Annotated in this window: 49 protein-coding genes, 1 tRNA gene and 1 pseudogene (1 of these 51 running past the window's edge); 24 read left to right on the top strand and 27 right to left on the bottom strand. The window is 62.1% G+C overall.

The genetic code is table 11. From position 1 onward, the window contains the following. The 4 genes from ACF8GB_RS00460 to ACF8GB_RS00445 all read left to right on the top strand — a co-directional run. Window positions 1-448, top strand: partial view of an ABC transporter permease gene (locus tag ACF8GB_RS00460; RefSeq protein ID WP_078478275.1) — the 3' end only. 503 nt of this gene lie to the left of the window's left edge; 448 of the gene's 951 nt are visible here — the last part of the coding sequence; its start codon lies beyond the left edge, outside the window; the stop codon is at window positions 446-448. A 1-nt stretch (window position 449) separates the two neighbouring features. Next, window positions 450-1,364: an ABC transporter permease gene (locus ACF8GB_RS00455; RefSeq protein ID WP_196185742.1), complete on the top strand. Its 915-nt coding sequence runs from the start codon at window positions 450-452 to the stop codon at window positions 1,362-1,364. Beyond that, window positions 1,361-2,980 carry a dipeptide ABC transporter ATP-binding protein gene (locus tag ACF8GB_RS00450; RefSeq protein WP_392526416.1) on the top strand — a complete coding sequence of 540 codons (1,620 nt, stop codon included), beginning with the start codon at window positions 1,361-1,363 and terminating at the stop codon, window positions 2,978-2,980. The genes ACF8GB_RS00455 and ACF8GB_RS00450 overlap by 4 nt, the downstream gene beginning before the upstream one ends. A 91-nt stretch (window positions 2,981-3,071) precedes the next feature. After that, window positions 3,072-4,172 (top strand): LLM class flavin-dependent oxidoreductase, encoded by a 1,101-nt coding sequence (locus ACF8GB_RS00445; protein WP_392475344.1) that lies wholly within the window; start codon window positions 3,072-3,074, stop codon window positions 4,170-4,172. 82 nt (window positions 4,173-4,254) lie between these two features. On the opposite strand, the gene ACF8GB_RS00440 is transcribed toward ACF8GB_RS00445, so the two are convergent. Both ACF8GB_RS00440 and ACF8GB_RS00435 read right to left on the bottom strand, forming a co-directional pair. After that, a complete protein-coding gene (locus ACF8GB_RS00440) occupies window positions 4,255-5,574 on the bottom strand; it encodes an LLM class flavin-dependent oxidoreductase (RefSeq protein WP_078478273.1) in 1,320 nt (439 codons plus the stop codon). Between the two features lie 9 nt (window positions 5,575-5,583). Further along, the gene (locus tag ACF8GB_RS00435; RefSeq protein ID WP_196125926.1) at window positions 5,584-6,540 is read right to left on the bottom strand and encodes an ABC transporter substrate-binding protein; all 957 of its coding nucleotides are present in this window, start codon (window positions 6,538-6,540) and stop codon (window positions 5,584-5,586) included. 297 nt (window positions 6,541-6,837) lie between these two features. On the opposite strand from ACF8GB_RS00435, the gene ACF8GB_RS00430 reads away from it, so the two are divergent. Both ACF8GB_RS00430 and ACF8GB_RS00425 read left to right on the top strand, forming a co-directional pair. Beyond that, complete coding sequence (locus ACF8GB_RS00430) at window positions 6,838-7,446, top strand: cysteine dioxygenase (RefSeq protein ID WP_392526415.1); 609 nt, start codon at window positions 6,838-6,840, stop codon at window positions 7,444-7,446. Continuing rightward, complete coding sequence (locus ACF8GB_RS00425) at window positions 7,443-9,026, top strand: rhodanese-related sulfurtransferase (protein WP_078478272.1); 1,584 nt, start codon at window positions 7,443-7,445, stop codon at window positions 9,024-9,026. Before ACF8GB_RS00430 ends, ACF8GB_RS00425 begins: the two co-directional genes overlap by 4 nt. A gap of 227 nt (window positions 9,027-9,253) precedes the next feature. On the opposite strand, the gene rssC is transcribed toward ACF8GB_RS00425, so the two are convergent. Both rssC and rssB read right to left on the bottom strand, forming a co-directional pair. Next, window positions 9,254-9,736, bottom strand: coding sequence for an anti-sigma factor antagonist RssC (gene rssC, locus ACF8GB_RS00420; RefSeq protein WP_058639645.1), 483 nt, complete (start codon window positions 9,734-9,736; stop codon window positions 9,254-9,256). Continuing rightward, complete coding sequence (gene rssB / locus ACF8GB_RS00415) at window positions 9,733-10,917, bottom strand: two-component system response regulator RssB (protein WP_144967467.1); 1,185 nt, start codon at window positions 10,915-10,917, stop codon at window positions 9,733-9,735. Before rssB ends, rssC begins: the two co-directional genes overlap by 4 nt. 270 nt (window positions 10,918-11,187) lie before the next feature. On the opposite strand from rssB, the gene ACF8GB_RS00410 reads away from it, so the two are divergent. Next, complete coding sequence (locus ACF8GB_RS00410) at window positions 11,188-11,487, top strand: PilZ domain-containing protein (RefSeq protein WP_078478271.1); 300 nt, start codon at window positions 11,188-11,190, stop codon at window positions 11,485-11,487. A gap of 2 nt (window positions 11,488-11,489) precedes the next feature. On the opposite strand, the gene ACF8GB_RS00405 is transcribed toward ACF8GB_RS00410, so the two are convergent. Next, the gene (locus ACF8GB_RS00405) at window positions 11,490-12,197 is read right to left on the bottom strand and encodes a VacJ family lipoprotein (protein ID WP_058605700.1); all 708 of its coding nucleotides are present in this window, start codon (window positions 12,195-12,197) and stop codon (window positions 11,490-11,492) included. Between the two features lie 356 nt (window positions 12,198-12,553). On the opposite strand from ACF8GB_RS00405, the gene ACF8GB_RS00400 reads away from it, so the two are divergent. Further along, a complete protein-coding gene (locus ACF8GB_RS00400; RefSeq protein WP_023534264.1) occupies window positions 12,554-12,817 on the top strand; it encodes a DUF4404 family protein in 264 nt (87 codons plus the stop codon). Window positions 12,818-12,953: 136 nt separating this feature from the next. On the opposite strand, the gene queF is transcribed toward ACF8GB_RS00400, so the two are convergent. Together queF and ACF8GB_RS00390 are read right to left on the bottom strand one after the other, a co-directional pair. Then, window positions 12,954-13,784 (bottom strand): NADPH-dependent 7-cyano-7-deazaguanine reductase QueF, encoded by an 831-nt coding sequence (gene queF, locus ACF8GB_RS00395; RefSeq protein ID WP_182138938.1) that lies wholly within the window; start codon window positions 13,782-13,784, stop codon window positions 12,954-12,956. 137 nt (window positions 13,785-13,921) lie between these two features. Then, window positions 13,922-14,437 (bottom strand): plastocyanin/azurin family copper-binding protein, encoded by a 516-nt coding sequence (locus ACF8GB_RS00390; RefSeq protein ID WP_392526414.1) that lies wholly within the window; start codon window positions 14,435-14,437, stop codon window positions 13,922-13,924. Window positions 14,438-14,620: 183 nt separating this feature from the next. Between ACF8GB_RS00390 and ACF8GB_RS00385 the strand changes: the two genes are divergently transcribed. Both ACF8GB_RS00385 and ACF8GB_RS00380 read left to right on the top strand, forming a co-directional pair. After that, a complete protein-coding gene (locus ACF8GB_RS00385; protein WP_058639676.1) occupies window positions 14,621-15,301 on the top strand; it encodes a heavy metal response regulator transcription factor in 681 nt (226 codons plus the stop codon). Further along, window positions 15,298-16,644, top strand: a complete 1,347-nt coding sequence (locus ACF8GB_RS00380; protein ID WP_392526413.1) for a heavy metal sensor histidine kinase — start codon at window positions 15,298-15,300, stop codon at window positions 16,642-16,644. The genes ACF8GB_RS00385 and ACF8GB_RS00380 overlap by 4 nt, the downstream gene beginning before the upstream one ends. 8 nt (window positions 16,645-16,652) lie before the next feature. On the opposite strand, the gene ACF8GB_RS00375 is transcribed toward ACF8GB_RS00380, so the two are convergent. From ACF8GB_RS00375 to ACF8GB_RS00365, 3 genes are read right to left on the bottom strand one after another with little or no spacing between them, the layout of a single operon-like run. Beyond that, window positions 16,653-17,894 (bottom strand): lipoprotein-releasing ABC transporter permease subunit, encoded by a 1,242-nt coding sequence (locus ACF8GB_RS00375; protein ID WP_058639650.1) that lies wholly within the window; start codon window positions 17,892-17,894, stop codon window positions 16,653-16,655. Window positions 17,895-17,953: 59 nt separating this feature from the next. Beyond that, the gene (lolD, locus tag ACF8GB_RS00370) at window positions 17,954-18,637 is read right to left on the bottom strand and encodes a lipoprotein-releasing ABC transporter ATP-binding protein LolD (RefSeq protein ID WP_174435400.1); all 684 of its coding nucleotides are present in this window, start codon (window positions 18,635-18,637) and stop codon (window positions 17,954-17,956) included. Window positions 18,638-18,644: 7 nt separating this feature from the next. Continuing rightward, window positions 18,645-19,895, bottom strand: a complete 1,251-nt coding sequence (locus tag ACF8GB_RS00365; RefSeq protein ID WP_392526412.1) for a lipoprotein-releasing ABC transporter permease subunit — start codon at window positions 19,893-19,895, stop codon at window positions 18,645-18,647. Window positions 19,896-19,988: 93 nt separating this feature from the next. Here ACF8GB_RS00365 and ACF8GB_RS00360 point away from each other — a divergent pair, with 93 nt between their 5' ends. Beyond that, window positions 19,989-20,573: a PilZ domain-containing protein gene (locus ACF8GB_RS00360; protein WP_058639677.1), complete on the top strand. Its 585-nt coding sequence runs from the start codon at window positions 19,989-19,991 to the stop codon at window positions 20,571-20,573. 26 nt (window positions 20,574-20,599) lie between these two features. Further along, a complete protein-coding gene (locus ACF8GB_RS00355; RefSeq protein ID WP_058605706.1) occupies window positions 20,600-21,322 on the top strand; it encodes a glycerophosphodiester phosphodiesterase in 723 nt (240 codons plus the stop codon). A gap of 42 nt (window positions 21,323-21,364) precedes the next feature. Here ACF8GB_RS00355 and sthA read toward each other — a convergent pair whose 3' ends face one another. Together sthA and ACF8GB_RS00345 are read right to left on the bottom strand one after the other, a co-directional pair. Continuing rightward, window positions 21,365-22,759, bottom strand: coding sequence for a Si-specific NAD(P)(+) transhydrogenase (gene sthA, locus ACF8GB_RS00350; protein ID WP_023534167.1), 1,395 nt, complete (start codon window positions 22,757-22,759; stop codon window positions 21,365-21,367). A gap of 397 nt (window positions 22,760-23,156) precedes the next feature. Beyond that, window positions 23,157-24,620: a glyceraldehyde-3-phosphate dehydrogenase gene (locus tag ACF8GB_RS00345; protein WP_027915082.1), complete on the bottom strand. Its 1,464-nt coding sequence runs from the start codon at window positions 24,618-24,620 to the stop codon at window positions 23,157-23,159. 168 nt (window positions 24,621-24,788) lie between these two features. Between ACF8GB_RS00345 and mfd the strand changes: the two genes are divergently transcribed. The 3 genes from mfd to ACF8GB_RS00330 are packed head-to-tail and all read left to right on the top strand — an operon-like array spanning window position 24,789 to window position 32,144. After that, window positions 24,789-28,238 (top strand): transcription-repair coupling factor, encoded by a 3,450-nt coding sequence (gene mfd / locus ACF8GB_RS00340; protein WP_182138943.1) that lies wholly within the window; start codon window positions 24,789-24,791, stop codon window positions 28,236-28,238. 9 nt (window positions 28,239-28,247) lie between these two features. Then, window positions 28,248-28,814, top strand: a complete 567-nt coding sequence (locus ACF8GB_RS00335) for a peptidoglycan binding protein CsiV (RefSeq protein ID WP_392526411.1) — start codon at window positions 28,248-28,250, stop codon at window positions 28,812-28,814. Window positions 28,815-28,817: 3 nt separating this feature from the next. Then, entirely contained in the window at window positions 28,818-32,144 is a 3,327-nt protein-coding gene (locus ACF8GB_RS00330) for an SNF2-related protein (protein ID WP_392526410.1), read from the top strand. 63 nt (window positions 32,145-32,207) lie between these two features. Here ACF8GB_RS00330 and nagZ read toward each other — a convergent pair whose 3' ends face one another. Both nagZ and ACF8GB_RS00320 read right to left on the bottom strand, forming a co-directional pair. Then, complete coding sequence (gene nagZ, locus ACF8GB_RS00325) at window positions 32,208-33,206, bottom strand: beta-N-acetylhexosaminidase (protein ID WP_392526428.1); 999 nt, start codon at window positions 33,204-33,206, stop codon at window positions 32,208-32,210. A 69-nt stretch (window positions 33,207-33,275) separates the two neighbouring features. Then, complete coding sequence (locus tag ACF8GB_RS00320; protein ID WP_058639655.1) at window positions 33,276-33,989, bottom strand: TetR/AcrR family transcriptional regulator; 714 nt, start codon at window positions 33,987-33,989, stop codon at window positions 33,276-33,278. 229 nt (window positions 33,990-34,218) lie between these two features. Here ACF8GB_RS00320 and lexA point away from each other — a divergent pair, with 229 nt between their 5' ends. Both lexA and sulA read left to right on the top strand, forming a co-directional pair. After that, window positions 34,219-34,827, top strand: a complete 609-nt coding sequence (gene lexA, locus ACF8GB_RS00315) for a transcriptional repressor LexA (protein ID WP_023534260.1) — start codon at window positions 34,219-34,221, stop codon at window positions 34,825-34,827. A gap of 13 nt (window positions 34,828-34,840) precedes the next feature. Further along, window positions 34,841-35,317 carry an SOS-induced cell division inhibitor SulA gene (gene sulA / locus ACF8GB_RS00310; RefSeq protein ID WP_058639656.1) on the top strand — a complete coding sequence of 159 codons (477 nt, stop codon included), beginning with the start codon at window positions 34,841-34,843 and terminating at the stop codon, window positions 35,315-35,317. A gap of 170 nt (window positions 35,318-35,487) precedes the next feature. Here sulA and ACF8GB_RS00305 read toward each other — a convergent pair whose 3' ends face one another. The 7 genes from ACF8GB_RS00305 to ACF8GB_RS00275 form a co-directional block, all read right to left on the bottom strand. Beyond that, window positions 35,488-35,721: a hypothetical protein gene (locus ACF8GB_RS00305; RefSeq protein ID WP_023534164.1), complete on the bottom strand. Its 234-nt coding sequence runs from the start codon at window positions 35,719-35,721 to the stop codon at window positions 35,488-35,490. 50 nt (window positions 35,722-35,771) lie between these two features. Beyond that, window positions 35,772-36,287 carry a DUF6586 family protein gene (locus tag ACF8GB_RS00300; protein WP_058639657.1) on the bottom strand — a complete coding sequence of 172 codons (516 nt, stop codon included), beginning with the start codon at window positions 36,285-36,287 and terminating at the stop codon, window positions 35,772-35,774. A gap of 126 nt (window positions 36,288-36,413) precedes the next feature. After that, window positions 36,414-39,023 (bottom strand): type I DNA topoisomerase, encoded by a 2,610-nt coding sequence (gene topA / locus ACF8GB_RS00295; RefSeq protein ID WP_058606158.1) that lies wholly within the window; start codon window positions 39,021-39,023, stop codon window positions 36,414-36,416. Between the two features lie 100 nt (window positions 39,024-39,123). Continuing rightward, the gene (locus ACF8GB_RS00290; RefSeq protein WP_058606157.1) at window positions 39,124-39,375 is read right to left on the bottom strand and encodes a DUF1653 domain-containing protein; all 252 of its coding nucleotides are present in this window, start codon (window positions 39,373-39,375) and stop codon (window positions 39,124-39,126) included. A gap of 81 nt (window positions 39,376-39,456) precedes the next feature. Beyond that, on the bottom strand, window positions 39,457-40,632 hold the full coding sequence (gene fadA / locus ACF8GB_RS00285; protein WP_058639658.1) for an acetyl-CoA C-acyltransferase FadA: 1,176 nt from the start codon (window positions 40,630-40,632) through the stop codon (window positions 39,457-39,459). Window positions 40,633-40,663: 31 nt separating this feature from the next. Further along, the gene (fadB, locus tag ACF8GB_RS00280) at window positions 40,664-42,811 is read right to left on the bottom strand and encodes a fatty acid oxidation complex subunit alpha FadB (protein ID WP_058639659.1); all 2,148 of its coding nucleotides are present in this window, start codon (window positions 42,809-42,811) and stop codon (window positions 40,664-40,666) included. 524 nt (window positions 42,812-43,335) lie between these two features. Further along, window positions 43,336-43,773, bottom strand: a complete 438-nt coding sequence (locus ACF8GB_RS00275; protein ID WP_058639660.1) for a hypothetical protein — start codon at window positions 43,771-43,773, stop codon at window positions 43,336-43,338. Between the two features lie 110 nt (window positions 43,774-43,883). Between ACF8GB_RS00275 and ACF8GB_RS00270 the strand changes: the two genes are divergently transcribed. Next, window positions 43,884-44,324, top strand: a complete 441-nt coding sequence (locus ACF8GB_RS00270; RefSeq protein WP_058606178.1) for a universal stress protein — start codon at window positions 43,884-43,886, stop codon at window positions 44,322-44,324. A 116-nt stretch (window positions 44,325-44,440) separates the two neighbouring features. On the opposite strand, the gene ACF8GB_RS00265 is transcribed toward ACF8GB_RS00270, so the two are convergent. Next, complete coding sequence (locus ACF8GB_RS00265; protein ID WP_196185729.1) at window positions 44,441-46,366, bottom strand: ATP-binding cassette domain-containing protein; 1,926 nt, start codon at window positions 46,364-46,366, stop codon at window positions 44,441-44,443. A 223-nt stretch (window positions 46,367-46,589) separates the two neighbouring features. Here ACF8GB_RS00265 and ACF8GB_RS00260 point away from each other — a divergent pair, with 223 nt between their 5' ends. Next, complete coding sequence (locus ACF8GB_RS00260; RefSeq protein WP_058639662.1) at window positions 46,590-48,515, top strand: transglycosylase SLT domain-containing protein; 1,926 nt, start codon at window positions 46,590-46,592, stop codon at window positions 48,513-48,515. 62 nt (window positions 48,516-48,577) lie between these two features. Here ACF8GB_RS00260 and ACF8GB_RS00255 read toward each other — a convergent pair whose 3' ends face one another. Beyond that, window positions 48,578-49,375, bottom strand: a complete 798-nt coding sequence (locus ACF8GB_RS00255) for an MOSC domain-containing protein (RefSeq protein ID WP_392526409.1) — start codon at window positions 49,373-49,375, stop codon at window positions 48,578-48,580. A 55-nt stretch (window positions 49,376-49,430) separates the two neighbouring features. Beyond that, entirely contained in the window at window positions 49,431-50,366 is a 936-nt protein-coding gene (locus tag ACF8GB_RS00250) for a chemotaxis protein CheV (RefSeq protein ID WP_058639664.1), read from the bottom strand. A 346-nt stretch (window positions 50,367-50,712) separates the two neighbouring features. Here ACF8GB_RS00250 and ACF8GB_RS00245 point away from each other — a divergent pair. The 3 genes and pseudogenes from ACF8GB_RS00245 to ACF8GB_RS00235 all read left to right on the top strand — a co-directional run. Beyond that, window positions 50,713-51,120, top strand: a pseudogene (locus ACF8GB_RS00245) (histidine kinase); the annotation flags it as partial. A gap of 404 nt (window positions 51,121-51,524) precedes the next feature. Continuing rightward, window positions 51,525-52,421, top strand: a complete 897-nt coding sequence (locus ACF8GB_RS00240; protein ID WP_392526408.1) for a sensor histidine kinase — start codon at window positions 51,525-51,527, stop codon at window positions 52,419-52,421. Continuing rightward, window positions 52,411-53,070 (top strand): response regulator transcription factor, encoded by a 660-nt coding sequence (locus tag ACF8GB_RS00235; protein WP_058639667.1) that lies wholly within the window; start codon window positions 52,411-52,413, stop codon window positions 53,068-53,070. Before ACF8GB_RS00240 ends, ACF8GB_RS00235 begins: the two co-directional genes overlap by 11 nt. On the opposite strand, the gene yegS is transcribed toward ACF8GB_RS00235, so the two are convergent. From yegS to moaB, 3 genes are all read right to left on the bottom strand, one after another. Beyond that, window positions 53,054-53,941 carry a lipid kinase YegS gene (yegS, locus tag ACF8GB_RS00230; protein WP_058606173.1) on the bottom strand — a complete coding sequence of 296 codons (888 nt, stop codon included), beginning with the start codon at window positions 53,939-53,941 and terminating at the stop codon, window positions 53,054-53,056. The genes ACF8GB_RS00235 and yegS overlap by 17 nt on opposite strands. Before the next feature lie 124 nt (window positions 53,942-54,065). After that, entirely contained in the window at window positions 54,066-55,292 is a 1,227-nt protein-coding gene (glp, locus tag ACF8GB_RS00225) for a gephyrin-like molybdotransferase Glp (protein ID WP_100851166.1), read from the bottom strand. Beyond that, a complete protein-coding gene (gene moaB, locus ACF8GB_RS00220; protein WP_058639669.1) occupies window positions 55,276-55,815 on the bottom strand; it encodes a molybdenum cofactor biosynthesis protein B in 540 nt (179 codons plus the stop codon). The genes glp and moaB overlap by 17 nt, the downstream gene beginning before the upstream one ends. Window positions 55,816-55,998: 183 nt before the next feature. On the opposite strand from moaB, the gene ACF8GB_RS00215 reads away from it, so the two are divergent. After that, window positions 55,999-56,220, top strand: coding sequence for a YgdI/YgdR family lipoprotein (locus tag ACF8GB_RS00215; protein WP_058639670.1), 222 nt, complete (start codon window positions 55,999-56,001; stop codon window positions 56,218-56,220). An 81-nt stretch (window positions 56,221-56,301) separates the two neighbouring features. After that, window positions 56,302-56,378: transfer RNA gene (locus tag ACF8GB_RS00210), tRNA-Pro, on the top strand. Window positions 56,379-56,402 lie beyond the last annotated feature (24 nt).

Here is a 56,402-nt window from a genome sequence, read left to right as displayed (position 1 = left end):
CCCGGCCACTGGCAGCCAAGGTTTTGCCAGCCTGGTGCTGCCGGCAATCACCCTGGCGATACCCAGCGCCGCTGTGTATGCCCAAGTGTTGCAGCGGGGCTTTCAAGGGGTGTGGCAGGAACCCTACATCACCACCGCCTTCGCCAAAGGGCTCAGCCGCGCCCAGGTCCAGGCCCGCCACGGCCTGCGCAATGCCACGCTGCCGCTGCTGACCCTGATCGGCCTGCAGGTCGGCAACACGGTGTCCGGTGCCGTGCTGGTCGAGACCATCTTCTCGCGCAATGGCGTAGGCCGGTTGGCCCAGGAAGCCGTGCTGCGTCAGGACATACCGGTAGTGCTGGCGATTGTCGCGGTATCGGCGGCCGCTTTCGTGCTGGTCAACCTGATCGTCGATCTGCTCTACCCCTACCTCGACCCTCGCATCACCCCTACGGCCAAGGTGAACTGAGATGACCATGGATATTCCCCTGATCGCACCCGACGCCGCCTCAACCAGCGATGAGCCGTGCACACCCCACATCTGGAAACGACGCACGCGGTATCAGCGCGTCCATCGCGCCTTGACGCCGCTGTTGCGCCGCCCTGGCTTCAGCCTGGCGCTGCTGATCGTCTTGTTCGCTTTATTTGCCGCACTGGCACCTCAGCTGCTCACCAGTTTCGACCCCTACGCCACGGCACCCGCCGACAAGCTCACGCCCCCAAACCTGATGCATTGGTTCGGTACCGACGAGTTGGGCCGCGACCTGTACACGCGGGTGGTGTATGGCGCGCGCCTGTCGGTGATGGCGGCATTGTTGGCAGTGGCCATCGCCCTGGTGGGCGGCCTTGGCCTTGGCGTACTGGCGGGGTTTGCCGGAGGGCACCTGGATGCAGCCCTGATGCGCCTGATCGACGTCTTGCTTGCCCTACCCGGCTTGCTGTTGGCGCTGGCGATCGTCACGGCCATCGGCTTTGGCACGGTGCCCGTGGCCGTTGCGGTGGGTGTCGGGATCATTCCAGGCTTCGCCCGCACGACCCGCGCCGAGGTGCTGCGCATCAAATCGCTGGCGTACGTCGAAGCGGCGCGCCTAGCCGGCGCCAGTTGGACGCGCACCCTGATGCGCCACGTACTGCCCAATGCGTGGGGCCCGGTGGCGGTACTGGCCACCCTGGACTTTGGCGCCGCGATCCTGGCCACCGCTGGGCTCAGCTTTCTGGGCTTCGGCGCAGCGCCGCCCGCTGCTGAGTGGGGCACGCTGATCGCCAACGGGCGCCATTTTCTCGTTACAGCGCCGTGGGTATCCCTGCTGCCGGGGCTGTTCGTGGTGGCCGTGGTGTTCAGCCTCAATCACCTGGCGCGTAGCGCCGAGGAGCATGCCCGATGAGCCAGCAACCCTTGGTCAAGGTGCGCAACCTGACCATCAGCTACGCCGTTGCAGGGCAGCACACCCAGGCCGTGAGCCAGCTTTCGTTCAGCCTGGCCAAAGGCGAAACACTGGCTATTGTCGGGGAGTCTGGCTCCGGCAAGTCGACCCTCGCCAACGCCCTGCTCGGCTTACTGCCGATCAGCGCCCAGATCGATCAAGGTCAGTTGTGGGTGGACGGGGTCGATGTGGCCCAGGCTGACGAGCGCACCAGGCGCCGCTTGCGTGGGCGCACCATTGCCTTGGTGCCGCAGGATCCAATGGTCAGCCTCAACCCTACCCTGCGCATCGGCCAGCAGATCGGTGAAGCACTGGTGTTGGCCCGAGGCCGTCGTTATCCCGGCCTGGCCACAGACATTCAGGCTCTGCTGGCCCAGGTAGGTCTGGACCAGCCCGCGCTGCGCGCTCGCCAGTACCCCCACGAGTTGTCCGGTGGCATGCGCCAGCGGGTACTGATTGCCATCGCGCTGGCCGGCGAGCCCAAGTTGATCGTGGCTGACGAACCCACCAGCGCCCTGGATGTCACGGTGCAGCGGCGGATCCTCGACCACCTGCAACACCTGACGGCCGAGCGCGGCATCTCGCTGCTAATCATCACCCATGACCTGGGCATGGCGTGCGACCGTGCTGACCGCCTGCTGGTAATGAAGCACGGCAAGCTCATCGAGCACGCCTCGCCCAGGCAGATTCTCTGGGGTGCGCAGCAGCCCTACACCCGTGAACTGCTGGCGGCAGCGCCCGCCTTCGTGTCGCGACGCAGCGCCGTCTTGCCAACCGATAAGCCTCCCCTGCTTCGGCTGCACAACATCTGCAAACGCTTTGTCTTGCCTGGGCAGCCCAGCCCGTTCACCGCCCTGCATGACCTGAACCTTACCGTGCACGCGGGCCAGACCTTGGCCATCGTAGGCGAGTCTGGCTCGGGTAAAAGCACAACGCTGCGTATTGCTTTGGGGCTGGAAACGCCGAGCCAAGGCCATGTGGAATTGGCAGGGCAACCTGTCAGCGCATTGAGTTGGCAGCAGCTGCGTCCCTTACGCAGGCGCATCCAGCTGGTGCAACAGAACCCGTTTGCCGCGCTGGATCCACGCTTCACCGTGTACGACAGCATCGTCGAGCCGCTGGTGTCGTTCGGCCTGGGCAAAGGTGAGGCACTGGAGCGCAGGGCGCGGGAATTGATCGCCAAGGTGCACCTGCCTGTGCATTTCCTGGATCGCCTGCCGCATGAGCTGTCAGGTGGCCAGCGCCAGCGCGTGGCCATTGCCCGAGCCCTGGCACTGGAGCCGGATCTACTGCTGCTGGACGAACCGGTCAGTGCCTTGGATGTGTCGGTGCAGGCACAGATTCTTGCCCTGCTCTCAGAACTACAGCGCGACCTGGGCATGGCCTACGTGCTGGTCTCTCACGACCTGGCAGTGGTGGCAAGCATGGCCGACCACGTGCTGGTGCTGCAACACGGGCAGGTCGTCGAACAGGGCCCGGCCGCAGAGGTGTTCGGCCGACCCGCCAGCGCCTACACGCGGGCACTGATCCAGGCCATACCAGGGCACTCGCGCAGCGTGCTGCCGGTAGCGATCTGACCACTGCGCCGCGCCCGTCCACTGCACTACCTAACGCCTGTCAAGCCACATGGCTTGGCGTCTTCCCCACTGGAGCAGGAGTATCACCCCAATGACCCTCGAATTCATCGGCCTGATCGGCCCTCAGGAAAGCAGTGAATCGCAAGCGCCCCGTGGCCCGCTTGTCGATCTGGCGTTTATCAAGGCATTCGCCCAGGCGCAGGAATACGCCGGTTTCGACAAAGCGCTGCTGGCGGTCAGCACCAGTGCGCCGGACTCGATGATCCTGGCCAGCTACGTCGCTGCGCTGACCGACCGCATTGGCCTTCTGGTGGCGCATAGGCCCGGTTTTCAGGCGCCCACCTTCGCCGCCCGGCAGTTCGCCACCCTCGACCAATTGAGCGGTGGCCGCGCCGCGATCAACGTGATCACGGGCGGCGACAGCGGTGACCTGCAGCGCGACGGCGACTATCTGGACAAGGATGCCCGCTACGCCCGCACCGACGAGTACCTGGAGGTGATGCACAACACCTGGACGCAGCGCACTGCCTTCGATCATCACGGCACCCATTACCAAGTTGAAGACAACCTCACACTGGTCAAGCCCGTCGGCAAATTGCCCGTCTACTTCTCGGGCGCCTCGGATGCAGCGGTGGAGGTCGCGGCCAAGCACGCCGATGTGTACATGATGTGGGGCGAGCCACTGGCGCAAGTGCGCGAGCGCATTAGACAGGTGCGCAAGGCTGCAGCCCGCTACGGGCGAGAACATCACATTCGTTTCAGCCTGTCGCTGCGCCCGATCCTCGGCGCCACGGAAGCAGAAGCCTGGGCGCGGGCCGAGCGCATTCTGGCTGACGCCCAGACCACCATCGGGATCCGTCAAGGCAACCGCCGCGAAAAGAACTTCGGCAAGAGCAATGCAGGGTCCGAACGCCTGGTTCAGCTCGCCAAGGAACGCAAAGTGCATGACACCCGGCTGTGGACCGAGATCGCAGCCCTGGGCGGCGGGGCCGGCAATTCCACGTCATTGGTGGGCACCGCCGAGCAAGTGGCCGAGGCAGCGCTGGCCTACTACGAATTGGGCGTGAGCACGTTCCTGTTTCGGGGGTTCGAGCAGCTGCGCGATGCAGTGGAATACGGCCAGGACCTGATTCCGCGCATTCGTCAGCAGGTAGAGCGATTCGAGGCGCAGCGCCAGGCACGCTTGGGCTAGGGTGTACGCGGGTTCGAGCGCTGTCAAACAGTGCCCGACCCGCCTGGGCGTCATCCCATACCCGCGTGTGGGTGTCTGGGGTCTACCGGTTGAACCGCGGGATGGTCAGCCCAAGGCTCTCGCGCAACGTGCTGCCTTCATAAGCCGTGCGATAGATCCCGCGCTCTTGCAGCAACGGTACTACCTGCTGGGTAAAGCGGCGAAATTGCCCAGGGTGCCCGATGTAGATGTTGAAACCGTCCAGGGCCCTGGCTTCGAACCACTCGGCCATCTTGGCCGCTACGGTCGAGGGCGACCCCACGAACGCGCCCGGGCGCAGCTGACGCCCGAATTCCACCGCCTGGCGCAAGCTGAAGCCTTTCTCACGGGCTTGGTCGGCAATGCGCTTGGCGTTGGTGTAAAAACTGCTGCGCGCGTAGTCCAGACTCTGCTGGGGGAAGGGTGCGTCCAGGTCGTACTGACTGAAATCATGCCACCCGAAATTGCGCCCGAACTCTTTGAGGGCCAGTTCGAAGCTGTGGTCGACCTGATGGTAGTGACGTTCGATCTCTCGGGCAGCTTCGTCGGTATCGCCTACGTAGATCTCCGCCCCCGGCAGCACCAGCAATTGCTCCGGGTCCCGCCCCAAGCGCTGGGCACGGCCCTTGATGTCCCGGTAGAACGCCTGCCCCTGCTCGATGCTGGCGGCGTGGGTGAACACCACATCGGCAGTGGCGGCGCCCAGGTCGCGGCCCTGCTCGGAATCGCCCGCCTGGAATATCACCGGCTGCCCCTGGGGCGAGCGCTGAATGTTCAAAGGGCCCTCGACCGAGAAGTGTTCCCCTTTGTGATCCAGACGATGCAGCTTCGAGGGGTCCAGAAAACGGCCACTGGCCCGCTCGCGTGGGAAGGCATCCTCCTCATAGGAATGCCACAGGCCTTGCACCACCTCTACATGCTCCTGGGCGCGGGCGTAGCGGGTGTCGTAGTCATAGTGCTCATCCAGGCCGTAGTTGCCTGCCGTGCCGGCATCGCCGCTGGTGACCACGTTCCAGCCGGCTCGGCCTTTGCTGATCAGATCCAGGGAGGCGAGCCGGCGGGCGACGTTGAATGGCGCGTTGTAGGACGTGGTAAGCGTGCCGACCAGGCCGATGTGGCGAGTGCTGACCGCCAGCGCGGACAGAAGCGTCAGCGGCTCCAGGCGATTGAGGTAGTGCGAGGGCGAACCTTCGGTGATGAACTGGCTGTCGACAATGAACATCAGGTCGAACAGCGCGGCCTCTGCCTGACGAGCGATGTCGATGTACCAATCAATATTGACGCTGGCGTCTGCGGGCAGCTCGGGGTCAAGCCACAGGTTATGCCGCCCCGGACCACCGCATCCCATGGTCAGCGCGCCGAGTTTGATCTGTCGTTTGCTCATGGGGAACCTTCAGTCAATTGCGGTCGAAGCGTGGCCCGCCAAGGCCGCACCAAACGAGGTGTCGAACAGGTCTGCCGCCGGATAGGCCTTGATCAGGCCCAATCCTGCGAAGAACTCCACGGTCTTCTGCGCGTCGGCGATCACCTGCTGGTCCAGTGGCGCAAGGTCAGTGCGCGCGCGGGCGAACCATGCGCGGGCGATGTCTCGATCGGCGCGGGTGCGCTGAGCCCAGGCGTCGGCATAGGCTTCGGTATGGGCAGGGTCGCTCAGAGCCCACTCCCGGGCTTTTTTCAGGCGCTCGAGGAAGTCGGCTATCTGCGCACGCTTGTGCTCCACGGCCTGGCTGTTGGCGACCACGAAACTTTGCGCCGGTATCACACCCTCGGCGGTAGCCAGTACCCGAGCACCTTGGCGCTCCTGCTGGGTGACATAGGGCTCCCAGGTAGCGATCACATCCACAGCTGCGCCATCCAACGCATGGGAGGCGTCCAGTGCACTGAGGTAGCGCAGCTGGAGGGTATCGCGGGGCACGCCGGCCTTGTCCAAGGCACTGAACAGCAGTTGCTGGCTCCACGAACCTTTCCAGATTGCGGCGCGTTTGCCGCGTAGATCCTGGAGGCTACGTATCGGCGAGTCCTTGCGCACCAGGATGGCCACCCCCGCAAGGTTCTGCCGACTGACGGCGATCACCTTGATCGGCGCCCCCAGGGCGCCCAGAAACAGCGGCGGCGCATCGCCGAGCAAGCCGATGTCCAGACTGCCAACATTGAGCGCCTCGGCCACCGGCGAGCCTGCGGTGAACTGCTTCCACTCCAGTGAATAGGGCAGATTGTCCAGCACGCCGGCGGCTTCCATAACGGCGCGGGCGTTGTAGCTCTGATCGCCCACGACCAGCGCCTGGGCAGCGGCGGCGAGGCTGAAGGTTGTGGCCAGCACGGTGGCTGTCAGGTGTTTGAGATAGCGCACGTTCGTCTCCGTAGACCCATTAGGGGATGTGAGGCGATCCGCGCGTGCGGTCTGGCCGGTGGTCAGGTTATAGCTTCAAAGCATTAACATTCAGTTTTTTATAATCTAATGCGCAAATACCAGCTTGTGAAATGCGCTTTAGGCATAACCTCATGCAAGATTCATCTTTTGCGCAAGCGCGAACCCCCTAATCTTTATATTCTCAATTTACATATTAGGTTATTACTATTTTGCATTTTGCGAATATATTACCGATTTGTTAGGGTCTTTCAAATCCTGGACCACCGAGCCTGACCCATGCCCCACCTCCTTCGCCCGGAGCGCCTGCGCCGCTTTATCGACCAATTCGCCACATTGCTCGACCAACAGCCTGACGAGATAACCCTGCTTGATCGGGGCAAGCATCTGCTGGCTGAATTGGTAGTCCATGACGACTGGCTGCCAGTCGATCTTGCCCAACCCGATCCAGAGCGTTATCAGCAATACCTGCTGCACTGTGACTCACGCCAACGCTTCTCGGTGGTCAGCTTCGTCTGGGGCCCCGGGCAGCGCACCCCCATCCATGACCATCGCGTCTGGGGCCTGATCGGCATGCTGCGTGGCGCTGAGCTCGCTCAAGGCTTCGCGCGCGGTGCATACGGTGCGTTGCAGACCGAGGGCGCGCCGGTACGCCTAGAGCCTGGCCAGGTCGAAGCGGTATCGCCGGCCCTTGGGGACATCCATCAAGTCAGCAATGCCTTCGCCGACCAGGTGTCGATCAGCATTCACGTCTACGGCGCCAACATCGGGGCCGTCACGCGCGCCGTGTACACCGTGGACGGAAGCGAAAAACCCTTCATCTCCGGCTACTCCAATGCCCACCTGCCCAATATCTGGGACCTGTCCAAAGAGAACCCTGCCCGATGAGCACCGTCAGCACACGCCACTACCAAGACATCCGCCGTGCCCTCCTGGCGCAAGAAGAGCTAGCCCTGATCGACGTGCGCGAAGAAGCCCCCTTTGCCCAAGCCCACCCCCTGTTTGCGGCCAACATTCCCCTGTCAAAACTGGAGTTGGAAGTGCTGGCCAGAGTGCCGCGGGCAGACACCGCCATCACCGTATACGACAACGGCGAGGGCCTGGCAGCAGAAGCCTTGCAGCGGCTACGGTCACTGGGCTACAGCGACGTGGCGCTTCTTGAAGGGGGACTGGCCGGCTGGGAGGCTGCAGGTGGGGAGCTGTTCCGCGACGTGAATGTACCAAGCAAGGCCTTTGGTGAACTGGTGGAAAGTGTGCGGCACACGCCATCGCTGAGCGCCGAGCAGGTACAGGCGTTGCTGGAGCAAGAAGCCAACGTGGTGGTGCTGGACGCGCGCCGCTTCGATGAATACCAGACCATGAGCATCCCGGGCAGTGTCAGCGTACCTGGCGCCGAGCTGGTGCTGCGGGTGGCTGAGCTGGCACCGGACCCGAGCACCCAGGTGATCGTCAATTGTGCTGGCCGTACTCGCAGCATCATCGGCACTCAATCATTGGTCAATGCGGGCATCCCCAACCCCGTGGCAGCGCTGCGCAACGGTACCATCGGCTGGACGCTGGCGGGCCAGCAGTTGGCCCACGGCCAGCAGCGACGCTTCAGCGAAGTCGAGGCAGGCACCCAGGCCCAGGCTGGAGTCAAGGCTCGCGCAGTGGCCGACCGTGCCGGTGTCCTGAGGATCGACCGCGCCGGGCTTGCCCAATGGCAGGCTGATACCAGCCGCACCACTTACCTGTTGGATGTGCGCACGCCCGAGGAATATGGCTCAGGCCACCTGCCAGGTAGCCGCTCGGTGCCAGGTGGCCAGCTGGTACAGGAAACCGACCACGTCGCCAGTGTACGTGGCGCGAGAGTCGTGCTGGTCGATGACGACGGCGTGCGCGCGAACATGACGGCCTCGTGGCTGGCGCAGATGGGCTGGCAGGTGGCAGTACTCGACGGTTTGCACGCTGCTGACTTCACCGCCACCGGCCAGTGGCAGCCACCGTTGCCAGCGTTACCACCGGTCAGCACGGTTGAGGTGGAGCAACTGGCAGCCTGGTTGGAAGAAGGCGATACCGTATTGCTCGATTTCACCACCAGCGCCAACTACGTTAATCGCCACATCCCAGGTGCCTATTGGGCCATCCGTGCCCAACTGCCGAAAGTCTTGGAAAACGTGCCACAGGCAAGCCGGTTTGTGCTGACCTGCGGCAGCGGCCTGCTGGCACGCTTCGCCGCCCGTGACCTCGAAGCCCTCACGCGCACGCCCGTCTACCTGCTTGAAGGCGGCACTGCACAGTGGATCGCTGCCGGGAATCCGCTGGAGAGCGGTGAGTCACGGCTTGCCGTGCCGCGTAGCGATCGCTACCGACGACCTTACGAAGGCACGGACAATCCCCGGGAGGCCATGCAGGGATATCTGGATTGGGAATTTGGCTTGGTCGATCAGCTCGGCCGCGATGGCACCCACCGTTTCAGGGTGGTTTGATTTACCGCAGGCATTGGCCTGCAGCCTGTGCCCTCGTAGGCTTGCACCGGGTACAGGTAGCGCAGCAGCTAAACGACACGTGTTCACCGGCTGCTGTCAGTCAAAAAGAGGCGCCACCTGCTCAATGTTGCCTGATGGCCCTGCCATCAGCGCACGCTTACAGCTACCGCGTAGTTGGCCACTTCTGGTGAAGCGGCCATTGGCCCGTCACAATGCAGCGAACAGGGTCAACTGCGCTCCAGCGCACTCACCAGGTCATGAAAGGCTTCGCGATTGGACTCATTCAAGCCCATCAGAATACGGTGCGCTTCCAACACCTTGGCGCGCACCACCTCCTCGTTCTGATCCTGGGATGGCAGGTCGGACAGGCATTCGGGGCATGGGATGGGGCGGTCGACGATGTTGAACACCTGATCGAACCCCATCGATTGCAACAGGCGGGAAATATCCGGGTTGGTAGTCACGACGGTCGGCAGCAGACCCACTTTCTGTCGCGACAGGATCGACAACTTGGCGAGCAAGCCAAGGGTGGTGCTGTCGATGCTTTCGGTTTCGGTCAGGTCGATCACGATGGTCGAGAAATTCAGCGCGGTGAATATTCGCTCGATCGTTGCATCGAGCGCCGAACACAAGGTCAGGCGCACTTCACCGACGAACTTCAGTACGAAGGTACCGTCCTGCTCGGCGAACTGGATTCTACCGGTACTCATTGAAGGTTCCTGCTCAACACCAATAGGGCGATATCATCCGGCATCTCCCCTAGCGTAGCCAATCCAAAACGTTGACGCAGCCCATCCAGGCTACCCTCTGCCGCCCTGACGATTTCAGGCAACGCGGCTTCTTTATCTTTGAGCGTATCACCTGGCAAAAGGTCCAGGATGCCATCGGACATCAGGCTCAGGCTAAAACGCGGTGGCAGTTCGATCACCAGGTCCTGATAGCGGGCCTCCTCGAACAGCCCCACCGGCAAGCCGCGGCCTTCAAGGTAGCGGGTGTGCTCGGGCGTGTGCAGCACCGGCAGCGGCAAGTGCCCGCCTACGGCATAGGTCAGCAACCCGGTGTCCTCATCGATCACCCCGCCCACCATGGTCACGTGCTTGCCCAGCTTGCAGTTGATCAACCCACGGTTGATGTGGCTGAGTACTTCAGAAGGCTGGAACTCGCGCATGTTTTTGCCACGCTTGAATTCGAACAGAAGGCGGGTGGTCATGAACTTCAGCAGCACGGTGACAAAGGCCGAAGAAGCGCCGTGCCCGGACACGTCGGCCAAGTAAAAAACAATGCGCCGCTCATCCACACGGAAGTAGTCGGCGAAGTCACCTGACAGATACAGCGACGGGATGATCTGGTGCTCGAAGGCAAAATCACCCGCATGCCAAGGGCTCTGGGGCAACATGTTCATCTGCACTTGCCGACCGGCGGTCTGGTCTTCCTGCAACAGGTGCAGACTGGCCTCCAGTTCGCGGTTGGCAGCCTCGAGCTTCTCGCGGTAGCGCTGGTTTTCCAGCACAAGGTGGGCGCGATCCAGCGCACGGCGCACCGAGTGCTCCAGCACCGCCAGGTCTTCGAGTGGCTTGATCAAGTAGTCCGCAGCGCCCAGGCGCAATGCATCCACCGCATCGGCCATGACACCGGCACCCGACACCACGATCACGGGTAACTGCGGTGCACGCGCGCTGATCTGACGAATTAGTTCGAGCCCGCCCATTTGCGGCATGCGCAAATCGCAGATCACAAGATCAGGCTGGTGTTCTTCGAAGACCTGAAGCCCCTGCTGGCCATTGCCAGCCTGGAGAACGCTGAAGCCACTGTCTTCAAGATACGCGGCGAGGCTTGCACGGACCACGTCGTCGTCATCGATGATCAGCAGCGTTGCACTGGTTTTCTGCATGTGGGCGAACGGCGCCGATTGGGGTTTGTGCAGCGAGCCGGTAAGGCAGACCAACAGCTGCGGGAATTCTTAACAGGTCGCAGGCTCTTTGCAGTTGTAGGGCAAGAAAGCCTACCCGGCAACTGAGAGATATGCGGTGTAAGGCGCAGACGGTACTCCCATCCGCCAGGGGTTTCAAGCATCGAACGGTACGCTTGAGCGGCTTTACAGGGCAAATCACCGAGACTTATAAGAAACCTTCACGATGTAACCTCACAGGAAGGATGCAGCATGCTCGATACCGCCACCAGCCACAGCGAGAAACGCGATTTCATCCGCATGCGCATCGACACGCCGGTCACCCTGGTGCACGAGGGTAACGTCATCGCCGCCGTGTGTCTCGACCTGTCCAGTAGCGGGATGCAAGTAAAAGCCCCTCAGCCGTTCCAGGTCGGGGATCGGCTGGAGGTGCGCCTGGAGTCTGATCACCCGTCGCTCGAAGGCTTGCACGCCACGGCGGAAGTGGTGTGGATCGCGGCCCAGGCGGATGGGCAGCATACGTTCGGGCTGCGCATCCTGGCCATGCGGTAGGGTTAGAAATCGTCCTCGACTTCGCCGTCGCGCACCTTGAACTCACGGTTCTGCAGGTAGGCGTTGCGAATGAAGATGTATTTGTCCCCCTGAATCAGCTTCTCGGCCGGCAGCAGGCTCGCACGGGTATCCACCACGTCCAGGGCGAAGGCCGAGTTGCGGGTAGGGACATGGTCCACGTAGCGATAAGGCCGGGTGAAGGTGTCCGGGTACTTGGCTACACCATCGCGCACGGTGCTGGGGCCGAGCAACGGAATGACCACGTACGGGCCGCTGGGTACACCCCAGTAGCCCAGGGTCTGACCGAAGTCTTCATCGCTGCGTTGCAGGCCCATCTTGGTGCCGACATCGAAGAACCCCGCCAGGCCGAAGGTGGTGTTGACGATCAGGCGCGCCGTGTCCACCCCTGCCGCATGGGGCTTGAGCTGCAGGACGTTGTTGGCCAGATTGGTCACATCGCCCAGGTTGCGGAACATATTGTGAATGCCGTCTTCGAGAAACTGCGGCGTGACGGTGTCATAGCCCTTGGCGAGCGGCTTGAGCGCGTAGGTATCGAGGGTATCGTTGAAGCGGAAGATCGGGCGATTGACCGCTTCCCAGGGGTCTTCTTCGGTCGCGGCCTGGGTAGCCGCCACGGGCGCCAGCAGCATGCTGGCGCATACACAGGCCTGGGTGACTCGTTCGATCACACTGGCACCGATCCTACGCATAGTGTTTCTCCATCAGGATTATCGGCCGCAAGCGCAACGGGCGCGCTGCTGTAGTGCGGCAGTATAGAGTTTTGCAGGCCGATAGACAGCTTTCGGCAGCCATGAAGTTTAATGTGACCAAGTGTTGCGTCAGTCGTGCTACGCGATGGCTGCAAGATTCAGCGGAAAAGCCATTGGTCGCCTGCCTTGTGGATGAAAATCATCGCTTGGCAGTTGATACGCGAGAAATACAGACACAGCCCAGCGGCTGCCAGTCATGCAAATCCAAGGCGAAGGGTTTACGCTCAGTACAGGCCAGAACCTTTGCCGCCTCGCTGAGGTCCATGGCTTGCCAAACCCATGATGGAGAATTGCCAATGCCTGCCCGCGAATTGCAAGAGCGCCTCAACAGCCTGCGCGAGCAACTGGATCGCAACGTGCCACTTTCGGACGAAGAGCTGGCTGCGCTCCACGAAGAAGCGCGCCAGATCGAAGCGCAACTGAAGCTGGAAAACGCCACGCCTGACAACAACCTGGCCGACGGTGTGAACCTCGCCGTGGAGCGATTTGAAGCCGACCACCCTGACCTGACGGCCACCCTGCGCAGCATTGCCAACTCGCTGCACAGCATGGGTATCTGAAACATACCGCTCGGGCTGCTGCGCGCCCAGCGCAGCGCAGTGGCCTGTCTTGACCCGCACTCAGGCCAGAGGCGAACAGCACATGGCCTGCTGTCAGGATCGGCTGCAGTTCAACGCAGGCGCACCTTTGCGGCGGTCACTGCCTGGCCAGCCGCCCATTGTTCACGACGATTTCCCCCATGCTGCGGTAGGGGTTGATGTCCAGCCCACCTCGGCGCACATACCGGGCATAAACGGTCAAGTGCTCAGGCTGCAACAGATTTTTCAGGTCCAGATAGATGCGCTCCACGCATTGCTCATGGAAGTCCGCATGCTGGCGGAAGCTGATGAGGTAGGTCAGCAGGCTGGCATGATCAAGCGCGCTGCCTTTGTAGGCCACTACCACACTCCCCCAGTCAGGCTGTCCGGTGACCGGGCAGTTGGACTTGAGCAAATGGCTGTGCAGCGTCTCTTCGACCACCTGATGGGCATCGCATTGCAACAGCTCCGGTTGCGGCTGCGCATAGTTGGAAATAGCCACGTCCAGCCCATCGATGCAGGTGCCTGGCAAAGCGACCACGCCTTGGGCCTCAACCTCTTCCAGCGTTTTGACCTTGACCCCTACCGCCTTGCCGGCGGCCGCCGAGAGATCCCTCTCAAGGCACGCCTGCAACGGCTCAATGCCCGCAAAAACGGTCTGGTTCAACGAGTTCAGGTAAAGCTTGAATGACTTCGATTCGATGATGTTGGGCGAATCAGCCGGGATGGCGAACTCGCCTATGGCTACCACGGGCTTGCCCGAGGGCAGCAGCCAGGACAGCTCGAAGCAATTCCAGTAATCCACACCTTGCCACGGTAGCGTCTGCGCGGTGACACCCAGCTCCGCCCACTTGGCGGTGCGTGGGATCGGGAACAACAGCTCCGGGGAATAGGTGGCGACGTATTCACTGGACTTGCCCAGCGGGGAGTGTTCGGCGGCAGGGTGCATTGGAACTGACCTGAAAGTGTGGAGTGGACGCTAGCGTTCGTACGGTGCGCGCCCCCATTCTGGGGCAATCGTGTCGTGTACAGGATGACGCGTAGGGCGCCCAGTCTACCCTTTTGCTTGCCGCCTTGCAGCGCCACTCATTCGATGATCAGCGGCCCCACCATGCCCGCTTGGTAATGGCCTGGCACATTACAGGCGAATTCGATGGGTGCAGAGGCCTTGAAGGTCCAGGTCAACTCGGCGCGCTGGCCAGGCATCACCAGCACCGTGTTACCGCCGCCATGCCCATGGCCTGCGCCATGATCATGCCCGCTCATGGCGCCATACCCCATGCCCTGTTCGCCTACGGCCGCAGTGAACAGCTCGCCTTGCATGGCAATCATCTGCTTCTGGTGTTCGGCATGCATGGCCTTGTCACCCAGGTTGAACTCGTGGGGCAATTGCCCTTCGTTGATCAACACGAAGCGCACCGTCTCACCCGCCTTGACAGTGAGGCTGGCGGGCTCGAAGGCGATGTCCTTGAGCCTCACCTCGACCGTGCGGGTGGCTTTTTCGGCTGGCGCAGGCTCACCGAAAGCCAGTGTATGGGCGGTGCCTGCCTGAGCAAGACTACTGGCCAGCGTCAGTGCGCAGGCAAAGATAAAGCGAGACATCGGGGTTTCCATTCGTTGGATTGAACAGCGCGATGTTAAGCCCATGCGACTGCCATGAACCTGACCGCTGCATTACAAGCCTGTCAGTTTGGCCGAACGCCGCGCAGGTCACGTATGATCCTGGCACCTGTGCGCCGGCTGGACTCCACCGCGGCGCCGCATCGCCAGCCGGAGCTTGCCTCAATGAAACTGTTGATCGTCGAAGACCAAGTGCGTACTGGCCAGTACCTGCATCAGGGCCTGAGCGAGGCCGGCTTCACGGTAGAGCTGGCCACCGATGGCGAGACAGGCCAGTTCCTGGCCCTGACGGGCGATCACGATCTGCTGATCCTGGATGTGATGCTGCCAGGGCGCGACGGCTGGCAGATCCTCAAGGCCGTGCGACAAGCCGGTATCGATACGCCTGTGCTGTTTCTGACCGCCCGCGATGCCATCGAGGACCGGGTACATGGCTTGGAACTGGGCGCCGATGATTACCTGATCAAGCCATTCGCCTTTTCGGAGCTGCTGGCGCGTGTGCGCAGCCTGCTCAGGCGCGGGGCCACGCCCAGTGCCGATACCTCGCTGGCGGTGGCGGACCTGCGCCTTGACCTGATTCGCCGGCGTGTCGAGCGCGGCGGCCAGCGCATCGACCTGACCGCGAAAGAATTCGGTTTGCTCGAGCTGCTGTTGCGCCGTCAGGGTGAAGTGCTGTCCAAGGCGCTTATCGCGTCCCAGGTATGGGACATGAACTTTGCCAGCGACACCAACGTGATCGAAGTGGCCATTCGGCGACTGCGGGCCAAGGTGGACGATGCCTACGACGACAAGCTGATCCACACGGTGCGCGGCATGGGTTATGTGCTGGAAGTGCGTTCATCGTGAGGCGCCGCATTTCGCTGACCAGCCGCCTGGCGCTGCTGTTCGCCGCCTGCACAGCTGCGGTTTCGCTAGGGGCGGGCCTTGTGTTCAATCAGGCCAGCGAGCAGCATTTCATCGAACTCGACCAGCAGTTGCTGGCGTCGCGCCTGTCATTGTTGCGCCGTCACCTCACTGACGTCGGCACACAAGCCGATCTGCAAACCCGCCTGCCTGCCCTGCACGAGGAGCTGAGTCATCAGGCCGACCTGTCCGTGCGGGTCACCTCAGGCAGTGGCGCCACCTGGTTCGAGAGCTGCGCTGGCCTCCCCCCTGCGCCCTCCTCCACGGGTTTGAACACGCTGCACGCGCAGGGCACGGACTACCGTAGCCTTGCTGTGGCGCTGATGCCCGGCAGCGCCTCACCGCACCTTGTGCTGTACCTTGACATCACCCATCACCAGCATTTTCTGCAAGGCATGCAGCGTCTGGTCTGGCTGACAGTCGGGCTGTCGGCGCTGGTCACCGCCCTGCTGGGCGGCTGGGCAGCACGTAGTGGCCTGCGCCCCTTGAGGCAGATGGGGCGCATCACCGCACGCGTCTCTGCCCGCTCGCTCACCACTCGCCTACCTGTGGAGCAGATGCCTGCCGAACTGGCCCAATTGGCTGACAGCCTCAATGCCATGCTGCAGCGCCTGGACGATGCGTTTCAGCGCCTGTCGGCGTTTTCGGCCGATATCGCCCATGAACTGCGTACGCCGCTGTCCAATCTGCTGACCCACACCCAGGTCACCCTGACTCGCCCACGCAGCCTCGACGCCTACCGGGAGGCATTGCACGACAACCTCGAAGAGCTGCAAGCGATGGCGCAGATGATCAATGACATGCTCTTTCTGGCCAAGGCCGACCAGGGGCTATTGGCACCAGGTGACACACCACTGGCGCTGCATGATGAAGTGGATTCGCTGCTGGAGTATTACGCCCTGGCGGCTGAAGAGGCGGCCGTGCAACTGACACGCCAGGGGCAGGCGTGGCTGCCCGGCGACCGGACCATGCTGCGCCGGGCGCTCTGCAACTTGCTCGACAACGCCTTGCGCTTCACGCCGGCGGGCGGACAGGTGCGGATCACACTGGCGGCTGGGCCGAGCATTACCGTGGCCAACACCGGCAGCGCCATCGAGGCGACGGCACTGCCACGGCTGTTCGATCGTTTCTACCGGGTGGACCCTTCCAGGCATGACGGCGGCGGCGAACATGCCGGCCTGGGCCTGGCGATCACGCGGTCGATCGTGCAGGCCCATGGCGGGCGGATTCAGGTGGCGTGCGAGGCTGGCTGGACCCGCTTCACGCTGGACTTCACAGGCCGGTAAAGGCTCCGTCAAACCGCCAAGCCAATGGCCGGTTGTACCTGGGAAGCCCGGTAGGCTGGGTAGAGGGTAGCCAAGAAGCTCATCACCAGCCCCGCCGCGCAGATCATCACCACGTCCCCGCTTTGCAGCTCCGATGGCAGGCTGCTGATGAAGTACACGTCGGAGGTGAAGATATGCTGACCGCTGATCCGCTCCAGCCAGCCCACGATCTGGCTCACGTTGAGCGCGGCGATCACCCCCAGCACGCCGCCGATCAGCGTGCCGACCACGCCAATCAAGCTGCCCTGGACCATGAACGTACCCATGATCTGCGCAGGCGTTGCCCCGAGGGTACGCAGGATGGCGATATCCGGCCCTTTGTCGTTTACCACCATGACCAAGGTGGCGATGATGTTGAACGCGGCCACGGCAATGATCATCAGCAGCAACAGGCCGATCATGGTCTTTTCCATCTTCATGGCGCTGAACAGGCTACCTTGGGTATGGGACCAGTCATCTGCCCGATAGCCCTCACCCAGCTGCGCTGCGATGGCCTTGGACACCTGCGGGGCGGCGTACAGGTCATGCAGTTTCAGCCGCACACCCTGCACCTGGCCGGGCGCCCAACGCTGCATGCTCGCGGCATCGGCCATGTGAATGTAGGCCTGGGAACCATCGAGTTCGGCGCCCACCTTGAAGATGCCCACCACGGTCAAGCGCTGCATGCGTGGGGTGATCCCGCCAGGCTCGCTGCTGATCTCCGGCACGATCAAGGTCAGTTTGTCCCCGGTATTCAGCCGAAAGCGGCGGGCCGTCAGCTCGCCGATCACCACGCCGAACTCGCCCGGCTGCAAGTCCTGCAGGCGGCCCTGAACGATGTGCCGCCCTACGATCGACACCTTGTTTTCCTCGGCCGGGTCGATACCGCCAACCTGAATCGGCTGCATGGCGCCCTTGTAGGACAGCATGCCTTCCATTTCGGTGATCGGGGCCGCGGCAACCACGGCAGGGTTTTTCATGGCCGCATCGGCCACCTGCTGCCAGTTGTCCAGCGGCTGCTGGCCCAGGATGGCCGCGTGGGGTACCAGGCCCAGGATGCGCGAGCTCATTTCGCGCTGGAAGCCGTTCATCACCGACAGCACCACGATCATGGCCAGCACGCCCAGGGACAGGCCGATCATCGAGGTCATGGAGATGAACGAGATGAAATGGTTGCGACGCTTGGCCCGGGTATAGCGCGCGCCGATGAAGATGGGCAGGGGTCTGAACATGTGCGGATACACCCAATCAAAACAGGTCGCGGGATGAAAGGGTCACCCCGCTCGGTCGGTCAGATCGCCACCAGGTGGCCATTGTCGAGTTTCAGTACACGGTCCATCTGACGCGCAAGGCTCAGGTCGTGGGTCACCACCAGGAACGCCGTGCGCGAAGCGCTGGACAGTTCCTGCATCAACTCCTGGATGCCCTGTGCAGTATGGTGATCGAGGTTCCCGGTGGGTTCGTCCAGCATCACCAGGCCTGGGCGGTTGACCAGCGCACGTGCGATGGCCACTCGCTGACGCTCGCCGCCAGACAGCTCGGCCGGCTTGTGATTGAGGCGATGCCCCAGCCCAACGCGTTTGAGCAGCGCCTCGGCACGTTCACGCGCCTCTGGAATAGCCGTACGGCCTATCAGCAGTGGCATGCACACGTTCTCGAGGGCCGTGAATTCGGGCAGCAGGTGATGAAACTGGTACACGAAGCCCAACTCGCGGTTGCGCAGCAGGCCCCGGGCGCGCTCGCCCAACGCCGACAGCTCTTCGCCGGCCAGCCAGACACTGCCCTGGGTGGGGCGATCCAGGCCGCCCAGCAGGTTGAGCAAGGTGCTTTTGCCCGACCCCGAACTGCCGACAATGGCGATGCGCTCGCCGGCGTGCAGTTCCAGGTTCAGGCCAGACAAGACCTGCACCGACTCGGGGCCCTCATCGTAGGACTTGCCCAGGTTGCGGCAACTCAGAACGGCTTTATCACTCATGCGCGACTCACTCATAACGTAACGCCTCTGCCGGCTGGGTGCGTGCCGCACGCCAGGCAGGGTACAGGGTGGCGAAGAAACTCAGGACCAATGCCGCACCACAGACCATGTACACATCCTGGGCCTGGATCTGCGAGGGCAGGTAATCGATGAAATACACGTCGGCGTTGAGGAATTTGTGGCCGATCAGGTGCTCGATACCGGCGATGACCGTGCTGACGTTGAGCGCCGCAATGATGCCCACCACGGCCCCGATCAACGTGCCCACCACACCGATCACAGTGCCCTGCACCATGAAGATGAGCATGATTTGCCCAGGGGTGGCGCCCAACGTGCGCAGGATGGCGATGTCCCCCCGCTTGTCGTTGACCACCATCACCAGTGTGGAAATGATGTTGAACGCGGCAACCGCGACGATCAGCAGCAACAGCAGGCCGATCATGGCTTTTTCCATGCGAATGGCCTGGTAGAGATTGCCATGGGTACGGGTCCAGTCGCGGCTATAGAAATCCTGGTCACCCAGTTGTTGGGCGATGTCGTAGGCCACGCGCGGGGCCTGGAACAGGTCATCGAACTTCAAGCGCAGGCCCTGCACCTGGTCGGGCCTCCAGCGGTGCAGGCGCGACAGGTCGGCGATGTTGGTCAGCCCCAGGTAACCGTCGATCTCGCCGGCCCCCACATGGAAGGTGCCCACCACGGTGAAGCGCTTCATGCGCGGGAACATGCCGGCCGGCGTGACGCTGACCTCCGGGGCCACGAAGGTGAGTTTGTCGCCTACGGCCACACCCAACTTGGCCGCGGCCTTGTCACCGATCATGATGCCCCACTCGCCGGGCGCCAACTGGTCCAGCCGGCCCTGCTGGACGAAGTTGTCGATGATCGACACCTCCCGTTCCCGGGCCGGATCGATGCCGTTGAGCAGCACCTTCTGCACCTTGCCGTCATGGGTGAGCAAACCCTGCATCTGGGTGAAGGGCGCGACCGCCACCACCTGCCGATTCTGCTTTACTTGTTCGGCAAGGGCAGGCCAGTCGGCGATGGGCTGGCCGCTCTCGAGGGTGGCGTGAGGGATCATGCCCAACACGCGGGTGCGCATCTCGTGGTCGAACCCGTTCATCACCGACAGCACCACGATCATGACTACCACGCCCAGGGCGAGGCCGATCATCGAGGTCAGGGAAATGAACGAGACGAAGTGATTGCGACGTTTGGCACGGGTATAACGCGTGCCGATGAATGCGAAAAGAGGTCTGAACATGTCGGGGCTTGTTCGGATGGAAGGGAACGTCCTTGTGGCGAGGCGCCTATGGCGGCTTTACACTCGGACCACCGCCGCTACCATGGGTTCGCCATGACGACATTAGACGAAGAAGATCGCCGCGAATACTACCGCATCGCCGATCGGATCGCACTTCAAATCAGCCCATTGAGCGCGGCCGAAGCCCTGGATCCAGATGTGTTGCAGGATGATTCCCCGCTGTTCAATCTGCTCAGCGAGCTGCACCTGGCCGACTTCGAGGCCCAGCACCTGCTGCGCCAGCTCAGCGACAAGGACCGCACCCTTGCAGCGTTTTTGCGGGTACAAAACAAGCGCCTGGACGTGCTCAGCGCCGTGGTCGCCCATACCCTGCTGGGCGAGGTAGGCCAGCCGCAGGCAGTCGTGGTGTCCGAAGGTGGCCTGGAGTGCATCCAGCCAGAGCCCTTTGCACAGGGTACCCAGGTGAAGGTACAAATGGTGCTGATGCCGCGCGCCCACGGCCTGCTGTTGCGCGGCAAGATCACCCATTGCGAGGCCAGGCCCCAAGGCGGCTTCGAGGTCGGCATCGAATTCATCGACATGGTCGATGCCCAGCGCCAACTGCTTGCCCGCTACATTCTGCAACGCCAGCAACAGCAAAGACGCCAGCAACTGGAACAGAACGCCCCATCACCCTGACTCATTTTCTCACTGAAGGAACGAACGTGACCCTGATCTACGGCCATCGCGGCGCCAAGGGCGAAGCACCCGAGAACACCCTGAACAGCTTCCGCCAGTGCCTGTCCCACGGCATCATGCGCTGCGAGCTGGATCTGCACCTATCGGCCGACAACCAGCTGATGGTGATCCATGACCCTACCCTCAAGCGCACCACCGGCAAGCGCGGCAAGGTGGTCGAGCACCCGGCCGAAGACCTGGTCAAGCTCGACGCACGTCAGGGTGGCCCGGGCTGGGTCCAGCCCTGCCCCATCCCACGCCTGGAAGAGCTGTTCGAGAAGTGCCCGTTCGAGCACTGGCAGCTGGAAGTCAAGAGCGCCTCGCGCACCCGCGCAGCCACTACGGTGCTGGCCATACGCGAGCTGGCCCAGCAGTTCGGCTTGCTGGACAAGGTGACGATCACCTCAAGTTCACGCGAAGTGCTGGGCGCCGCTCAAGAATTGGTGCCGGACGTGCAACGCGGCCTGGTGGCCGAATACGCCTGGCTCGACCCGCTGAAGGTTGCACAGAATTATGGTTGCCAGATGCTGGCACTGAATTGGACGTTGTGCACCCCGGAACGCCTGCAAAAGGCGCAGAAGCAGGGTTTGCACGTATCGGTATGGACGGTCAACGAGCCGGCGCTGATGCGCAGGCTCGCTGATTTTGGCGTGGACAGCCTGATTACAGACTTTCCCGGTTTGGCCAGGACCACCCTCGGGCAGGGTTGAATTCGGTCTCTCCGACCGGCTCAGGCCACCGGTCGGAGCCGCTCAAAAAAGCCGGTTCAGACCGTCATAGGCCGCTACCCGATAGGCCTCTGCCATGGTCGGGTAGTTAAACGTGGTGTTCACAAAGTACTTGAGGTTGTTCAGCTCGCCTGGCTGGTTCATCACTGCCTGGCCGATATGCACGATCTCGGATGCCTGGTAGCCGAAGCAGTGCACACCCAGCACCTGCAGGGTCTCGCGGTGGAACAGGATTTTCAGCATGCCCTGGGGTTCACCGGCGATCTGCGCCCGGGCCATGCTCTTGAAGAAGGCCTTGCCCACTTCATAGGGCACCTTGGCCTGGGTCAGTTCCTGCTCGTTCTTGCCGATCGAGCTGATCTCCGGAATGGTATAGATGCCCGTCGGCACATCGTTGACGAAACGCCAGCTGCCGTTGTCGACGATGCTGCCTGCGGCCGAGCGGCCCTGGTCGTGCGCGGCACTGGCCAGGCTCGGCCAGCCGATCACGTCGCCTGCGCCGTAGATATTCGGCACGCTGGTGCGGTAGGCCTCGTCCACTTCGATCTGACCGCGGCTGTTGACCTTGATGCCGATGTTCTCCAGCCCAAGCTTGTCGGTATTGCCGGTCCGCCCGTTGCACCAGAGCAAGGCATCGGCCTTGATCTTCTTGCCCGACTTCAGGTGCAGGATGACGCCGTTGTCCAGGCCCTCGACCCGCTCATAATCTTCGTTGTGGCGCACGGTGATGTTGTTGTTGCTGAAGTGGTAGCTCAGGGCCTGGGAGATTTCCGAATCCAGGAAACTGAGCAGTTGCCCTCGGTTGTCCACCAGCTCGACCAGCACACCAAGGCCGCTGAAGATCGAGGCGTACTCGCACCCGATCACGCCGGCGCCATACACAATCAGCTTGCGCGGGGTGTGGCTGAGGCTGAGGATGGTGTCGCTGTCGTACACACGCGGGTGGTTGAAGTCGATGTCTGCTGGTCGGTAGGGGCGCGAACCGGTGGCGATGATGATGTGCTTGGCGTTGAGTTTTTCCACCACGCCATTGGGGCAGACCACTTCGACGGTCTGCTCGTCAGCGAAGCTGCCGGTGCCGAAGAACAGGTCGACGCGGTTGCGGGCGTAGTAGCCCGTGCGCGAGGCCACCTGCTTGGCGATGACCTTTTCGGCGCTCTTGAGCACGTCCGGGAAAGAGAACCAACGCGGCTCGCCGATGGCGCGGAACATGGTGTTGGTGTTGAACTGCATGATCTGCCGCACCGAGTGACGCAGTGCCTTGGACGGGATGGTGCCCAGGTGGGTGCAGTTCCCCCCGACCTGGCGACGGGTGTCGACCATTGCCACCTTGCGCCCTGCTTTGGCGGCGTTCATTGCCGCACCTTCCCCGGCCGGGCCGGAACCCAGCACCACTACGTCGTAGTTGTAGACAGCCATGCGTACTCCTTCAGAACTGGCCCGCAAGCCACGGTCGCTTGCGGCGCACGATCATGCCGCCTCGGCGCCATGAGAAAAATCGGGTGCAGTCTAATCAAGCGTGAACGGCGCGCACATTAACCCTTGGTCGCGTCGTAGGCCAATTTCGCCCGCACTACATAAAGCACCGTCTCCCTGGCGGCAATCATCCTTGTCCACGCTTTCGACCACCTTGCACTGCCTGCTCAGACGGAAAAACCGCCCAGGCACCTGCGAAACGGCGGTTATTGTCCCTGAAATGTTGCGCTGAGTCACTCGATGACCCCCTGCGCTCTGCTAGGACAAGCGCCCTTGCACGGCAGCGCAAACGAAAACGGGAACCCAAAGGTTCCCGTGTGTTCAGCGTCTGACTGGCCGATCAGCGTGGAAAGGCAGGCGGGTTGACCCCGGCCATGTCTTCCATCACGCGCACGACCTGGCAGCTGTAGCCGAACTCGTTGTCATACCACACGTAGAGCACGACGCGATTGTCGTTGCAGATGGTGGCTTCGGCGTCTACCACACCGGCGTGGCGCGAACCCACGAAGTCGGTGGAGACCACTTCCTGGGAGCTCACATAGTCGATCTGCTTGTGCAGGTCCGAGTGCATGGCCGTCTGGCGCAGGTACTCGTTGATTTCCTCGCGGCTGGTGGCCTTTTCCAGGTTCAGGTTGAGGATTGCCATCGACACGTTCGGCGTCGGCACGCGAATGGCGTTGCCGGTCAACTTGCCCTTGAGCACAGGCAGGGCCTTGGCGGCGGCGGTGGCAGCACCGGTTTCGGTGATGACCATATTCAGCGGCGCGGCGCGGCCACGGCGGCTGCCCTTGTGGAAGTTGTCGATCAGGTTCTGGTCGTTGGTGAACGAGTGAACGGTTTCGACGTGGCCGTTGACGATGCCGTACTGGTCGTTGACGGCCTTGAGCACCGGCACGATGGCGTTGGTGGTGCAGGAGGCGGCGGAGATGATCTTGTCATCGGCCGTGATCTCGCCGTGGTTGATGCCATGCACGATGTTCTTCAGGGCACCCTTGCCAGGTGCGGTGAGGATCACGCGGCTGGCACCCGGGCAGGCCAGGTGCTGGCCCAGGCCGTCGGCATCACGCCATACGCCGGTGTTGTCCACGATCAGCGCGTTGTCGATGCCGTACTGGGTGTAGTCGACTTCGCTCGGGTTCTTGGCGTAGATGATCTGGATCAGGTTGCCGTTGGCCGTCAAGGTGTTGTTGGCTTCGTCGATGGTGATGGTGCCATCGAACGGCCCATGCACCGAATCACGACGCAGCAGGCTGGCACGCTTGACCAGATCGTTCTCGGCGCCTTTGCGCACGACGATGGCACGCAGGCGCAGGCCGTCGCCACCACCGGTCTTCTCGATCAGGATACGCGCCAGCAGGCGACCGATACGGCCGAAACCATACAGCACGACGTCGGTGCCTTTGCGCGCGGCGGCGTTCTGCTGGCCCACCACGTCAGCCAGTTCTTCACGCACGAACTGCTCGGCGCTGCGGCCGTTGCCTTCGAGCTTGAACTTGTTGGCCAGCTTGCCCAGGTCGACCGAGGCGGCGCCCAGTTTCAGCTCGCTCATGGCCTTGAGCAGGGGGAATGTCTCGTGAACGGACAGTTCGGTTTCGTCGGTCTGGCGATGACGCGCAAAGCGGTGTGCCTTGAGGATCGAGATAACCGAACGGTTGATCAGGCTGCGGCCATAGATCGAGCTCACCACATTGTTGTTGCGGTAGAGCTGACCGATAAGCGGGATCATCGCTTCAGCCAGGGCTTCACGATCGATCCACTCACCAAGACACTGGTCGGGCTTCTGAGTCACGGGAACCTTCCACATGTAGGGACAGAAAAAAGGGGCTACATTATGACGCCCCGATGCGTAACCGGCAATGAGCGCCTGTCGTGGTCACGCACATCGATCATCCTGCCCCATTGGAGCCTGACAGCCGCCAGCGTCACCGGTACAATCGGTCTCTTTGCCGAAACGCTTGGAGTGCAATCTCCCGTGTCAGTTCTGCGCCTACCGCAACTGTCGGCTACCGCCGGCAAACAAACCTGGGGCAACCTGCCCGGTGCCGCCCTCAGCCTTGCCATCGCCGAGGCCGCCAGCAGCGCTGGCCGCTTCACCCTGCTGCTGACGGCAGACAGCCAGGCCGCCGACCGCCTGGAGCAGGAACTGAAGTTCTTCGCGCCCGAGTTGCCGGTGCTGCCGTTTCCCGACTGGGAGACCCTGCCCTACGACCTGTTCTCGCCCCACCAGGACATCATCTCCCAGCGCATCGCCAGCCTGTACCGGCTGCCGGAGCTGAGCCACGGCATCCTGGTAGTGCCCATCACCACGGCCTTGCATCGCCTGGCCCCTACCCGCTTCCTGCTGGGCAGCAGCCTGGTGCTGGACGTGGGCCAGACCATCGATGTGGAGCAGATGCGCAGCCGCCTGGAAGCCAGTGGTTACCGCTGCGTGGACACCGTCTATGAGCATGGCGAGTTCGCCGTGCGTGGGGCCTTGATCGACCTGTTCCCGATGGGCAGCAAGTTGCCCTACCGTATCGACCTGTTCGACGACGAAATCGAAACGCTGCGCACGTTCGACCCCGAGACCCAGCGCTCGATCGACAAGGTCGACTCCATTCGCCTGCTGCCGGCACGCGAATTTCCGATGCAAAAAGAGGAAGTCACCCGGTTCAAGGCACGCTTTCGCGAGCGTTTCGACGTGGATTTTCGCCGCAGCGCGATCTTCCAGGACCTGGCCAGCGGCATCATCCCGTCCGGTATCGAGTATTACCTACCGCTGTTCTTCGAAGAAACCTCGACCCTGTTCGACTACCTGCCGGCCGATACCCAGGTGTTTTCGCTGCCGGGCGTTGAGCAGGCGGCCGAACACTTCTGGAACGACGTACGCGGGCGCTACGAGGACCGCCGGGGCGACCTGAGCCGGCCCTTGCTGCCGCCGGCCGAGCTGTTCATGCCGGTTGAAGACTGTTTCGCGCGCCTCAAGCAGTGGCCACGGGTGGTGGTCAGCCGCGATGACCTGGACCCAGGCGCCGGGCGCCAGCGCTTCGCCGCTCGCCCCCTGCCTGACCTTGCCATCGAAGCCAAGGCCAACCAGCCGCTGGCGGCATTGGCAGGGTTTCTCGACCAGTTCGATGGGCGCGTGTTGTTCACCGCAGAATCGGCCGGACGCCGCGAAGTGCTGCTTGAGCTGCTCGAACGGCTCAAGCTGCGCCCGAACACGGTCGAAGGCTGGACCGACTTCGTCACCGGTAGCGAACGCCTGAACATCACCATCGCACCGCTCGACGAAGGCCTGCTGCTCGACGACCCGGCCATGGCCCTGATCGCCGAAAGCCCGCTGTTCGGTCAGCGGGTGATGCAGCGCCGCCGCCGCGACAAGCGCGGTGAAACCGCCAACGATGCCGTCATCAAGAACCTGACCGAGCTGCGTGAAGGCGCGCCGGTGGTGCATATCGATCATGGCGTGGGCCGCTACCTGGGCCTGGCGACGCTGGAAATCGACGGCCAGGCCGCCGAGTTCCTGACCCTCCAATACGCCGAGGGCGCCAAGCTCTACGTACCGGTTGCCAACCTGCACCTGATCGCCCGCTACACCGGCAGCGATGACGCGCTGGCGCCCCTGCACCGCCTGGGCTCGGAAACCTGGCAGAAAGCCAAGCGCAAGGCCGCCGAACAGGTACGCGACGTCGCCGCCGAGCTGCTCGACATCTATGCCCGCCGTGCAGCGCGCAAGGGTTACGCGTTCGCCGACCCGGCCGCCGACTACGCCACGTTCAGCGCAGGCTTCCCGTTCGAAGAAACCCCCGACCAGCAAGCGGCCATCGAAGCGGTACGCGCCGATATGCTGGCGCCCAAGCCCATGGATCGCCTGGTGTGCGGCGACGTGGGCTTCGGCAAGACCGAGGTCGCCATGCGTGCAGCGTTCATCGCCGTGCACAGCGGTCGCCAGGTGGCTGTGCTGGTGCCCACCACCCTGCTGGCCCAGCAGCATTACAACAGTTTCCGCGACCGTTTTGCGGACTGGCCGGTCACCGTCGAGGTGATGAGCCGCTTCAAGTCGGCCAAGGAAGTGGCCAACGCCGCGGCCGAGCTGGCCGAGGGCAAGATCGACATCCTGATCGGCACCCACAAGCTGCTCCAGGACGACGTACGCTTCAAGGACCTGGGCCTGGCCATCATCGACGAAGAGCATCGTTTCGGGGTGCGCCAGAAAGAGCAGCTCAAGGCGCTGCGCAGCGAAGTGGACATCCTGACCCTGACCGCCACGCCCATCCCGCGCACCTTGAACATGGCTGTGGCGGGCATGCGCGATCTGTCGATCATCGCCACGCCGCCGGCCCGGCGCCTGTCGGTACGCACCTTCGTCATGGAACAGAACAACAGCACCGTCAAGGAAGCGCTGCTGCGCGAACTGCTGCGCGGTGGCCAGGTGTACTACCTGCACAACGATGTAAAAACCATCGAGAAATGCGCCGCCGACCTGGCTGAACTGGTCCCCGAGGCGCGTATCGGCATTGGTCACGGCCAGATGCGCGAGCGCGAGCTGGAGCAGGTGATGAGCGACTTCTATCACAAGCGCTTCAACGTGCTGGTGGCCTCGACCATCATCGAAACCGGCATCGACGTACCCAGCGCCAACACCATCGTCATCGAGCGTGCCGACAAGTTCGGCCTGGCCCAGTTGCACCAATTGCGTGGCCGGGTCGGTCGCAGCCACCACCAGGCCTATGCCTACCTGCTGACGCCAACGCGCCAGAAGGTCAGCGGCGACGCCGAAAAACGCCTCGAAGCCATCGCCAACACCCAGGACCTGGGTGCCGGGTTCGTGCTCGCGACCAACGACCTGGAAATCCGCGGGGCTGGCGAGTTGCTCGGGGACGGCCAGAGCGGTCAGATCCAGGCGGTGGGCTTTACCCTGTACATGGAAATGCTCGAGCGCGCCGTCAAAGCGATCCGCAAGGGCACCCAGCCCAACCTGGAACAACCGCTGGGCGGCGGCCCGGAAATCAACCTACGCCTGCCAGCCCTGATCCCCGAGGACTACCTGCCGGACGTGCATGCGCGGCTGATCCTGTACAAGCGCATCGCCTCGGCGGCCGATGAGGAAGGGCTCAAGGACCTGCAGGTCGAGATGATCGACCGCTTCGGCCTTCTGCCAGAGCCCACCAAGAACCTCATGCGCCTGACGCTGCTCAAGTTGCAGGCGGAGAAACTGGGCATCAAGAAAGTCGACGCTGGCCCCAATGGCGGCAAGCTCGAGTTCGAGGCCGAAACGCCGGTCGATCCTCTGACCCTGATCAAGCTGATCCAGAGCCAGCCCAAGCGCTACAAGTTCGAAGGCGCCACCCAGTTCCGCTTCATGGTCCCGATGGAGCGGCCTGATGAGCGTTTTAACACCCTTGAGGCGCTGTTCGAGCGCCTGACACCAAAGCCTGCCTAAGGAAGATCCATGCGCGCCATTCGCTGTCTGACCCTGCTGCTGGTGGCGTTTGCCCCAGCGGCATTCGCCCAGGGCCCGTATCAGGTCGAAATGATCCTGGTAAGGCAGAACAACGTACCCGCGTTCACCAGCCCGTTCGCGCCTGAAGACTGGAGCGCTGGCGCGCCACGGCTGGACAAAGGCGCAGAGCAGCGCCCGGTGCTCGAAGACGAGGCCACACGCTTGAGCGCCACGGCCGACTACACGGTACTCATGCACCGGGCCTGGCAACAGCAGGTAGGCGATGGGCCCAGTCGCATCGCATTCGGTGGAGGTACCGAGCAGTTCGGCCATTTCCCGATCGAGGGCAACCTGAGCATCACCCAGGGTCGCTTCATCCAGGTCGAAGCCAACCTATGGGTCAACCAGCTCGACGGCAACGGCAGCGTGCTGCAGAGCGAGCAATTTCGGCAGGCCAACAGCAATGTGAAAGGCGGACAACTGACCTACCTGGACGGCGGTCATCTGGCCATGCTGTTGAAGATCACCCCACCCGGCACACCCAAGATGCCGTCGCAGGACATGCTGGAGCAGTGACCCATGAGACGTAAAGGACCTGATGCCTTCGAGCTGCTGAACGAGTACCCCAACTGGATCGAATGTTTCGATGCAGGTGCTCTTAAGCGAGGCGAGGTCTATGCGAGCGAGGGCAAGGCTGAGCTTGCGTACCTGGACGGGCAAAGGTTTTCTGCGCTGTGCGAAGGCAGTGCGGGACAAACCTACAGGCAGACCATCGAAGTGAGCGTGCATGCCGGGCGCTGCATCGTCGAGGGCGACTGCAGTTGCCCTGTGGGGTACAACTGCAAGCATTGCGCAGCCGCGCTGCTGCTGATCAGCGACCCCTTCGACAAGCCACCCATAGCCCAGCCCACCTCTGCACAGATGTCAGCCGAGCTTCAGTATTGGCTCAGCAATCTCGAGCAAGCGCCCGCACCGGTCAAACCCGGCAAGGACAAGCGCGGGCGCTCGGTCTGCTACAACCTGCACCTTCAGGACGATGCCAGTTGCTCGGTGGTCGTGCGCAAAGGCACCGAAACCGAAGACGGCATTCGCTTCAGCCGGGTGCAATCGGTCTACGACTTCCTGTACGACCGGCCAAAATTCGTGACCGAAGAAGACGCACGCATCCTGCGTCTACTCTCCTCGCTCAACCAGGGGGGCGGCCAGGAGCGGGGCTACAGGCTGACCGGGGGCGAAGGCGGTGAGTTGCTTCAGCGCATTATCGACACGGGCCGGCTGTACCTGTTCGACACTCAACCACCACTGCAGCCCGGGCCGGTGCGCCAGGGCGAGTTTCGCTGGGTGCGCCTGGACAATGGTGCGTACCGTGGCTTGTGGTTCACTGGCGAGGATAAATCCAACTGCGTCATCCCATTGCTTCCGCTGTACTACCTGGACATGGTCACCCATGAGATCGGCGTCCTGGAGCATGAGCTAAACCCCCACGTTGCGATGCAACTGACCCTCGCGCCCGAGGTGCCGGAGCACCTGGTCGTGCCGCTCAGCCACAAGCTCAACGCCTTGAGCCATGCCGTGCCGACACCGACCGAGGTCCAGGAGCAACACGTCGATGACATTCAGCCCACCGCGCACCTGGTACTTGGGAGCCTGGAGTTCACCGCCTACATGCCCAAGACCGGTCGCATGCAGCGCCAGATGCAGCACCGCGCCGCGTTGTCGTTCGACTACGACGGCCTGTCGGCCAGCGGCAATACCGACAAGCCGCTGACGCGTCTGGTGGGCAGCGTGAGCCAGCGCATCAGCCGCCAGCCCAAGGCTGAGCAAGCCCTGCGCAATGTCCTGCGTGACATGGGGTTCAAGGTCGCGACCCGGCAGAGCAAAGCACTGCCCGACAGCGCCGGCGAAATGTTCCTGCTTCCCGACGACGAGGCCTGGCTGCAATTCGTGCGCACCAACCTGCCCCAGCTGCGTGAAGCGGGCTGGCAGGTGGACGTCAACCGCGACTTCGCGTTCGACTTGCAGGAGGTAGAAGACTGGTACGCCACGGTCGATGAAACGCCCGGCCATGAATGGTTCGACCTTGAGTTGGGTATCGTTGTCGAAGGGCAGCGGCACAGCCTGCTGCCCATCGTCCTGCAACTGTTGCGCAACAGCCCTGAGCTGCTACGCCCGAGCGAACTGGCCAAGCGCAACGACGAGGAGCACCTGCTGATCGATCTCAACCGCGGCCGGATCGATGCCCCTGCCCTGCGGGTGGCTCTGCCTTATGGCCGGGTCAAGGCCGTGATGGCGACCTTGGGCGAGCTCTACCTGAGCGAACCTGAGGCCGGGACGGCACTGCGCATGAGCCGAGCAGACGCTGCGCGCCTGCACGGGATCGAAGCGCTGCCCCTGCATTGGGAAGGCGGTGAGCATGTGCGCGACCTGGGTCGCCGCCTGCGCGATGCCAGGGATCTGCAGGTCGCCCCCCCTGCCGGCTTGCAAGCCAACCTGCGCGGCTACCAGCAGCAAGGGCTCAACTGGCTGCAAGCACTGCGGGAAATGGGCACCGGTGGCATCCTTGGGGATGACATGGGCCTGGGCAAGACCTTGCAGGCCCTGGCCCATGTGCTGCTGGAAAAAGAAGCGGGCCGTTTAGGCGCGCCAGCACTGGCTGTCATGCCGACCAGCCTGATACCCAACTGGCTGGACGAGGCGCAGCGCTTCGCACCCGGCCTTCGGGTGCTGGCCCTGCACGGGCCAGCCCGCAGCAAGCATTTCGCCCGCCTGCAGGATTACGACCTCATCCTGACCACCTATGCACTGGTACCCCGCGATCTTGCGCATTTGCGTGCACAGCCATGGCACCTGCTGTTGCTCGACGAGGCGCAGAACATCAAGAGCAGCACCAGCAAGGCAGCCATGGCCGTGTGCCAACTGCAGGCTACCCAGCGCCTGTGCCTGACCGGTACACCGATGGAAAACAATCTCGGCGAGCTGTGGTCGATCTTCCACTTCCTGATGCCCGGCTGGCTGGGTGACCTCAAGCGCTTCAATCAGGACTACCGCACGCCTATCGAGCGCCAGGGCAATACCGAGCGCCTGACCCACCTGATCACGCGCATTCGCCCCTTCCTGCTGCGCCGCACGAAAGAGCAGGTCGCCACCGAGCTGCCAGCCAAGACAGAGCTGGTGCACTGGGTCGAACTGAGTGACGCACAGCGTGACACCTACGAGGCCGTGCGGGTGGCGATGGACAAGAAGGTTCGCGACGAGGTAGCCCGCAACGGTGCCGCACGCAGCCAGATCGTCATTCTCGATGCACTGCTCAAGCTGCGCCAGGTGTGTTGCGACTTGCGCCTGGTCAAGGGCGTGGACATCAAGGGCAACCAGAGCGACAAGGGCAAGCTGGGCGCGCTGCTGGAGATGCTCGAAGAGCTGATGGGCGAAGGCCGCCGCGTGCTGCTGTTCTCCCAGTTCACCTCGATGCTGTCGTTGATCGAGCAGGAACTGAAAAAGCGCAGCATCCGTTACAGCCTGTTGACCGGCGACACTCGCGACCGCCGCACCCCTGTCCAGCAGTTCCAGGAGGGGGACAGCCAGGTCTTTCTGATCAGCCTCAAGGCAGGCGGGGTGGGATTGAACCTGACAGCAGCCGACACCGTGATCCATTACGACCCGTGGTGGAACCCGGCCAGCGAAAACCAGGCGACCGACCGGGCCTACCGCATTGGCCAGGACAAGCCCGTGTTCGTGTTCAAGCTGATCACCCGCGGCACGGTGGAGGAAAAGATTCAGCTGTTGCAGCAGGAAAAAGCAGCGCTGGCTGCCAGCCTGCTAGACGGTGGCAAGGCCGGGCAATGGCGCCTGGGGGACGAGGAAATAGAGGCGCTGTTTGCGCCGTTGCCGGGCAAACGCGGTCGGTAGCAGCTGTCGGAACGCGTACCCGCTGGGTATACGCGTTCCGACAGACTGCTGGACGATGAGCGGCTAGTCGATCAACTGCGCGTCCTTGAGCGCACACAGCGCCTGCAGCCAACGCGGATGCTGGCGATAATCGGTGCAGGCGATGCCTTGGCCGCGCATGCTGGCGATCCGAGGTGACGGCGTGACCCGCATACGCTGAGCAGCACCCAGCGCCAGTTCGGCCGCAGCACGGTCGTTGCAAACCAGCCCCATGTCGCACCCGGCACTGAACGCGGCCTCGATGCGGCTGGCCGCATCACCGACCACATGAGCACCGGCCATGGACAGGTCGTCACTGAAGATGACCCCGTCGAAACCTAGCTCGCCGCGCAAAATATCTTGCAGCCACCGGCGGGAAAAGCCTGCCGGACGGTTGTCGACCTGCGGGTAGATCACATGGGCAGGCATCACTGCTGCCAATTGACCACTCAGGCGGCTGAACGGCACCAGGTCTGCCCCACGCAGTTGCTCCAGGCTACGCTCGTCAGTGGGTATCGCCACGTGGGAATCGGCTTCTGCCCAACCATGGCCTGGGAAATGTTTGCCACAGGCAGCCATGCCTGCCGCGTTCATGCCGCGGATGAACGCGCCGGCCAATTGCGTAGCCCGCAGCGGATCACCTTCGAAGGCGCGGCTGCCCACCACCGCGCTGCGCTGGTGATCCAAGTCCAGCACCGGAGCGAAGCTCAGGTCCAGGCCAACGGCAAGGACTTCGGTCGCCATCAACCAGCCACATTGTTCGGCCAGGTACTCGGCATTGGCAGTGTCGGCCAGGGCACGCATCGCCGGCAGGCGCACGAACCCCTGGCGCAGACGCTGTACCCGACCGCCCTCCTGGTCGACGGCCAGGATCAGGTCCGGGCGCAGCGCACGAATGGACGCGCACAACGCACGCACCTGGCGCGGGCTGTCGATGTTGCGGGCGAAGATGATCACCCCCCCCACTTCGGGCTGGCGCAACAGCTGCCGGTCTTCGGCGGTCAGCCAAGTACCGGCGATATCCACCATCAAGGAGCCTTGCAGGCTGGCGGTCATGAGAAATCCTTCAATAGAGACAGGGGAAAGCCCGCTTAGGGCTGGCGACTGGCGAGTTCATGCCTTGGCGGGGGCTGCACCGCTGACAGTCTTGCTGCGCGGGCGCAACTGGGCGCTGGCCATGGCCGCATCGGTGACGCCGGTATCGGCACGCATGCCGGCAGCCAGGAACGGCACCATCAAGCGCATCACCTGCTCGATGGAGGTGTTGATGCCAAAGTCAGTCTCGGCGATGGCTCGCAGCGCCTTGATGCCCGACATGCTGAACGCAGCAGCCCCGAGCATGAAATGCACACGCCAGAACAATTCGAGCGGAGGAATGCGTGGCGCGGCTTCGTTGACCAGCAACATGTAGCGGCGGAACACCTTGCCATACATGTCTTCGAGGTAACGGCGCAAATGGCCTTGGCTCTGGCTGAACGCCAGGCCCAGCAGCCGCATGAAGATCGACAGGTCGTTGTTGCTGCGCGGCTGCACGGCAAGGGCTTGCTCGACCAGCATCTCCAGTAACTCTTCGAGGGTAGGCTTGTGCTCGGGGCGGGCCTGGCGCCGCTCCAGCTCGCGCTCAAGGCTGGCGCAGAATGGCCCCAGGAAACGAGAGAAGACCGCCTGGATCAGCGCTTTCTTGGAACCGAAGTGGTAATTCACCGCCGCCAGGTTAACGCCGGCCTTACTGGTGATCAGCCGCAACGAGGTTTCGGCGAACCCGCGCTCGGCGAACAGCTGCTCGGCAGCATCGAGGATGCGTTCAACGGTTTCCGATTGGGCCATGACTACTCCAAGCACTCCGCCATACAAACAGGTGTTTGAAACATACGTTTCAACCCCCCTTCTGTCAAGCGTTCGTGACCGGCCGGTCAACCATACCGATGCGAGGGCGTTTGGCGGCGAACGCGGTGTAATCCGTGGCCATCAGCTGGCCTGGGCGGTGGGAGAGCTTGCGGCGCGCTGAATACTGTATATAATCCCAGTCACTGTACAAAAAGACAGAGCGCTGATCATGTTGAAACTGACGCCACGCCAAGCCGAAATCCTCGCCTTCATCAAGCGCAGCCTCGAGGACAACGGCTTTCCGCCGACTCGTGCCGAGATTGCCCAGGAGCTGGGCTTCAAGTCACCCAATGCCGCCGAAGAGCATCTAAAGGCGCTGGCCCGTAAAGGCGCTATCGAGATGACGCCAGGCGCCTCCCGAGGCATTCGCATTCCCGGCCTCGAAGCCAAGGCCGAAGAAGCCGGGCTCCCGATCATCGGCCGCGTTGCTGCCGGCGCCCCGATCCTTGCCGAGCAACATATCGAGCAATCCTGCAACATCAACCCAGCCTTCTTCCACCCCCAGGCCGACTATCTATTGCGTGTGCACGGCATGAGCATGAAGAACGTCGGCATCCTCGATGGCGACCTATTGGCGGTGCATACCTGCCGCGAAGCCCGCAACGGCCAGATCGTCGTGGCGCGCATCGGCGACGAAGTCACCGTCAAGCGCTTCAAGCGCGAAGGCAACAAGGTTTGGCTGCTGGCCGAAAACCCGGAATTTGCCCCTATCGAAGTCAACCTGAAAGATCAGGAACTGGTGATCGAGGGCTTGAGCGTCGGCGTCATTCGCCGCTGAATCAGGAGGCGTCATGCAGCCATTCACCCATACAACCGAGCAAGTCCAGTTGCCGCTGTTCGAAGCATTCCTCGCCCAGCCTGTCCTGCCTGGCCTCAAGGCCAGCGAACTGGCGCGCAAGAGCGACATGCCCGACCTGTTCAGCGAATTGTCACTGCACGGCGCCCCTAGTCACTGTCACACCTTGCTGGCACCTGTGCTACGCGAACTCAGCGAAGAAGACGAAACACGCTGGTTGACCCTCATTGCACCACCGTCGAGCCTGACACAGGCCTGGCTGCGCAGGGCTGGGCTCAACCGCGAACGCATTCTGCTGCTTCATCCGCGGGGCAACCAGCTTCCCTTGCAGTTGGCGTGCGAAGCCTTGCGCCTGGGCCGTAGCCATACCGTGGTCAGCTGGTTGGGGAGCATCAATGCCAACGCACGTCAGCTGCTGTTGCGTGCGGCAAGCGTAGGTAACGCGCAAAGCCTGAACATTCGTTTCGGCTGACACTGCGGCATTCGTACTACCGGCCTGACCGCTCCAGGCCATGCTCGCCATGACGAGTAAAGAACGCCCAAAAAGCGCAACGCTTTTCCGACACTCCCACACTCATCCGTTCGATACGTTTGCCGCCGACACCGGCCAGGCCGGTGGCAGCCATCTCACGACTGCGCGGTTCAGTGCAGAACGCGCGGCCCTTCGTCACGTTCGAGCTCGCCATCCACAAGCCGTCCAGCCATCTGCACACCCACGCTGAGCATGGCTTTGGCCACCTCGACGTGCTGACCCTGCAGGAATACTTTGGCATCCTCTGAGAAATCCAGGGTTACCAGTGAGCCTTCATCCTCGGCGCGACGCAGTTCGATGCGGCCATCAGGCAACTCGACAATTTCCAGAAAAGACGTAGACATAAAGGGCGGTTCTCCACGAAAGGCGAGCATTGTACCAGCGCTCGACGCTGTCAGCACTCACTCAACGCATCGCGAAAACGCCTGACGAGTGCCTTGAGATCGCTGCGCCACGCCTCAAGCTCGGCACGGGACAGCGGCGCAGGCACCTGCTCATCGAGGCTGACCGCCTGGATCAACGGCTGGGTGACGTCAGTCTTGGGTGGTTTGCGCATCACAGGCGCTCGGAACAAGTCAGCATAGGCAGCCAGCATCTGCGCCAGCCAGGTTTCCCGTTGCCGGGCAAGCTCCAGGAGCTCGGCAACTTCTGGTATGGCGATGCCATTGAAGGCGTCCTGCGCCAGAGCCTGCTCAACGCTTGCCAGCGCAGGCAAGCGGTAGTAACCACTGATTTCGTGACATAGGCCAAGCAAGGCACCATGCAGATGAAACAAGGCCGACTCCCGCTCAGCCTGCACCAGCCCCTGGGCGTTCATGGCCTGGCTCTGTTCAGCCCTGGCCATCGATTCCAGTGCCAGCCCGGCAAAGTACAGTTTTTGATTAGTGCGGGTATAGAGCTCCTGGGCCATGTGCTGCCCTCCCATCAAGTGGCTTAGCGGATTGCTGCATCATAAATGAAAGGGGCCGTGCTGCGGCCTTTCGTGATATCAGCTCACGAAAGACCGCAGCACGGCCCCATCCCTGGACGCTAGAACTCAGCGCTTGTCTTCGACTTTCCAGGCCTTGCCATCGTAAAACGCTTTCCAACCCGTGGGCTTGCCGTCCACTTCCGACTGGACGTACTGCTCCTTGGTCTTGCGGCTGTAGCGAATTACGGTTGGTCGACCCTCGGGATCTTTCTGCGGCGCTTCGCACAAGAAATGGTACTTGGGATCGATTTCATGTTTGTGCGGGACAATCTCGCACACCAGGGGCGCACGTGTTTCGCGGTTCTTCGGGAACTGGCTGGCAGCCAGGAACAGCCCCGAAGCACCATCGCGCAGCACATAGGTGTCGTCCACCTTCTCGCACTTAAGCTCGGGCATGTCGACTTTGTCCATCTTCGGCGGCGCCGCTTCACCGCTTTTAAGCAGCTTGCGGGTGTTCTTGCACGCAGGGTTGGTGCACCCGAAGAACTTGCCGAACCGTCCGGTCTTGAGCTGCATTTCGCTGCCGCACTTGTCGCACTCAAGGCTTGGGCCTTCGTAGCCCTTGATGCGATAGCTGCCCTCTTCGATCTCGTAACCCGGGCAATCAGGGTTGTTCCCGCAAATGTGCAGCTTGTGCTTTTCATCGAGCAGGTAAGCGTCCATCGCCGTTGCGCAAACTGGGCAGCGGTGCTTGCCAAGCAGCACGCGCGACTCCGATTCGCCCTCATCGTCAGCAGCGATCTCGTCACCAGGCACGAGGTTGACCGTGGACTTGCAGCGCTCTTTAGGTGGCAGGCTGTAACCGGAGCAGCCCAGGAACACGCCCGTGGACGCTGTACGAATCATCATCGGGCGACCGCACTCCTTGCAAGGAATGTTGGTCATCGTCGGCTGATTGGCACGCATGCCGTGTTCGCTGGATTCGGCCGTCTGCAATTTCTTGCTGAAGTCGCCGTAGAACTCGTCCAGCACGTTCTTCCAGTCGCGCTCGCCGTGGGCGACGTCGTCGAGGTTTTCCTCCATGCCGGCGGTGAAACCGTAGTCCATCAAATTGGAGAAACTCTCGGAGAGCCGCTCGGTCACGATGTCGCCCATCTTTTCCGAATAGAAGCGACGGTTGTGCAACGTCACATAGCCACGGTCCTGAATGGTCGAGATGATCGCCGCATAGGTCGATGGTCGGCCAATGCCGCGTTTTTCCATTTCCTTGACCAGGCTGGCCTCGGTGAACCGGGCAGGCGGCTTGGTGAAGTGCTGGCTAGGGTCAAGCTGCATCAGCTTGAGCGCTTCACCCTGCACCATCTCAGGCAGCACGTCGTCTTCGCCAGGCTTGCTCTGCTGCGGCAACACGCGGGTGTAACCGTCAAACTTCAGGATGCGGCCCTTGGCACGCAGTTCGAAGCTGCCCGCGGCCACGGTCACGCTGGTGGACAGGTACTGGGCCGGCGGCATCTGGCAGGCCAGGAACTGACGCCAGATTAGCTCGTACAACCGCTCGGCATCGCGCTCCATACCGCTGAGCTTGGTCGGGTGGGTGCTCACGTCCGACGGCCGGATGGCTTCGTGCGCCTCCTGAGCCCCTTCCTTGCTGCCGTACACCTGCGGCGTTTCGGGCAGGTACTGCTTGCCGAATTCGCGCTCGATGTAGCTGCGCGCCATTTCCAGCGCATCGCTCGACAAGTTGGTCGAATCGGTACGCATGTAGGTGATGTAACCCGCTTCATACAGACGCTGGGCCATCATCATGGTTTTCTTCACGCCGAACCCCAGACGATTGCTCGCTGCCTGTTGCAGGGTCGAGGTGATGAAGGGCGCCGATGGCTTGCTGCTAGTCGGTCGGTCTTCACGCTTGACGACGCTGTAGCTCGATGCCTTGAGCTTCTCCAGCGCGGCCATGGCCTGGGTTTCGTTCAGCGGCTTGAAGGCCTCGCCATTTTCACGGGCGACTTCGAAGCGAACCTTGGCGTTCTTGGCGGTGCCGAGATCGGCATGAATTTCCCAGTATTCCTGAGGAATGAAGGCGCGAATCTCGCGTTCACGCTCGACCACCAGCTTGACGGCTACCGACTGCACCCGCCCGGCCGACAGGCCGCGGGCAATCTTGGACCACAGCAGCGGGGACACCATGTAGCCCACCACACGGTCGAGAAAACGACGCGCCTGCTGCGCGTTGACCCGATCAATGTCGAGCTCACCAGGCTGCGAAAACGCTTCCTGAATGGCCTTCTTGGTGATTTCGTTGAACACCACGCGCTTGTAGCGGGTATCGTCGCCACCGATGGCCTCACGCAGGTGCCAGGCGATTGCCTCCCCTTCGCGGTCCAAGTCGGTCGCGAGGTAGATGGTGTCGGCATCCTTGGCCAAGCGGCGCAGCTCGTCGATCACCTTTTCCTTGCCAGGAAGGATCTCGTACTTGGCTTTCCAGCCCTGGTCCGGGTCGACGCCCATGCGTGCAACCAATTGGCGGCGCGCCTTCTCTTTGGGCGAAAGGGCCGGTGCCTCACCTGCCGCCTTGCCACGCTTGGCGGCCGGCTCTTTGCTCGCGCTCGCCGAACCGCTGGTGGGAAGGTCTCGGATATGGCCGATACTCGACTTCACCACGTACTGGTTGCCCAGGTACTTGTTGATGGTCTTGGCCTTGGCCGGGGATTCCACAATGACCAGCGATTTGCCCATGGATCGGAGTATTCCTGAATCTGAAGATTGAAAACACGTCAGGTACCAGACGCGGCACCGCTATATATAGTGGCGAAACTGCGAGGTCAAGTTCAGAACATCACGCCTGCGACTTGGCCGACGTCCCGCACAACCCCTCTTCGGCCTTGATCAACGCAAAGCGTGGCACCTGTTCGCCGTCGACTTCCACCGACTCGCGGAACATCGACAGCGGGCGCACCCAGAAGCTGTAATCACCATACAGGCATTGGTAGAACACCATCCACTCCTCGCTCTCAGAGTGCCGCGCAACACTGAAAACACGGTACTCCGGGCCCTTGTAATGCCGGTACACACCTGGCTGGATCTGCATGTGGACTACCTCCTGGTTCGATTGAAACCGAAAAAACAAAACCGGGGCACAAGGCCCCGGTCGCTGTCCTTCTACTGCGCCTTAGACGCGTTCGAATACAGTGGTAATACCTTGGCCAAGGCCGACACACATGGTCGCAATCCCCAGCGTGCCGCCATTTTGCTTCATGACGTTGAGCAGGGTGCCGGAAATACGCGCCCCGGAGCAACCAAACGGGTGGCCCAAGGCGATCGCACCGCCGTGCAGGTTAACCTTCTCATTCATCTTGTCGAGCACTTTCAAGTCTTTCAACACAGGCAGTGCTTGTGCGGCGAACGCCTCGTTGAGTTCGATGAAGTCAATGTCGGCCATGCTCAAGCCCGCGCGCTTGAGGGCTTTCTGGGTGGCCGGCACTGGGCCATAGCCCATGATCGCGGGGTCGACGCCAGCCACAGCCATGGCACGAATGACCGCCAGAGGCTCGATACCCAGGTCCATTGCACGCTGCCCCGACATCACGATCATGCACGACGCGCCGTCGGTGATCTGGGAAGAAGTGCCTGCGGTCACGGTTCCGCCTTTGGGGTTGAAGGCCGGCTTGAGCGACGCCAGGCCCTCGAGGGTGGTTTCCGGACGAATGGTTTCGTCGAAGTCGAACACTTTCAGGAAACCGTTCTCGTCATACCCCTGCATAGGGATGATCTCATCCTTGAACTTGCCCTCCACGGTGGCCTTGTGCGCCAGCTGGTGCGAGCGCAGGCCGAACTGGTCCTGCTGCTCACGCGTAATACCGTGCATCTTGCCTAGCATCTCGGCCGTCAGGCCCATCATGCCCGAAGCCTTGGCCGCATGCAGCGCCAGATGCGGGTTGGGGTCTACGCCATGCATCATGCTCACGTGCCCCATGTGCTCGACGCCGCCTACCACGAACACGTCGCCGTTGCCGGTCATGATCGCTTGGGCGGCGGTGTGCAGCGCGCTCATCGACGAGCCGCACAACCGGCTGACGGTCTGTGCCGCGGACGTGTGCGGAATCTGGGTCATCAGCGATGCCATGCGGGCGATGTTCCAGCCCTGCTCCAGGGTCTGGTTCACACAGCCCCAGATCACGTCCTCGACTTCCTTGGGATCGACCTTGTCGTTGCGCTCAAGCAACTTGCTGATCAGGTGCGCCGACATGTCTTCGGCGCGGGTATTACGGTGCATGCCACCCTTGGAGCGGCCCATTGGCGTGCGACCGAAGTCGACGATCACCACGTCTCTTGGATTAAGGCTCATATCAAATCTCTCGCTCTAGCTCGTTGACCGCTCAGTTGAAGAAGCGCTGGCCCGTCTTGGCCATCTCACGCAGCTTGGCGGTCGGGTGGTACAGCGGCCCCAGGTCGGCATAGCGATCGGCCAGGGCGACGAATTCGGCTACACCCAGGGTATCGATGTAGCGCAGCGCACCGCCGCGGAAGGGTGGGAAGCCAATGCCGTAGACCAGGCCCATGTCCGCCTCGGCGGCGGTCTCGACGATGCCATCTTCAAGGCAGCGCACGGTTTCCAGGCACAGCGGGATCATCATCCAGTTGACGATGTCCTCGTCACTGACTTCACGCTGCTCGTACACGATGGGCTTGAGCACCTCGAGCACGCTGGCATCGGCGACCTTTTTCGGCTTGCCGCGCTTATCGGTTTCATAGGCGTAGAAGCCCTTGCCGTTTTTCTGGCCCAGGCGGTTGGCATCGTACAAGGCGTCGATGGCAGAGCGGCGCTCATCCTTCATACGATCGGGGAACCCCTCGGCCATGACGTCACGGCCATGATGCCCGGTGTCGATGCCCACCACGTCCATCAGGTACGCTGGGCCCATGGGCCAGCCGAATTTTTCCATGACCTTGTCGATGCGCACGAAGTCCACCCCCGCGCTGACCAGCCTGGCGAAGCCGCCGAAGTACGGGAACAGGACGCGGTTGACCAAAAACCCTGGACAGTCGTTGACCACGATCGGGTTCTTGCCCATTTTCTTGGCGTAGGCGACGGTGGTGGCGACTGCCGCTTCACTGGATTTTTCGCCACGAATCACTTCCACCAGCGGCATCATGTGCACCGGGTTGAAGAAGTGCATGCCCACGAAGTTTTCCGGGCGCTTCAACGCTTTTGCCAGCAGATTGATGGAAATGGTCGAGGTATTGGATGCCAGGATCGCATCCTCCCTCACCTGCCCTTCCACCTCGGCAAGCACGGCCTGCTTGACCTTCGGGTTTTCGACCACTGCCTCGACCACGATGTCTACGTGGGCGAAATCACCGTAGGACAGCGTCGGGCGAATCGCATTGAGCGCCTCGGCCATCTTGGCCGGTGTCAGCCGACCTTTCTCGACCCGATTGCCCAGCAGTTTGGACGCTTCGTTCAACCCAAGCTCGATGGCCTCTTCGCGGATATCCTTCATCAGGATCGGGGTGCCCTTGACCGCCGACTGATAGGCGATGCCACCGCCCATGATACCGGCGCCCAGCACGGCCGCCTGCTTGACGTCACGGGCAATCTCGTCATGGGCCTTGGCCTTGCGCTTGAGTTCCTGATCGTTCAGGAACAAGCCGATCAAGCTCTGTGCGACCGATGTCTTGGCCAGCTTGGCAAAGCCCGCCGCTTCGATTTCCAGTGCCTTGTCACGACCGAAGTTAGCCGCTTTCTGAATGGACTTGATCGCCTCCACAGGCGCTGGGTAATTCGGGCCTGCCTGCCCAGCGACGAAGCCTTTGGCGGTTTCGAAGGCCATCATCTGTTCGATGGCATTGAGCTTGAGTTTTTCAAGCTTGGGTTGACGCTTGGCCTTGTAGTCCAGCTCGCCGCTGATGGCGCGTTTGATCAGGTCCAGAGCGCCGGCCATGAGCAACTCAGGCGCGACCACAGCATCGACGGCACCCACTTTCAGGGCGTCTTCGGCACTGTTTTCCTTGCCCGCGGCGATCCACTCGACGGCATTGTCCGAGCCGATCAGGCGCGGCAGGCGCACGGTGCCACCAAAGCCTGGGTAGATGCCCAGTTTCACTTCGGGCAGGCCGATGCGCGCGGTGGTGGCCATGATGCGGTAGTCGGCTGCCAGACACATCTCCAGGCCACCGCCCAGGGCGATACCGTTGATGGCCGCAACCGTGGGCACCTGAAGGTCTTCGAATGCGTTGAAGATACGGTTGGCTTCCAGGCTGCCGGCGACCAATTCGGCCTCGGGCAACTTGAAGTTGTCGACGAACTCGGTGATGTCGGCACCAACGATGAACACGTCCTTGCCGCTGCTGACGATGACACCCTTGACCGACGCATCGGCCTGGATGGCGTCCACAGCCTGGCGCAGCTCGCTCAGGGTCAGGCGGTTGAACTTATTGACGGACTCACCCTTGAGGTCGAACTTGAGCTCGACGATGCCACTTTCAAGAGCCTTAACCGTGATGGCTTTACCTTCGTAAATCATCAACTGATCTCCAAGATATGGAAGCTGAACTGTACACGCCGATCGCTGCGGCATCGCAACCATCATGGCCACCTGCCCCAGGCACACCCGTCAGCGCGCGAGTCGAGCACATGAATGAGTGACGTGCAATGCAAACGCTCAATTCATACGCCCGTTTGATTTGGGTGTGCACACATTCTCCGAAAAGATCTGCATTGTCAAATGCTGCACCCACGGCAGAAAAGTCGACTTTGCGGTCACTTTCCACAGGCTGGCCACGACCGATCATGGGGCTGATCGCTGGCCATTCATGCTGGCAATTTTCAAACCTTGTCAGCCTTGGCGTGCTCTGCAGTCTGGCTGATCCGGGCACAAGCGCCAGCCCCCACATGACGCGATGAATTCACTGGCCTGCCCCGCCTTCGCTTGAGGCAGAATGACAAAGCGGCGATTGAGCAGGCCCCTGTCAGGGACCGCCGAATCGCCGCTGTGTCGTTGCACCGCATCTCAGGGTGTCTTGGACAGCCCGCCGAGTGCCTTTGGGGTCAGGCCAGTGTCTCCAGCACATAGGCAACGTCCTGCAATACAGCCGTATCTCCGCGCTCCGTCCAGTAGAGCGCTATCATCCGCGCATCGGCCTCGACCTTGTAGGCGCTTGCCGGCAGACGGGCCAGCGCTTGCATGAAGCGTGGGTCTTCGCAAGGTTCTCGCCACTGGTTGCACCATACGCCAGGGCTGATCTGCCAGAAGCTGAAGCTGTCGACATGCCCCCGCTTGCGGGCCCGATGATATTGCGGGCATGGGCTCGGCGGCTGCTTTTCCAACCAGTACGGCCACTGCTGAGGCGCCAGCTGCATGGCCAGACCCATGCGCCGCGCCTCCAGGCGCAAGCGCATCTGCTCGCTCTGATTGCGCGAGTTGCGCAGCCAGGAGAGCGGGCTGAGAATCAGCGCAAGGATTGACACCACCAGCAATACCGTCATATCAGTAGTTCCCATAAACCGTTGCAAATGAGCTGGTTAGCCATTTTTCACGCATGACCCGCCCGAAAGCGACCATACTTCTTCTATAGCGATTGCCTGGAGTAGAGCTCATGACCTACCAACATCTGCTGGTCGCCGTCGACCTGACGGAAGAATGCGACCCTGTGATCAAGCGCGCCATGGCGCTGGCCCAGCCAACCAACGCCAAGGTCTCACTGGTGCACATCGTCGAACCCATGGCCATGGCGTTTGGCGGGGACGTGCCGATGGATCTGTCGCAATTGCAGCAGCAGCAGTTCGACCAGGCCAAGGAACGCATGGATCGCCTGTTCAACAAATATCCGGACATTCAGCGCGGCGACTCGCACTTGACTTACGGACAGCCCCGTCAGGAAATTCATCAATTGGCCAAAGACCAGAAATGCGACCTGATCGTCGTGGGCAGCCACGGTCGCCACGGCCTGGCGCTGCTACTGGGCTCCACGGCCAATGACGTTTTGCATGGCGCACCCTGCGATGTGCTGGCAGTGCGACTGCAGAAAAAGGACTGAACCTGTCCATCGCGGCACGTCAAGCCGCAACGCCAGGTGCCTCGGGTTTGTCTCCTCCCTCCGGCACCTGGTAGCGGGCTCGCCCGCCACGCGCAGGCCCTAAGCGTACTGTCTGCTTAGCCTTCCAACTCGGCCCAGCGTTCCACCAGGGCATCGAGCTCACCTTGCAGCTTCTCGATGTTCGCCAGCACCGCTGACGTCTCCGCGATCGGACGTTGATAGAAACCGGCCGCGCTCACCTCTTCCTGAGCCTGGGCCATGCGCTGTTCCAGCGCGTCGATCTGACCTGGCAGCATCTCCAGCTCACGCTGCAGCTTGTAGCTGAGCTTTTTCTTCGACTCCTCGACCACTGGCGCAGCGACGGCTTGCGGCTTGGCCTCGACCTTCTCCACCACCGCACTGTTGAGCGCCGACTTGCCGCCCTTGCTCTCGGTGACCCCAAGCAGCTTTGGCGAACCGCCCTGACGAATCCAGTCTTCGTAACCGCCCACGTACTCGCGGACCAGGCCATCGCCTTCGAACACCAGGGTGCTGGTCACGACGTTGTCGAGAAACGCTCGGTCGTGGCTGACCATCAGCACGGTACCCTTGTAGTTGGAGAGCACCTCTTCGAGCAACTCGAGGGTTTCCACGTCCAGGTCGTTGGTGGGTTCGTCGAGCACCAAGAGGTTGGCCGGCTTACTGAACAGCTTGGCCAGCAGCAGACGCGCACGCTCGCCGCCGGACAATGCCTTGACCGGGGTGCGGGCCCGCTGCGGGCTGAACAGGAAGTCACCCAGGTAGCTCAGCACATGCCGGCTCTGCCCCTCGATCTCGATGAAGTCACGGCCTTCGGCGAGGTTATCGATGACGGTCTTTTCCAGGTCCAGCTGATGGCGCATCTGGTCGAAATAGGCGACTTCAAGCTTGGTGCCGCGTTCGATCTTGCCCGACGTGGGCTCCAGATCACCCAGCATCAGCTTGAGCAAGGTGGTCTTGCCGGTGCCGTTGGCCCCCAGCAGACCGATACGGTCCTGGCGCTGCAGCACCATGGAAAAATCCTTGACCAGCATCGGCCCGTCCGGGTGCGAGAAGCTGACGTGCTCGAGCACCATGACCTGTTTGCCCGACTTGTCGGCCGCCTCGATCTGGATGTTGGCCTTGCCCTGCCGCTCCCGGCGCTCGCCGCGCTCAACGCGCAGCGCCTTGAGTGCCCGCACGCGGCCCTCGTTACGGGTGCGACGGGCCTTGATGCCTTGGCGGATCCACACCTCTTCCTGGGCCAGGCGTTTGTCGAACAGGGCGTTGGCGGTTTCCTCGGCGGCCAGCGCGGCCTCCTTGTGCACCAGGAAACTGGCGTAGTCGCCGTTCCAGTCGATCAGGCCGCCCCGGTCCAGCTCGAGGATGCGGGTGGCCAGGTTCTGCAGGAAGGATCGGTCGTGGGTGATGAACAACACAGCGCCGTTGAACCCGCGCAGTGCTTCCTCAAGCCAGGCGATGGCACCGATGTCCAAGTGGTTGGTCGGTTCGTCGAGCAGCAACAGGTCGGGCTCGGACACCAGTGCCTGGGCCAGCAATACACGACGGCGCCAGCCGCCGGACAACTCCGCCAAGGTCTTGTCCGCCGGCAACTGCAGGCGGCTCAGGGTGCTTTCAACCACCTGCTGCAGGCGCCAGCCATCGCGGGCCTCCAGCTCGTGCTGCACGTGCATCAGCTTTTCCAGGTCTTCATCGCCCTGGATGTTCTGACTCAGGTGATGAAACTGTGCCAACAGCTCGCCAACGCCATCCAGGCCTGCCGCCACCACGTCGAACACCGTGCGCTCGTCGGCCAATGGCAGTTCCTGGGGCAACTCGCCGATCTTCAGCCCAGGGGCGCGCCAGATGTCGCCGTCATCGCCTTTCTGCTCGCCCTTGACCAGGCGCAGCATGCTCGACTTGCCGGTGCCGTTGCGGCCGATGATGCACACCCGCTCGCCACGAGCGATCTGCCAGGACACCTTGTCCAGCAGCGGCATGGCGCCGAATGCGAGGGACACATCGCTGAATTTGAGCAGGGTCATGTTCGTCTCCATAAATCGGGCGCGCATTCTACCTGAGTTGGCCCTGCGCCGACATCCGCAAGGCCAGCGCCTGCCACCCACGGCGACATCCGGTCGAACTTAATATCCCGATACAAGCACAGTGCTTTCACCTGTCATCCGCAAACGGCTAAGCTAGGGCCATCGTTCCCAACAGTGCTGGCCCAGCCGCCACTTTCCCATGGTTCAACTGCCCGGACGTATCATGCGCAGCCGCCTGTTACAAATTGCTTCATGCCTGTTGCTCACCGCTGCCACCGGCGCGGCCCAGGCCACCGACATCACCGTGCAACGTCAATACTACGATGAAGCCAAGCGTGCGCTGGCCAAGGGCGACAAGGGCCCGTACCTGCGCTATGCCCAGGCGTTGAGCGACTATCCGCTGACACCTTACCTGGCCTATGACGAACTGACCGCGCGCCTGAAATCTGCCAGCAACGAGGAGATCGAGGGTTTCCTGGCCAAGCATGGCGATCTGCCGCAAGCCAACTGGATGAAACTGCGCTGGTTGCGCTGGCTGGCCGAACGCGGCGAGTGGCAGACCTTCGCCAACTACTACGATCCCAAGCTCAACTTCACCGAGCTCGATTGCCTGAACGGCCAGTACCAGCTTAGCCACGGGATGCGCACCGAAGGCTTTGCCACGGCAGACAAGCTGTGGTCGGTGGGCAAGTCCCAGCCTGCTGCCTGCGACCCGTTGTTCGCCATGTGGGCCGCAGAGGGGCAACTCACGGAGGGCAAACGCTGGGAACGGGCCAAGCTTGCTGCCCAGGCGCGCAACTACGGCCTGGCCGAGAACTTGGTCAAGACCCTGACCACGCTGGCGCCACAAGGCCGCCTGCTGATCGATGTGGCGCAGAAACCCGAACTGCTCAACCAGCCATCACGCTTCACCCAGGCCGACGAGGCCACCTCGGACGTCGTCAGCCTCGGCCTGCGCCGCCTTGCACGGCAGGACCCGGAGCGCGCCATGGGGCTGCTTGACGACTACGCCCAGCGCATGCACTTTTCCCGCGATGAAAAAGTGGCCATTGCCCGCGAGATCGGCCTGACCCTGGCCCGGCGCTATGACCCGCGCGCGCTTGACCTGATGACCCGCTACGACCCGGAGCTGCGGGACGACACCGTCAGTGAATGGCGCTTGCGCCTGTTGCTGCGCCTGGGCCGCTGGGAAGACGCCTACGCGCTCACCAAGCGCCTGAGCGGCGACCTGGCCCAGAGCAGTCGCTGGAAGTACTGGCAGGCGCGCAGCCTGGAGCTGGCACAGCCGAAGAATCCGCAAGTCCCGCAGCTGTACAAGGCCGTTGCCCGCGAGCGTGATTTCTATGGCTTCCTGGCTGCGGACCGTGCGCAAGCCCCTTACCAGCTGAACAACAAGCCCCTGGTGCTCAGCCCACAGCTGGTCAAGAAAGTGCGCAACACCCCTGGCATCCAACGCGCCCTTGAATTCCATGCTCGCGGTCAGATCGTCGAAGGTCGCCGCGAGTGGTATCACGTTAGCCGTCACTTCAACCGCGACGAAATGGTTGCCCAGGCGCGCCTGGGTTACGAGTTGCGCTGGTATTTCCCGGCCATTCGCACCATCAGCCAGGCCAAGTACTGGGATGACCTGGATGTGCGCTTCCCCATGGCGCACCGCGACACCCTGGTACGCGAAGCCAAGGTGCGCGGCCTGCATTCAAGCTGGGTGTTCGCAATCACCCGTCAGGAAAGCGCCTTCATGGAAGATGCTCGCTCCCCCGTGGGCGCCAGCGGGCTCATGCAGTTGATGCCTGCTACAGCCAAAGAAACGGCGCGCAAGTTCAGCATCCCACTGGCATCGCCCGCACAGGTCCTGAACCCGGACAAGAACATCCAGCTGGGGGCCGCCTACCTCAGCCAAGTGCACAGCCAGTTCAACGGCAACCGAGTACTGGCGTCAGCGGCTTACAACGCAGGCCCAGGCCGCGTGCGGCAATGGCTCAAAGGTGCCAAGCACCTGAGCTTCGACGTGTGGGTCGAGTCCATTCCGTTCGATGAAACCCGTCAGTACGTTCAGAACGTGCTGTCCTACTCGGTGATCTACGGGCAGAAGCTCAACATGCCACAACCTCTGGTGGACTGGCACGAGCGCTACTTCGACGACATGTAAGTGCCACTGCCGGCTGATCAAGCCTGGGCGCCGGTCACACCGGCGTCCAGCTGCCCGGCGACTCAGAGCACCTGCACCTTCATGCCAACTTCCAGGTGCCCGCTGCCATCGGCGGCCAGGTTTTGCCCAAACAGTATGTCCCCTTCCTTTTCCCGGAACGTCCTAAGCGTGGTCATGGGCTCCCGGTCAGGGCTGCGCTCCCCGGTGGCAGGGTCGATGGTGGTGAAAATACAGCGCACGCTTGGCTTCAGAACACGAAACTCCACCGTACCGATGCGAATGCGTTTCCAGCCATCCTCTGCAAAAGCCTCGGCCCCTTGAACCACCAGGTTGGGCCTGAACCGCAGCATGTCCATGGGCCGGCCGATACGGCGATCGAGCTCATCGAGCGACCCCTGGCCAATGAGCAACAACGGGAAACCGTCGGGAAAGGCGGCACGGTCACGGTCGGTGCCATAGCCATTGGGCAGGTACCTGGCCCGCTGCTGCGGGCAGTAGACCAACCTCACCGGTTTGCCTAGCCAGCCACTGAGCCAGGCGGCGGCCTCATCGCCGGCATCCGGCACGCGCAAGGTGTCGCGCCACAAGGTCACCTCTCGCAGCGGGGCATCCTCGGCTGGGGCCATCACATTCAGCGGCACTTGCCCAGGCGCCCGCAGCAACAGTGCCCCGCGTGACTCCACTGCTTCGAGCTGCCCGAGCTGCGGCCAGGCACGCTGGGTCAGGAAGCGCCCGTTTTCTTCCTCCACCAGCATCCAGCGACGGTCTCCTTCCAGTCCAAGCAGACCCACGGGAGAGGCTTGCAGGCATTGTGCCCGCCCTGACTTGACCGGATACCGATAGAGCTTGCTGAGAAACATCCCTGCCGCCTCATAATTCACAAAAACGTCAGCTTATACCCGGCAGGGCGCGCGATCACGCGTTGGTGTTGTCCAGCAACAGGCGCTGCTTGACCACATCGACCAGGCGATCAGGCTGAAACTTGGACAGAAAATTGTCGCAACCCACCTTCTTGACCATGGATTCGTTGAAGCTGCCCGACAACGACGTGTGCAGTACGACGTACAGCTTACGCAGGCGCGCATCCTCGCGGATCTCGGTGGTCAGGCGATAACCGTCCATTTCCGGCATTTCAGCATCGGTGAAGATCATCAATAGCTTTTCGCACATGTCCTCCCCGGCATCGGCCCACGCCTTGAGCATGCGCAACGCCTTGAGGCCATCACTGGCAACGTGCAGTTTCATCCCCAACTGCGAGAGCGTGTCGCGCAACTGGGCCAGGGCCACGCTGGAATCGTCCACCAGCAGCACCTCGCGACCACGTGCCCTTGCCAGAACCGGATCGGCCAACTTCTCGCCCGAAACGCGAGCGTTGTAAGGCACGATCTCGGCGAGCACCTTTTCCACATCGATCACCTCTACCAGCTTGTCGTCCACCTTGGTGATGGCGGTCAGGTAATGCTGACGGCCGGCACTGGTCGGTGGCGGCATGATGGACTCCCAGTTGAGGTTGACGATGCGGTCGACCCCGCCCACCAGAAACGCCTGCACCGAGCGGTTGTATTCAGTGACGATGATGGTGCTGTCAGGGCCTGGCTGAATGGGGCGCATGCCGATTGCCTGGGACAGGTCGATGACCGGGAGGGTCTGGCCTCGCAGGTTGACCACACCGCAGACGAACGCGTGGCGCTGCGGCATCAGGGTCAGCTTGGGCAGCTGTAACACCTCCTGCACCTTGAAGACGTTGATTGCGAAAAGCTGACGCCCAGCCAGCCGGAACATCAGGATTTCCAGCCGGTTCTCACCTACCAGTTGTGTGCGTTGGTCTACCGTGTCGAGAATGCCAGCCATTGGTAAGCCCCCAGGCTCATGTCGAAAATATGCGCGATTGTGTGTGTATCGGCAGTTGGCGTAGCATCTTGACCCCTAGTAAACGCTACGCCCCTCCCTTAGTTGATATCACTTTAACAGCATGCTTAACGGGTTTCCTAATACCACTCCCACGGGCTGAAAAGTTCCGTTTTTTTCTTGCCTATCAGGGAAACCCCTAGCGGCACTCAGGTACAACCTGATGTTCGCTCTATCTTTTAGCCATTAATGTGACGCCATTCTCACTGCATGAATGGAGTCAGGCTTTGCTAGCTATCGTAACGGCGTGCCCGTCTCTATCGCCTGTCCTGCCCATGGAGGCGCCATGATGGACAGTGCCTTACCCTTCTCGGAGGCGCTTGAAGGTTTTCGCGAGAAGGCTCAGAAGCGCCTCCACAGAGCAGAGGACTGCTTGCAGCATCTTGAGCTCATCGAAAATGACCCTGATGCCTGCAGGTGTCTGGACGCTGCGTTATGCGACTTGGCACATGACGCACAGCGCTTGGGGCTGCTTGAAGTGGCCCACTTCACTACTTCCTTTCAGCAGATACTGGCACCCTGCTGCCAAGGCGCATGCCTGCATCTTGACACGCTGCGTACTACTGCCGCATGCCTGAGGCTGCTGGCCTGGCAGCTCGAGCTACTGGACGCACACACGGGGCGGCTGGACCTGGACGCTGGAGAACAATTTGTGTTGCTGGGCGAACTGGCCAGGGCGGTTCGATCTTCTCTGGCATAAGCCTGGTTAACAGGTGACGGTGCAGCGCATGACCGCCAAGAGCCCGACCTTGGCGACAAACCATAGGGCAATTTGCCACCCTGCAGTTGCATGCCAGAAGTGCAACTTTGGCGAAACTGGAAAGTTGTAGCTTTAATTTACAAAGTTGTAGGAAATAGCCTCAGACAAGCAAGTCAGGCGCCGCTATGGGGCAATTCACAACAATAAGAATTAGCTAGGTGAAGTCGTCTTCGGCGGCGACCTCGGGTATTCAAGGTGGTAGTATGCCCCACCGAAACGCTTCAACTTGACACAAGGTTGAATGAAACGTGGTCGAAAAAACATCGAAAGTACGGCGCAAAAGCTTCTGAGCAGTAATGTGCAAGGCCCCCATCAGCAATACTTCAGCGGCTCCCCTACCTATGTTCCCACGCTTGATGACCTCTTTTCGTTGTAGCCCCCCGTACACCAGGCTGTGCTGGGCCACGGCAGGCATCAGTGTGGTTTCCTGCATCGCCTGCCTAGTGTTGCACCTGACTGAGCGCCCCGTACCCATCAGCCTGGTGTTGCTGCAGCTGACCGGTGTACTGGTCGCCGCCGTGCAACTGCGTATGGGAGCGCGCTCGATCAGCTTGCGCCCTGCGGAACTTGCCGAGCGCCTGCTAAAAGTGCAAGAAGATGAACGCCAGCACCTGAGCCGGGAGCTTCATGACGACATCGGCCAGCTGCTGACCGCTGCGAAATTGCAGCTGCAATGGCTGCAGCGACGAACGCCCGGGGATGTGCAGGGGCATTGCGATGCCTTGCATGCCACGCTGGACGATACGTTGAGCGCTGTGCGCGACGTTTCTGCCCTGCTCAACCCCCGTCAGCTGGCCAGCCTTGGTCTTGAGGCCAGCCTGCGCGCGCACTTGCTGCGCACCTTGGACGGTAGCGGCGTGCAATGGAGCCTGTCTTGCAAGCAACGCCTTGGGGGCATTGCCGAAAATGTCGCAATGGCAGTGTTTCGCATCACCCAGGAGGCGGTGACCAACATGTTGCGCCACGCTGGGGCGCGCAATCTCGTCATCCACCTACGGCGTACGGAGCTGGGCCTGGCATTGTCGATCGAGGACGATGGCTGCGGCTTCAAGCCTGCCCGAGAACCGCACCTTGCCAGTCAGCGTGGGCTGGCTGGCATGCTCGAGCGGGTCACTGCCCTTGACGGCAGCTTGAAGATTACCAGCGATGTTGGCCAGGGCACCCGCATCGATGCCGTGTTCCCCTGGCCGCCCCGTAGCCGGCAACGCGCTAACCGAGTGGATACCCATGACCTGTAGATTGTTGCTGGTGGATGACCATTCGTTGATCAGGGCGGGGGTCCGCGCCCTGGTCAGTGACATACCCGGGTACGAGGTAGTCGGCGAGGCCGACGATGGCGGGCAGTTGCTGGATCAGGCGCGGACGTTGATGCCCGATATCATCCTGCTGGACCTCTCCATGCGATCAACCAGCGGGCTGGACGCCTTGACCCAGCTCAATGCCAGCGGCAGCGCCTGCAAGGTGCTGATCCTCTCCATGCACACGGACCCGGAGTTGATCATGCGCGCCCTTGAGGGCGGTGCCCATGGGTATCTGCTCAAGGACACCAGCGCCTCTGAACTTGAGCAGGCGCTTAGCGCGGTGCGCAACGGGGAGCGCTACCTAAGCCCGGCCATTGCCCACACCGTCATCAATCAGGCCTTGCGTCATACTAGACCCGCCAGACGTCCGGCGTGCGAGCGACACAACCTGACTGCCAGGCAGCTGGAAATTCTGCGCCTGATCGTGCGCGGCAAGTCCACCCGCGAAATCGCCAACGGTCTGGGGCTGTCGATCAAGACAGTCGAAACCCATCGCTCGCAAGTGATGAAACGTCTGCAAATTCACGACGTCGCCGGGCTGGTGCTGTTCGCGGTGCGCGAAAAGATCATCAGCCTCGATGACTGAGCAATGGACAGCCTTGCGGCAGGTGCAGGCGCAACGCCTGGGGCCGCGCTTCGAAACGCAAGCTGTCCGCCTTGAGCGGTTCGCCATCGAGGTTGATATCAAGGCCCTGTTGACTGTTGATCTCTACCCACGGCAACCGTGTGCGAATGAACAGCCCATCGCCTGCCAGCAAATCGCGTAATGCGCCGACCACTTCCTGCGGCTTGGGCAGGATCGCAACATCCAGCAACCCGTCATCTACCACCGCATCCGGACACAACTCCTGCCCTCCCCCGGCTTGGCGACCGTTGCCGATCCCTAGCGCCAGCAACTCACCCTGCCAATGGAAATCCGGGCCTTTCAACTCGACCGAGGCTGCCTCCAGTTCACTGAAGCGTGACAAGCCGGTGAACACGTAGGCGGCGGCCCCCATCAACTTCTTCAGGTCTTCGGACGTACTGGCTGTGACCTGGCTGCCAAAGCCGCCGGTCGCCATGTTAAGGAACAGTTGCTCGCCCACTTGCCCAAGATCAACTGCCTGCGCCGGTTCATTGAGCAGCGCCAGTGCCTGGGCAGGCTCCAGCGCAATACCGGCCGCCTTGGCAAAGTCGTTGGCGGTTCCAAGCGGCAGCAACACCAGGCTGGCTTCGGTGCCCGCCAGGCCCATGGCTTCGGCCACATCCCGCAAGGTGCCGTCACCACCGCCGGCGACAATGTGACTGTAACCGGCGGCAAGTGCCTCCTTGACCAGGCGCTGGGCATCACCGCCCTCCCAGGTTACGCGCACGTCCAATGCCCAGCCAGTGTCGCGCAGATCGTGCACGGCGGTGCGTACGTCTTCGTTCATGGCTTGCTTGCCGTGCAGAATCAGCATTGCCTTGCGCGCTTGCATGTAGGTGCCTCCATAATTGACCACCTGCATCTTGACTCTTAGCCGTTACCAATTGTTGCACGGTCGTTCAAATATTGCGGCGCAGGGCTCGCGCACTGGAGCGAGCCTGCGCCGCTGGCGTGCGTCAACCGAGTAGGTCACTGAAGGGAATGAAGGGTACGAGGTCACCTTGACCAGGCGTAGTGCCCTCCTGCACCTCGACCAGCCCATCGGCCCACACTGCGCTGCGCAACACGCCAGAGCTCTGGTTAGGGTAAAGGCACACCTTGCCCTGCTCGATGCGCGCACGCAGGTACTCACGCCGTGACCCAGCTTTGGGCCAATCGAAACCGGCGGGCAGGCACACGCGCAGCGGGGCGACGTCGATCACACCCTGACGGCGCAACAAGTAGGGGCGCGCCAGCAGGCCGAAGGTCACCAGGGTAGAGGCCGGGTTACCGGGCAGGCCGATCACCGGCACGCCCTGGAAGTGGCCGAAGGTCAACGGTTTGCCGGGTTTGATCGCCAGTTTCCACAAGGCCAGCTCACCGGCCTCGCGCAGGGCCGCGCCCAGATAATCGGCCTCGCCCACCGAGACGCCACCTGTCGAGAGGATCAGGTCCACCCCTTGCAACTGAGCCAGGCTCGCGCGGGTACGGGCCAAGTCATCAGGCAGGATACCGGCGTCGGTGACGTCGCATCCCAGGCGCTGCAACCAACTCACCAGCAAGCGACGATTACTGTTGTAGATTTGCCCAGGCCCCAGCGGCAGCCCTGGCTCGACCAGTTCATCCCCAGTCGACAGCACTGCCACCCGCACCCTGCGTACCACATCGAGCTGACCATGACCCAGGGTGGCGGCCAAGCCCAACTCGATTGGCCCAAGACGCGTGCCGGCGTCGAGCACCTGCTCACCCTTGCGGGTTTCCTGTCCTTGCGGGCGAATGTTCTGCAGCGCCTTGAGGGGGTGCAGGAACTGCACATGGCCATTAGCATGAACCTGGGTATTTTCCTGCATCTCCACGCAGTCGGCGCCTTCGGGAACCGGTGCACCCGTGAAGATCCGCGCACAGGTGCCAGGCTGCAGTGGGCCAGGTGCGTGGCCGGCGAAGATTCTCTGGCTGACCGGCAGCGGCGCCCCCTGCCAGTCGGCCCGGCGCAGGGCATAGCCGTCCATTGCGCTGTTGGGCCAAGGCGGCAGATCGAGCGAAGCCACCAGGGCACTGGCCAGCACTCGGCCTTGTGCCTCGGCCAACGCCACGCGCTCGGTGTCGCGAATCGGCGCGGCATCTGCCAAGGCCAGCAATTGCTCGAGGGCCTGTTCCACCGGCATCAGTGGCCTGGGCTGCACGGCCTCAGCCACGGCTTTCACAGGCCGCCGCCTGCTTCAGATGGGCGACGAAATTGCAGGGACGGTGCCGTGCATCGAGCTGTTCGGCCAGGATACCGTCCCAACCGGTGCGCACCGCATTGGTCGAGCCGGGCAGGCAACACACCAGGGTACCGTTGGCCAACCCTGCCAGTGCCCGCGATTGCACGGTCGAGGTACCGATATCCGCCACGGAGATCTGCCTGAACAGCTCGCCAAAGCCGTCGACCTGCTTGTCGAGCAGACAAGTAACCGCCTCGGGGGTACTGTCACGTCCGGTAAAACCGGTACCGCCAGTAATGAGCACCACCTGCACGGTGTCATCGGCGATCCAGGTCGCGACCTGGGCCCGGATCTTGTAGAGATCATCCTTGAGCAGTACGCGTTGGGCGAGCCGGTGGCCCGCCGCTGTCAGCCGGTCTACGAAGACCTGGCCCGATGTATCGTTGTCGAACGTGCGGGTGTCGCTGACCGTGAGCACGGCGATATTGAGAGGAACGAACGGGGTGTCTGCCGAGGCTTTCATAGGTATCGGTCACTGGTAATGGCAATGACGGCAGTTATATCACAGGGCACCCCCGCCGGCGTGAGGAGCGCTGTCTTCACTGGATCGCGCCGAGCGAATGCCGTTATGCTGCACGCGCAAGGAACTTGCACTAACGTCCCGCGTCTTAACAGTCATCTTGCACCATCGCACTGGAGAAACACGATGATCAAACGGACCCTTCCCGCCTTTATGCTCGCCCTGGGCCTGGCTACCCTGGCCGGTTGCTCGACCCCAACCGTCATCACCTTGAACGACGGTCGCGAAATCCAGGCGGTGGACAAGCCGTCCTATGATGAAGATTCCGGCTTCTACGAGTTCGAGCAGCTCGATGGCAAGCGCATGCGTCTGAATAAAGACCAGATTCGCACCGTCAAAGAACTCTGATAGCCCATCCGAGTTGGCCAAAGCTTCGTTCTTTTACAAGGACTTGCGGGCAAATTTCGGATGCAGTAGGATTTTGTTCATCGGAGTGTAGCGCAGCCAGGTAGCGCGTCTCGTTCGGGACGAGAAGGCCGCAGGTTCGAATCCTGTCTCTCCGACCAAGTCCTTCAAAAAACCCGCCTTGT

Source organism: Pseudomonas sp. xss_4, assembly GCF_043104125.1.
In the GTDB taxonomy this organism is placed as follows: Bacteria; Pseudomonadota; Gammaproteobacteria; order Pseudomonadales; family Pseudomonadaceae; genus Aquipseudomonas; species Aquipseudomonas parafulva_B.
The sequence above is the reverse complement of the archived record's forward strand: the minus strand, read 5'-3'. Positions and strand labels throughout refer to the sequence as shown.

What these genes read in the sequence shown, in the direction of transcription:
- queF (WP_182138938.1), bottom strand. Translation starts at nt 13,784, where the DNA reads ATGCACCCTGCCGCCGAACACTCCCCGCTGGGCAAGTCCAGTGAATAC.
- lexA (WP_023534260.1), top strand. Translation starts at nt 34,219, where the DNA reads ATGTTGAAACTGACGCCACGCCAAGCCGAAATCCTCGCCTTCATCAAG.
- ACF8GB_RS00365 (WP_392526412.1), bottom strand. Translation starts at nt 19,895, where the DNA reads ATGTTCAGACCTCTTTTCGCATTCATCGGCACGCGTTATACCCGTGCC.
- topA (WP_058606158.1), bottom strand. Translation starts at nt 39,023, where the DNA reads ATGGGCAAATCGCTGGTCATTGTGGAATCCCCGGCCAAGGCCAAGACC.
- sulA (WP_058639656.1), top strand. Translation starts at nt 34,841, where the DNA reads ATGCAGCCATTCACCCATACAACCGAGCAAGTCCAGTTGCCGCTGTTC.
- ACF8GB_RS00335 (WP_392526411.1), top strand. Translation starts at nt 28,248, where the DNA reads ATGCGCGCCATTCGCTGTCTGACCCTGCTGCTGGTGGCGTTTGCCCCA.
- ACF8GB_RS00345 (WP_027915082.1), bottom strand. Translation starts at nt 24,620, where the DNA reads ATGTGGAAGGTTCCCGTGACTCAGAAGCCCGACCAGTGTCTTGGTGAG.
- ACF8GB_RS00385 (WP_058639676.1), top strand. Translation starts at nt 14,621, where the DNA reads ATGAAACTGTTGATCGTCGAAGACCAAGTGCGTACTGGCCAGTACCTG.
- ACF8GB_RS00305 (WP_023534164.1), bottom strand. Translation starts at nt 35,721, where the DNA reads ATGTCTACGTCTTTTCTGGAAATTGTCGAGTTGCCTGATGGCCGCATC.
- yegS (WP_058606173.1), bottom strand. Translation starts at nt 53,941, where the DNA reads ATGCAAGCGCGCAAGGCAATGCTGATTCTGCACGGCAAGCAAGCCATG.
- ACF8GB_RS00320 (WP_058639655.1), bottom strand. Translation starts at nt 33,989, where the DNA reads ATGGCCCAATCGGAAACCGTTGAACGCATCCTCGATGCTGCCGAGCAG.
- fadB (WP_058639659.1), bottom strand. Translation starts at nt 42,811, where the DNA reads ATGATTTACGAAGGTAAAGCCATCACGGTTAAGGCTCTTGAAAGTGGC.
- moaB (WP_058639669.1), bottom strand. Translation starts at nt 55,815, where the DNA reads ATGAAAGCCTCGGCAGACACCCCGTTCGTTCCTCTCAATATCGCCGTG.
- rssB (WP_144967467.1), bottom strand. Translation starts at nt 10,917, where the DNA reads ATGCAGAAAACCAGTGCAACGCTGCTGATCATCGATGACGACGACGTG.
- ACF8GB_RS00410 (WP_078478271.1), top strand. Translation starts at nt 11,188, where the DNA reads ATGCTCGATACCGCCACCAGCCACAGCGAGAAACGCGATTTCATCCGC.
- ACF8GB_RS00440 (WP_078478273.1), bottom strand. Translation starts at nt 5,574, where the DNA reads ATGAGCAAACGACAGATCAAACTCGGCGCGCTGACCATGGGATGCGGT.
- ACF8GB_RS00450 (WP_392526416.1), top strand. Translation starts at nt 1,361, where the DNA reads ATGAGCCAGCAACCCTTGGTCAAGGTGCGCAACCTGACCATCAGCTAC.
- ACF8GB_RS00290 (WP_058606157.1), bottom strand. Translation starts at nt 39,375, where the DNA reads ATGCAGATCCAGCCAGGTGTGTACCGGCATTACAAGGGCCCGGAGTAC.
- ACF8GB_RS00275 (WP_058639660.1), bottom strand. Translation starts at nt 43,773, where the DNA reads ATGACGGTATTGCTGGTGGTGTCAATCCTTGCGCTGATTCTCAGCCCG.
- fadA (WP_058639658.1), bottom strand. Translation starts at nt 40,632, where the DNA reads ATGAGCCTTAATCCAAGAGACGTGGTGATCGTCGACTTCGGTCGCACG.
- ACF8GB_RS00265 (WP_196185729.1), bottom strand. Translation starts at nt 46,366, where the DNA reads ATGACCCTGCTCAAATTCAGCGATGTGTCCCTCGCATTCGGCGCCATG.
- ACF8GB_RS00390 (WP_392526414.1), bottom strand. Translation starts at nt 14,437, where the DNA reads ATGTCTCGCTTTATCTTTGCCTGCGCACTGACGCTGGCCAGTAGTCTT.
- ACF8GB_RS00445 (WP_392475344.1), top strand. Translation starts at nt 3,072, where the DNA reads ATGACCCTCGAATTCATCGGCCTGATCGGCCCTCAGGAAAGCAGTGAA.
- ACF8GB_RS00455 (WP_196185742.1), top strand. Translation starts at nt 450, where the DNA reads ATGACCATGGATATTCCCCTGATCGCACCCGACGCCGCCTCAACCAGC.
- ACF8GB_RS00375 (WP_058639650.1), bottom strand. Translation starts at nt 17,894, where the DNA reads ATGTTCAGACCCCTGCCCATCTTCATCGGCGCGCGCTATACCCGGGCC.
- sthA (WP_023534167.1), bottom strand. Translation starts at nt 22,759, where the DNA reads ATGGCTGTCTACAACTACGACGTAGTGGTGCTGGGTTCCGGCCCGGCC.
- ACF8GB_RS00330 (WP_392526410.1), top strand. Translation starts at nt 28,818, where the DNA reads ATGAGACGTAAAGGACCTGATGCCTTCGAGCTGCTGAACGAGTACCCC.
- ACF8GB_RS00425 (WP_078478272.1), top strand. Translation starts at nt 7,443, where the DNA reads ATGAGCACCGTCAGCACACGCCACTACCAAGACATCCGCCGTGCCCTC.
- ACF8GB_RS00360 (WP_058639677.1), top strand. Translation starts at nt 19,989, where the DNA reads ATGACGACATTAGACGAAGAAGATCGCCGCGAATACTACCGCATCGCC.
- ACF8GB_RS00255 (WP_392526409.1), bottom strand. Translation starts at nt 49,375, where the DNA reads ATGTTTCTCAGCAAGCTCTATCGGTATCCGGTCAAGTCAGGGCGGGCA.
- ACF8GB_RS00250 (WP_058639664.1), bottom strand. Translation starts at nt 50,366, where the DNA reads ATGGCTGGCATTCTCGACACGGTAGACCAACGCACACAACTGGTAGGT.
- ACF8GB_RS00430 (WP_392526415.1), top strand. Translation starts at nt 6,838, where the DNA reads ATGCCCCACCTCCTTCGCCCGGAGCGCCTGCGCCGCTTTATCGACCAA.
- ACF8GB_RS00270 (WP_058606178.1), top strand. Translation starts at nt 43,884, where the DNA reads ATGACCTACCAACATCTGCTGGTCGCCGTCGACCTGACGGAAGAATGC.
- ACF8GB_RS00235 (WP_058639667.1), top strand. Translation starts at nt 52,411, where the DNA reads ATGACCTGTAGATTGTTGCTGGTGGATGACCATTCGTTGATCAGGGCG.
- ACF8GB_RS00260 (WP_058639662.1), top strand. Translation starts at nt 46,590, where the DNA reads ATGCGCAGCCGCCTGTTACAAATTGCTTCATGCCTGTTGCTCACCGCT.
- ACF8GB_RS00405 (WP_058605700.1), bottom strand. Translation starts at nt 12,197, where the DNA reads ATGCGTAGGATCGGTGCCAGTGTGATCGAACGAGTCACCCAGGCCTGT.
- lolD (WP_174435400.1), bottom strand. Translation starts at nt 18,637, where the DNA reads ATGAGTGATAAAGCCGTTCTGAGTTGCCGCAACCTGGGCAAGTCCTAC.
- ACF8GB_RS00300 (WP_058639657.1), bottom strand. Translation starts at nt 36,287, where the DNA reads ATGGCCCAGGAGCTCTATACCCGCACTAATCAAAAACTGTACTTTGCC.
- rssC (WP_058639645.1), bottom strand. Translation starts at nt 9,736, where the DNA reads ATGAGTACCGGTAGAATCCAGTTCGCCGAGCAGGACGGTACCTTCGTA.
- ACF8GB_RS00215 (WP_058639670.1), top strand. Translation starts at nt 55,999, where the DNA reads ATGATCAAACGGACCCTTCCCGCCTTTATGCTCGCCCTGGGCCTGGCT.
- ACF8GB_RS00400 (WP_023534264.1), top strand. Translation starts at nt 12,554, where the DNA reads ATGCCTGCCCGCGAATTGCAAGAGCGCCTCAACAGCCTGCGCGAGCAA.
- ACF8GB_RS00240 (WP_392526408.1), top strand. Translation starts at nt 51,525, where the DNA reads ATGTTCCCACGCTTGATGACCTCTTTTCGTTGTAGCCCCCCGTACACC.